Here is a 57,671-nt window from a genome sequence, read left to right as displayed (position 1 = left end):
GGCCTGTTCGCGCTGAAGGGCAGGGCGGTGGAAGCATGATCACGCAGCGCTTCTTCGGCGCCGACCGGCGCATCGCGATCGCCATCCTCGTCCTGCTGGCGGCGGCCGCCATCGTGCCGCTGCTAAACCTCGCGGTGTCGCCTCAAAGCGCTTTCTACATTCCGCCTTACATCGTCTCTTTGGTCGGGAAATATCTCTGCTACGCGCTGCTGGCGCTCGCGCTCGATCTGGTCTGGGGCTATTGCGGCATCCTTTCGCTCGGCCACGGCGCCTTCTTCGGGCTCGGCGGCTATGCGATGGGCATGTATCTGATGCGTCAGATCGGCTCGCGCGGCGTCTATGGCAATCCCATCCTGCCGGACTTCATGGTGTTCCTGAACTACAAGGAACTGCCCTGGTTCTGGCACGGCTTCGACCATTTCTGGTTCGCCGTGCTGATGGTGCTGGCCGTGCCGGGCCTGCTTGCCTTCGTATTCGGCTGGTTCGCCTTCCGCAGCCGCGTCACCGGCGTCTATCTCTCGATCATCACCCAGGCGATGACCTATGCGCTGCTGCTTGCCTTCTTCCGCAACGACATGGGTTTCGGAGGCAATAACGGCCTGACCGATTTCAAGGACATCCTCGGCTTCAACATCCAGGCCGACGCGACGCGCTCGGCGCTGTTTTCGGCAAGCGCCGTGACGCTGGCGTTCGCCGTCTTTGTCACCGCGGCGATCGTGCGCTCCAAATACGGCAAGCTGCTGATGGCGGTGCGCGACGCCGAAAGCCGCACCCGCTTCCTCGGCTGGCGGGCCGAGAATGTAAAACTCTTCGCCTTCAGCGTCTCGGCCGTCATGGCCAGCATTGCCGGCGCGCTCTACGTGCCGCAGGTCGGCATCATCAATCCCGGCGAGTTCGATCCGGCCAACTCGATCGAGGTGGTGATCTGGACCGCCGTCGGCGGGCGCGGCACCATTGTCGGGCCGATCATCGGCGCGCTGCTGGTGAACGCCGGCAAATCCTGGTTCACCGGCGTGCTGCCGGAATTCTGGCTGTTTGCGCTCGGCGGACTGTTCGTCGCCGTCACACTGTTCCTGCCCAAGGGTGTCGTCGGCGCCTGGGATGGCTGGCGCAGCAAGGCCAGGGCGCTGCGCGCCGCCTCGATCGCCGCGAAAGCCGGCATCGACCCGCCGGAAGCGCAGCCGAAGATCGAGCGCTCGGCGGCGAGAACGCCGGGCGCGTGGTCGGCCAACGGCCCCGAACCGCAGCCGGCGGAGTAAGCGACCATGAGCAAGTCGAACACCATCCTCTATCTGGACGGCGTCTCGGTCTCCTTCGACGGCTTTCGCGCCATCAACAACCTGTCGCTGGTGCTCGACAAGGGCGAGATGCGCGCCATCATCGGACCCAACGGCGCCGGCAAGACGACGATGATGGATATTGTCACCGGCAAAACGCGGCCGGACGAGGGCGAGGTATTCTTCGACGGTCGGGTCGATCTCACCAGGCATGACGAAGCCGAGATCGCCATGATGGGCATCGGCCGCAAGTTCCAGAAGCCGACCGTCTTCGAGAGCCACAGCGTCGAGGACAATCTGATGCTGGCGCTGAAGGGGCCGCGCTCGATCTTCCCGGCGTTGTTCCATCGCCGCTCGGCGGCCGAGACGTGGCGCATCGACGACATACTCGGCATCATCCGCCTCGGCGACAAGCGCGACGAGATCGCCGCCAATTTGAGCCATGGCCAGAAGCAGTGGCTGGAGATCGGCATGCTGCTGGCACAAGACCCGAAGCTACTCCTCGTCGACGAGCCGGTCGCCGGCATGACCGACGCCGAGACCGAGGAGACGGCGCGCCTGCTCAAGGACATCGCCCGCGACCATTCGGTGGTCGTCGTCGAGCACGACATGCATTTCGTGCGCGAGCTCGGCGTCAAGGTCACCTGCCTGCACGAGGGCTCGGTGCTGTCGGAAGGCACGCTCGATTTCGTTTCGGCCGACGAACGCGTCGTCGAAGTCTATCTGGGGCGCTGAGCATGATCTGGCGGGTCTCGTTGCATCGTTTCGACCTTTCCTTCCTCAGGTGCTGGAGACGGGGCTGACCATGCTCGAAGTCTCCAACGCCACCCTCCATTACGGTGCCGCCCAGGCGCTGCGCGGCGTTTCGCTGAAAGCGGGCGCGGGCAAGATCACCTGCGTACTCGGCCGCAATGGCGTCGGCAAGACCAGTTTGATGAGATCGATCGTCGGCCATCATAGGCTGACGAGCGGAAGTGTTGCCTTCGAGGGGAAAGCGCTCGAGCGAAGCGCGGCGTATGACCGCGCCCGGTCGGGCATCGCATTCGTGCCGCAGGGCAGGGAAATCTTTCCCCTGCTTACGGTGCGCGAAAATCTGGAATCGGGGTTCGCACCGCTGAAGCGCGCCGACCGCAACGTTCCAGCTCATGTCTTCGAGCTGTTTCCAGGGTTGAAGCAGACGCTCGGCCGCCGCGCCGGCGACTTGTCCGGCGGCCAGCAGCAGCAGCTCGCCATAGGCCGCGCGCTGGTGATGCGGCCGAAGCTGCTCGTGCTCGACGAGCCGACCGAAGGCATCCAGCCATCAATCATCAAAGACATCGGCCGCGCCATCCGCTATCTGCGCGACCAGGCGGGGATCGCGGTGCTTCTGGTCGAGCAGTATCTGGATTTCTGCCGCGAGCTTGCCGACGAGGTCAACATCATGGACCGCGGCCAGATCGTGCATACCGGCCCTGCCGAGGATCTGGACAGGCCCGATGTACGCAAGCTCCTTACTGTCTAGGTTCAGTCGTCATCCTTTGGCCGAAGCGCCGCAAAACAATGTCGTTTCGATGGAAAGTCCGTAGAAGCGCGCCATGTTCTGCGCGGCATCCTGCGTTCGACATTAAGCCGATAGGGCTGAGCAAAGCATGAAATAAGAATCGCCGATCGGGGAATGCTCGTACAACGACACTTATAAATCGCTTGTCGCGCAGCGCCCACCCGCTCCAATCCGCGGCCGCGGTTTGCTGGGGGCGAACTTCAGTCTCAGCCATCCGAAAGCGACCTTCTGCTCACCCAACACGCCGTCATTCGAACAGAGATGGAAGCTCCCTTCTTGCGCGTCAAAGGACGCCTGGCGCCCAGGTGATCGACTCGCCTCGTCAGGCTCCGTGATTGAAGCGATCTATCCTAAAATCGTCGAGGGGCGTTTCGCAGCCACCAGTCGTGATAAGCTCGGCCATGGCGTCGCCGACACCCGGACCGAGCTGGAAGCCGTGCCCGCTGAAGCCGAAGGCGTGGAACAGGCCCGGCGTTGTCGCCGAGCGTCCCATGACCGGCAGCATGTCGCGGACATAGCCTTCGCAGCCGGACCAGGTGCGGATGACCGCGACCTGGGCGATCGCCGGCAACAGCCGCGCGACGGCCCGCAATTGCGTCGGCAGGCGCATGGGGTCGGCGGTCGCATGGCCCGGATCGAGGTCGACCGGCACCCTTTCGGCGGCGCCGCCGAAGACGATGTTGCCGCGCTCGACCTGACGCAGATAGGCGCCATAGTCCTTGTCGCGCGTCCAGACGCCGACCACCGGCAGGATCCGATGCGGCAATGGCTCGGTCACGCCCATTTGCGGGCCGCGGGCATCGAGCGGGACCTCTTCGCCGAACAGCGCAGCGACGCGCGCGCCCCAGGCGCCGGCGGTGTTGAGCAGGCATTCTGCGGCGAAAGCGCCTTTTGAACTGGCGACAAGGAAACCGGAGTCGGTCCGCTCGATCTTTTCGACCCGAGCTTCGTGGATGATTTTCGCGCCCAGCTTGCGGGCGGCCTCGGCGAAGGCCGGCGCGATCAGCCGCGGATTGCCGCTGCCGTCATGCGGAGAGAACGACGCCGCGATCGCGTCCGGACCGAGGCCGGGAAAACGCGCGCGGATCTCGCGCGGGCTGAGCTCCTCCAGCTCGAGTCCCCAGGGACGCGCACCCTCGGCATAGCTGCGCATGTCGGCGAGACTGCCTTCATCGAAGATCAGCCGGACGTGACCGGTGGCGCGGAATTCCACATCGCACCCCAGCATTTTTTCGGCCTCGCCCCACAGCCAGAGCGAGCGGTGGGCCAGCGGAAGCTGCGACAGATGACGCCCCGTGCGCCGGATGTTGCCGAAGGAGGCGACGGTTGCTCCACTGCCGATCCGGTTGCGCTCAATCAGCGTCACGCGGGCGCCGCGCCTGGCCAGGAAATAGGCGCAAGCCGTCCCCATCAGGCCGCCGCCCAGCACGATCACATCCATTGTCGTTCCTTAGCGCAGAGGGCTGATCCTGATCCATCTTGTCGGCGCCGCGGCAATGCGTCAAAGATGGCTTTGGATAAAAGCCATAAGTTTTACCTATGGAGTAGGAATGCGGGCCCGGCAGCTCGAAGTGTTCATCGCCGTCATGCGCGCGGGCACCGTGACCGCCGCGGCGCGAATGCTGAACATCTCCCAGCCCGCGCTCAGCCAGATACTGCTCCACACTGAGGACGAGCTCGGCTTCACGCTGTTCGAGCGGGTCAAGGGCAGGCTGCGGCCGACCCCTGAGGCGCTCGAGATCTTTCCCGATGCCGAGAGGCTGTCGGCGGGGCTCGACGGCCTGCGCCGCAAGACCACCGATCTGCGTCTCGGTCGGACCGGACTGGTGCGGGTCGCCGCCTCGCCGCCGCCGGCCATGGCGATATTGCCGCGCGCCTTCACCGCATTTCGGGCGCAGCATCCCGACATGCTGCTGCGTTCCCATAGCGCGCCGATCGCCGCGATTGTAGACATGCTGCGCGCCGGCGATGCCAGCCTCGGCGTGGCCATGGATGACCGCCTGCCTCCCGATATCGAGGCCGAGGTGATCGGCAGCGTCGGCTTCGCCTGCCTGCTGCCGCGCGGACACGCGCTGCAGAATAAGCCCGAGCTGACGCTCGCCGATCTCGTCGGGCAGCAACTGATATCCTATCGCGGCAACACGCGTCCCGCCGACGAGCTGGTCCACGCGGCCCGCGCGCAAGGCGTGGCGCTTTCACCGTCGCTGGAGATCGACGTTTCGATTTCTGCCGTCGGCTTCGTCCAGGCCGGTCTGGGCGTGGCTCTCGTCGACGCGCTGCTGCCGTGGCACCAGTTTTCCGGCCTCGCTGTCAGGCCGCTGGCGGGCGGCCCGGAATTCCCGATCGCGCTGCTCACGTCCCGCGCACGAGCCCTTTCGAGGGCCGACGAAACGATGCGCGATGACATCCGCACGGCCTGCTCCGCCGTTGTCGGCGAGCATAGCGTCAAGGTATAAGTACGACTTATATTCTTGCCCATCATCCATCTTGGACCGTGACTGTCCGCTCGTGCGAGTTTCCGAGCAGACGGAAAGGGACGCATCATGGATGGAGCCACTGCGACGGATGAGGCGCTGAAGAAGGCCGACTGGAAGGTCGGCGTCGATATCGGCGGGACATTCATCGATTTCTGCGCGCTCGAAGCAAGCTCCGGACGCGTCGCTTCGCTGAAGGTGCTGACGACGCCGGAAGATCCGGGTGCCGAGCTGATGACGGGGCTCACCTTGCTGGCCGAACGCGAAGGCTTCGACCCGACCCATATGACGCGCTTCGTGCATGGCACGACCGTCGGCATCAACACGATCATCCAGCGCAAGGGCGCGCCGCTGGCGCTGTTCACCAACGCCGGCTTCGAGGACGTGATCGAACTCGCGCGGCTTCGCATGCCGGACATGTACTCGCTGTTCTGCGCGCGGCCGGATCCGCTGATCTCGCGCGACATGGTGTTCGGCATTCCGGCCCGCATGCGCGCCGATGGCAATGAATCCCAGGCGCCCGACACGGCGGCGGTGGAGAGCGCGATCGCGGCCGCGAAATCGAACGGGGCGCAGGGGATCGTCGTGTCTTTCCTTCATTCCTGGCGCAACGCCGCGCAGGAAACCTCGGTAAAGGCGGCGATCGCGCGCCTGGCGCCCGACCTCTTCGTCTTCACCTCCGCCGAGGTGTGGCCGGTCATCCGCGAATACGAGCGCAGCTCGACCGCCATTCTCAATGGCTATGTCCATCCGCGCGTCTCCGGCTATCTGACCGCGCTGGAAGAGCGGCTGAAGCATCGCGGCGTGCCGGCCCGGCCGATGCTGACGAAGTCGAACGGCGGGCTGATGAACGCCGCCGAAGGCAAGCGCGCCTGCGTGAACATGCTGCTGTCGGGAACGGCCTCGGGCGTCATCGGCGCCTCGTGGCTGGCGCGTCAGGCCGGCGAGGATAAGGTTCTCACCCTCGACATCGGCGGAACCTCGGCCGATTTCGCGCTCATCATAAACGGCGAGCCGCAGTTCGGCACCGGCGAGCTGATCGGCGAATTTCCGCTCCATATCCCTTCCGTGTCGGTGAGCTCGATCGGTGTCGGCGGCGGCTCGATCGCCAGCGTCGACGCGCAAGGAGTGCTGCGGGTCGGGCCGGAATCGGCCGGTTCGACGCCGGGACCCGCATGCTACGGCCGTGGCGGCGAGCGGGCGACGGTGACCGACGCCATGGTGGTGTGCGGATGGCTCGGCCATAGCGAGATGGCCTATGGCCAGCTCAGCATCGAGACCCAACTGGCGCATCGCGCGGTCGGCGAACTTGCGATGCGGCTCGGCCGTCCGGTCGAGCAGACCGCGCAGGCGATCCTCGACATCGCGGTGTCGGAAATGTTCGTCGAGGTCGAGAAGCTCGCCTCGCGCGCCGGCGTCGATCTGCGCGATTTCACGCTGATGCCATTCGGCGGCGGCGGCCCGATGCTTGGTGCCTTCCTGGCCCGCGAGCTCGGCATCAAACGCGTCATGGCGCCCCGCCGCCCCGGTGTGGTATCGGCGCTGGGTGGGCTGGTGGCAGATCTGCGCGGGGACTTCATCCGCACCATCTTCAGCCCGCTTACCGGCGCGTCGCTTCCCGGACTCCGCGAGGCCTTTGAGGCGCTTGCGCAGGAGGGCCGCGACTGGCTTGCGGCGCAGGGGCACCATGCGGCCGCGCAACTCACACTCTCCTGCGACATGCGCTACTTCGGCCAGAGCTATGAGATCGAGGTCGTCCTTTCGCCCCAATGGCTGGCGGACGGCGACGCGGCCGCGATCGAGCAGGCATTTCACCGCACCCATGAGCAGCTCTACGACTTCCACGATCCGAACGGCGCGATCGAGCTTGTGAATGTACGGCTGTCCGCGATAGGCGCAGGTCCGGCGCTCTCCTTCCCCGAGACCGAGGAGATCGACGTCCCGACCCATCCGGCGCGCCGGGTGCCGGTCTACACCGGTCTGACCGTCGAGACCATCGACGTCCATGACCGCCAGACCCTGGTGCCGGGCAGCGCGTTTCACGGGCCCGCGGTGGTGGTCCAGGAAGATACCACCTTCGCTCTCCCCGCCGGAACGCAGGCGCGGGTCGATCGCCACCTTAATCTCGTTCTGACTTTCGCGGAGTGACGCCTTGTTCGACCGCACAAATCTTCAGGTTCTGGCTAACCATGCCCGCGCGGCGGCCGAGAACATGGCCCACACGCTGCACCGCACCGCGCACTCCGCCTTCGTCAAGGAGACGCAGGATTTTACGGTGATGCTGATGGATCGCTCGGGAGCGACCTTCGCCGTCCCGATGGAACTCGGCGCCACGTGGTATCCGGGGCTTTCCTATCACCGTGCGATCGCCATGGTGAACGACTACCGGCCGGGAGACGTCGCCTTCACCAACGATCCCTATTCCGGCCACGTCGCCACGCACGCGCCCGATACGCATTTGTGGAAGCCGGTCTTCGTCGACGGCGAGATCGTCGCCTGGACGGGAGGGCACATCCACAACACCGACATGGGCGGGGCTGTGCCGGCTTCGCTCAGCCGCGCGCTCACCGAAATCCATCAGGAAGGCGTCCGCTTTCCGCCGATGAAGCTGGTGAGGGAAGGCGTCTTCGACGAGACGATCCTCAGGATCATGAGCACCAATGTGCTCAAGCCGGACCTCAACATCGGCGACATCAAGGCGCTGGTCGGCGCGCTCAACACCGGCGAGCGCAAGATCCAGGCGATGGTGAAAAAGTTCGGCAAGGCCGGCTTCGTCGAAGGCGTTGCAGCTCTTCTCGACCATGCCGAGGCGCAGGCGCGGGCCGTGCTGCGCGCCATGCCCGACGGCACCTGGCAATTCGCCGACTATGCCGATGAGGATTCGGTCGAGGCCAATCCCTGCCGGCTGAAGCTGACGCTGACGATCAAAGGCGATGAGGCCGTGCTCGACTTCACCGGCTCCGATCCGCAGCTCGGCTCCTCGCTCAACGTGCCTTCGGGCGGCGACCCGCGCCACACGATGCTCTTGGTCGGGGTGTATTACGTGCTCTACACGCTCAACCCGAAAATCCTGCTCAACACGGGCCTCACCCGGCCGTTCACCTGCATCACGCCGCAAGGTTCGGTGCTGAACCCCGTCCATCCCGCCGCCGTCGGCATGCGCTCGCTCACCTGCGCCCGGCTGCGCTCGGTCATCTTCGGGGCCTTCTCGCAAGTGCTGCCGGAGCGCTTGCCGGCGGCGCCGGCCGGCAACAACTGCATCGTCAACGTCATGACCATCGATGAGCGCACCAGCCGGAGCGTCATCGCGGCGGTCAACCCCGTGGTGGGCGGCGGCGGCGCGATGCCGCGTCGCGATGGCACCAATGGATCGGGCGCCGATGCCGCGTATCTCAAGAACACGCCGATCGAGATCACCGAGACCGAGACGCCGGTCGAATTCGTGAAATATGGGCTCGCCCAGGACAGCGGCGGTGCGGGCCGCTGGCGCGGCGGGCTGGCGACCGAGATGGCTTTTCGTGTCTTTGCCCCCGACTCCCGGATTACGGCGCGCAATCGCGACCGCAGCTTCTTCCGTCCCTGGGGCGTGCTGGGCGGCAAGGCGGCCGGCTTGTCGGACATGGTCGTCAATCCGGGCACCGACCGCGAGCGGCGGCTGGGCAACGTCGACACGGCGGTGCTGCAGCCGGGCGACGTGCTCGAGATCCGCTCCGCCGGCGGCGGCGGACGCGGCGACCCGTTTCAGCGCGAGCCCTGGCGGGTCGCTGAGGATGTGCGGCGCGGCTATCTCTCGCCGGCCGCAGCCGAAAGCGACTACGGGGTCGTTATCCGCGGCGGCGAAGTCGACGAGCACGCGACGGAGCGGCTGCGCGCGAGGCACAAGCCGTCCGGGGGCCATTTCCATTTCGGGCCGGAGCGCGACAGCTACGAAGCGCAGTGGACGCCGGCCGCCTATGACCGGCTCCACGCTCTGCTGGACGCCTTGCCGATCCACTGGCGGTTCTTCGCCAAGACGGAGATTTTTCGCCGCATGAAAGGTCGCTCCGGGCCGGAGGGCGTCCAAGCGGCCTTCGAGGCGGTCTGCGAACGCTTTCCCGAACTGCCTCGTCAGGGGCCGGTACGAGAGGCGGCGGAATGATGACCGCCGGCCGCATTGTCCGGCTGGCCGAGCGCGATCGCGAGGAGGTGCAATTCCTTCTCGACGGTGAGATGCGCAACGCGCTGGACGGCGACACCGTGCTGACGGCAATGCTGGCTTCAGGACATGCGCTGCGGAGTTCCGAGTTCGGTCCCGAGCCGCGCGCGGGGTTCTGTCTGATGGGAGCCTGCCAGGACTGCTGGGTGTGGCAAGACGAGGGACCCCGCCTGCGTGCGTGCACAACTCTTGTCGTCGAAGGCATGCGGCTGCGAACGACGCCCCCTGAGAACTGGCCGTGAGCGAGCCGTCATCGCCGCGCATCGTGATCGTAGGTGCGGGCCCCGCCGGCATAAGGGCCGCGGCGACACTGGTCGAGGCCGGGCTCCATCCGGTGGTGATCGATGAAGGGCACCGCGCGGGTGGGCAGATCTATCGCCGCCCGCCCGCCGGGTTCGTCCGAACTCCGCAGCAGCTGTACGGCTCTGAGGCGGACAAGGCGCTCGCACTGCATTTGCTCTTCGACCGGATGGCCGATGAAGGGCGGCTCACTTATTGCGCGCGCAGCTCCGTCATCGCCGTGCATGAGGGGCGGCTGCATGTGCTGGGGGAGGGCGGCGCGGAGGTCGTCTTCTACGACCGCCTGATCCTCGCCACCGGCGCTTCAGACCGCGTCGCCCCGATCCCTGGCTGGCAGAACGCCGGCGTCTTCAGCCTTGGCGCGGCGCAGATCGCGCTCAAGGCGCAGGGCGTCGCGCTCGGACGGCGCATCGTGCTGATCGGGTCGGGCCCTTTGCTGACGCTGGTCGGCACGCAACTCCTCAAGGCCGGAGCGGATGTGGCGGCGGTGCTCGACACCTCCTCCTGGCGCCAGCAGATGCGCGGGTTCTGGGGACTTGCCGCCCGACCAATCGTGGCGTTGCCTGGGCTAACCCTGCGGGCGCGGCTTGGTCGCCGCTACCACGCTGGCGTGACGCCTGAGCGAATCGATGCCGACGGACAGGGTGTCACCGGGATGCGCTGGCGCGACGCCGGCGGCCGGGAGCGCGTCACCCCATGCGACATGATCGGGATCGGCTGGCACCTGCGGGCGGAGACGCATCTGACTGACCTTGCGGGCTGCGCCTTCACCTATGACGAGCTGTGGCGGCAATGGCTGCCGAAGGCCGACGAGATGGGGCGAGCCCGCAATGGCATCTACCTGGCCGGTGATGGGGCCCGTCTCCTAGGGGCGGACGGCGCGGAGATCGCAGGACGCGTTGCTGCGGCGGCGTGCCTTGCCGACCTTGGACGCCCGGTGCCCTCCGTCGGCGCCGACCTGCGCAGGCTCGCACGGCTCGAGCGCTTTGCCCGTGGTCTGGCCCAGGCCTTTCCTTGGCCGGGCGCGATGGTGAGGGCGCTTCCCGACGATACGATCGTCTGCCGCTGCGAGAACGTCACTGCCGGGGCCGTGCGCGAGGGCACGACTCTCGGCGGCGGCGAGGCCAACAGGGTGAAATCGCTCTCGCGCGTCGGCATGGGGCGCTGCCAGGGGCGCTATTGCCAGTTGGCAGCCGTCGAACTCGTCGCAGCGCAAGCCGGCTGTAGGCCAGAGGATGTCGGCCGGTTTCGCGGGCAGGCCCCCGTCCGGCCGGCCCCGAGCGGCGCCTTTCTTCGAGAAGGCTGATGCAGTTCCGGAGGGTTCACCTGCCAAGCAATGTCGGAATGTCGAGTTTGAAACTAGAAGTCGGCGACCTTGCCCCACGCCGAAGTATCGAAACGCCGCGGATCGTAGGATTTCGGATCGACGATCGGCTCCAACCCGGTGACAAGATCGGCGACGAGGTGCCCGGCACCGGGTCCGATGCCGAAGCCATGACCCGAAAATCCGGCAGCCAGGAAGAAGCCTGGAACGGCGTGGATCTCGCCGATGGCGGGCACGCCGTCCGGCGTGCTGTCGATGTAGCCCGCCCAGGCCGCGCTGATCCTGGTCTGCCTGAGGGCCGGCAGCAGCTCGAGCGCGCGGGCGTGGGTCAGGCGGATGGTCGCCTGATCCGGCACCGGATCGAGGATGCGCATCCGCTCCATAGGCGTCGGCCGGTCGAGCCGCCAGCGTTGAAGCGTTTCGTGGCCTGAGCGCACCCCCTGCAACCCGCCGGGCGCGAGGCTGCGCCAGCGCTTCAGGAACATGGGGACGAACTGCGAAGCGAAGCGCAGCTGCTGCGGCGTCACGTCGACGCGTCCGCGGCCGCTTATGGCGAGCGTGTAGCCGCCGTCACCGCGCCGCGTCGCCGAGATCTTTGCCGTGTGCAGCGCATCCGGCAGGCCCTCCGACCCGGGCGAGACCGACAGGATGGAGGAGCGGATCGAGGCCTGCGGGAAGCGGAAGCCGAACTGACGGCAAAAGGAGGACGCCCAGGCGCCACCGGCCAAAACCGCCGCCTTCGTGCGGATCGTACCGCTTTCCGTGACCACGCCGCACAGGCGACCGCCCTCGGTCTCGATACCGCGCGCGGCGCAATTCTGATGCACCGTGCCGCCAAGCTGGAGGATGGCGCGGGCGACCGCTGGCGCGGCTTGCGACGGATCGGCGGTGCCGTCGGTCGGCGAGAACACGCCGCCTTTCCAGGTCCGGCCGGTGGCGCGGCCCCGCTCGCTGGCCTCGGCGCTGTCGAGCATGTGCGTGGTGACGCCCGCCGTTCTGGCGAAGTCACGCCAGCGCGCCCAGCCAGCCAGCTCCGCCTCGTCATTGCTGAGATAGAGCAGGCCGCAGCGGCGAAAGCCGGTGTCCTGGCCGCTTTCGGCCGCAAAGCGCTCCCAGAGATCGAGGCTGCGCGTCGCCATCGGCAGCTCGCGGGCGTCGCGGTTCTGTTGGCGGCACCATCCCCAGTTCCTGCTGGACTGCTCGGCGCCGATGCGTCCTTTTTCGACAAGCGCGACCTTCAAGCCGCGCCTAGCCAGGTAGTAGGCCGCGAAGACGCCGACAATGCCGCCGCCGATCACCACCGCATCCGCGGATTGCGGCAGTTCGTCGGATGTCTCGATCTGTTGCAGCGGCGCGCGCATGGTCCTCTCTCTGCCTTTGAGGCTCGAATCTAGCGCGTTGCGCAGGCAGCCGCTGCCGCAGTTATGCTTCAGGCAGAATTTTATTCCGTAGGGCGCAATGAAATCGAGAGTCCCTGCGTGTCAGAGCAGGGTCCATCGGATGGACAGGCCTGCGGGCTATGGTAGTGTCACGGCTAGAGAAGTGGCGGCATTTTGTGCTGTGGCTTGCGTTCTTCGGAGATGGACGTGAAACTGGATCGGATCGACATCAAGATTCTGCATGAATTGCAGAAGAACGGCCGCATCACCAATGTGGAGCTGGCCGAACTGGTGCACCTGTCGCCGAGCCCGTGCCTGATGCGGGTCAAGAAGCTCCAGTCGGAAGGCTATATCGAAGGCTATTCCGCGCAGGTGAACATCGGCAAGCTCGGCCAGACACTGACCGTGTTCACCGAAATCACCCTGAAGAACCACCGCCAGGTGGACTTCGCCCGCTTTCTCGCCGTCGTCGAGAAGATCGATCAGGTCATCGAATGCCACCTCGTGTCGGGCGGTTACGACTATCTGATGAAATTCGTGACCGCCGGGATTGGCGAGTACCAGACGATCATGGAGCGGCTGACCGATATGGATATCGGCATCGACAAGTATTTCAGCTTCGTGGTGCTGAAGTCGCCGATCGTCAAATCGCACATGCCGCTGCCCAGCCTGTTTCCGATGTAGTCAGCGGGTAGGCTGTGCCGGGCGCTGCAGTCTGTCTGCTGCGGTCCGGGCTACAGGACGCCGGGCTGCAATAGTGGGTGCAACGCTTTCAACTCGGCTTGCATCTCGGCGATCATCCAGGCGCGGATATCGCAGACGATCGGCCGCACCGGCCGTGAGCGAGGTGCAATCAATTCATGGATCCGTCCGGTGTTGATCTGCCTGTCCGAGGCCGGAACGAGCGTTGCCTGAAGCAGTGCCCTTGAGACATTGCTGAGCCAGCCGAGCGCCACGCCTTCTCCGTTCATCGCGGCCTGAAGCACGACTGCGTAGTCCGAGAATTCGAGCCACTTTGCCCTGCTGGTCTTGCGGCGGGCTACGCTGCCCCAGGCATCCAGCCACTGCTCCTTGGCGTCGGTGAGATGAAGCAGGATATGACCTTCGCCGTCCGAGTCATGGTTCAAGCGGCCGTGGTGCGACAGATAGGATGGGCTGCACACCGGAACGATGATTTCCGGCGAGAAGGCCCAGCGGTGATAGTGGGTGTCGTCGTCGGCCAGGATTCTGGTGGCAAGGTCGACATTCTCGGCGGGTCCTCGCAGAACGCCGGCGATGAGTTCGAACCTCAGGTCCACGTCGGGAAATCGCGTGTTGAACGCCGTTAACCTCGGAACGAACCAGTGCGTAGCGAGAGAGCTCGAGAGCGAAAGGGTAACCACCGGCTTTGCGGCACTGTTCCGCTTGATCGTGCCGATCGCCTCCTCGATGCCGTCAAATCCTTGCCGTACAGCCGAATAGAGGGCGCGCCCCTCCGAGGTCGGGGACAATCCTGTTGGACCGCGCGTGAACAGAGCCACGCCGAGATCGGCCTCCAACTGAGCGATGCCGCGGCTGATCGACGTTGCGTGACGTTGAACTCGCGCGCCGCGGCGGTGAAACTTCCTGAACGGAGAGCGGCCTCGAAAACGAGGAGTCCGCGTGCGGACGGGACGAGTTTAGCGAAACCGGCCATACGCCAAGCGTATAGCCGCCCCAACAATTTTCAAGCTTTCTGCAGTCCTGCAAATCACGAACTATAACCCTCATGAATGGTTCGGAGCAGCATGTGCCGGCAGCGGCATTCCAAGCGGGGAGCACATCCGGCGATCCACTGCTTCAGCCGTTTCGGCTCAAGGGTCTGACGCTGCGCAATCGCGTCGTCAGCACCAGCCATGCCTCGATGCTGGACGAGGGCGGCCTGCCGCTCGAGCGCTATCAGCGCTATCATGAAGAGAAAGCGCGCGGCGGCCTGGCGATGACCATGGTCGGCGGCTCGGCGATGACGTCGCCCGATTCGAGCTGGGGCGGCGGTCAGCTGGATCTTTCCAGCGATCGCATCATCCCTCATCTCCAATCGCTGTCGCAGCGAATTCATCGCCACGGCGCGACGGTCATGTGTCAGGCCTCGCATCTCGGCCGGCGCGCTACTGCCTATGCCGGTCACTGGCTGCCGCCAGTTGCGCCGTCACGCGTCCGCGAGACGCGAAACCGGAATTTCCCCAAGGAAATGGACGCCGCGGATATCGACAGGATCGTCAAGGATTACGCCAGTGCCGCCAGGCGCTGCGTTGACGGCGGTCTGGACGGCGTCGAGACCGTCACCGGCGGCCATCTGATTGGCCAATTCCTGTCGCGCAGAACCAACAGGCGCACGGACGCTTTCGGCGGCTCGCTGGAAAACCGCGCGCGCTTCGGGCTGATGGTTCACGAAGCGATCCGCCGCGCGGTGGGCGACGACTTCGCCGTCGGCATCCGCTTCGTGATCGACGAGGCGGTCGACGACGGATCGGATTTCGAGGAATGCCTTGCCTTCGCCCGGCTGTTCGAGCGCGAAGGCCATGTCGATTTCTTCAACTGCATCTTCGGCCGCATGGACACCGACTTGTCGCTGGCCGAGCAGAATATGCCCGGCATGTTTATCAGGAGCGCGCCGTTTCTGCCGTTGGTTGGGCAGTTCAAACGGGAAACCAGGCTGCCGGTCATCCATGCCGCCGCCATCAGGGACGTAGCCACGGCGCGGCACGCGATCCGCGCAAATCTTGTCGATCTGGTCGGCATGACGCGAGCGCATATTGCCGACCCGCATATCGTCAACAAGGTGATGCGGGGCGAAGAAGACCGCATCCGCCCGTGCGTCGGCGCGTCCTACTGCCTGTACAAGAAGGTCCATTGCATTCACAACCCCGCCAGCGGCCATGAAACGACCGTCAGCCACATCATTGACCGGACCGAAACGCCGAAACGAGTGGTCGTCGTCGGCGGTGGTCCGGGGGGGATGGAGGCGGCCGGGTCGCTTCCGAGCGCGGGCACAGCGTGACCTTGCTGGAAGCCGGGGCCCGGCTCGGCGGGCAGGTGCTCGTTGCGGCCTCGGCGTCCGACCGCAAGGATCTGATCAGTATAGTCGACTGGCGCATCGACGAACTCGCGCGCCTTGGCGTGGATGTCCGTTTCAACACCTATGCGGACGCAGATGGAGTGCTTGCCGAGAAACCGGATGCCGTTATCGTCGCCACAGGCGGCATCCCCGACATGGAGTGGCTGGAGGGCGCCGAACATTGCGACAGCGTCTGGGATATCTTGACCGGGGTCGTGCCCGCGAAGGCCGATGTGCTCATCTACGATGAGACCGGGCGTCAGGCCGCCATATCCTGTGCCCTGCATCTTGCCCGCCTGGGACATGCGGTCAGCGTGGCCATGGCGGACGACACCCTGGCGATCGAGACACCCTATCCGGACCGGGTCAGTTTCCGCAAACTCGCGTCCGAACTCGGCATCCGGGTCGTCGGCGATCTGCGGCTCATCAAGGCAGCGCGCCACGGCAACGGCATCGCCGCCCGGTTCCGGCATGAGCTCACCGGTGCAGAAACGGAAATGACCGCGGCCCAACTCATTGTCGAGCGCGGCACGGCACCTGTGGAAGATACCTACCAGGAATTGCGTGCCCGCTCCGCCAATAAGGGCGTGACCGACATCGCGCTCATGACGGGAGTGGCGACAAAGGGGGTGCAAGGGCTCCAAGCTCCAGGATCCTTCGTCCTGCACCGCATTGGAGACGCGGTCGCCAGCAGGGACATCTACTCGTCAATCTATGAGGCCTACCGGCTCTGCTCGCAACTGTAGTCCGGCGAATCCCCTCCGGTCAGTTTGGTCAGCGGTGGCCGTACTGAGTGACGAGCTCGGGGTCGCGGACGAGGCCGTCGAGCCAGGTCGGATCGAGCTTCGGCACGGAGGAAAACAGAAGTTTGGAATAGGGGTGCGTGGGCGACTTGACCTTGTCGGGCGTGATCTGCTCCACCCGCTCACCATTGTACATGACCATGATCTCGTCGCAGATGGCCTCGACGACGGAGAGGTCGTGGCTGATGAAGATATAGGAGAGCCCCAGCTCGCGCTGCAGCTCCTTGAGCAGCTCGATCACGGCGGACGCTACAACCGTGTCGAGCGCTGAGGTGATTTCGTCGCAGATGATGAGCTTCGGACCGGCCGCCAGCGCGCGCGCGAAGTTCACGCGCTGCTTCTGGCCGCCCGAGAGCTCCGAGGGATGACGGTAGCGCAGCGACCTCGGCAGGCGCACCATGTCGAGCAACTCGTCGACACGCTTCGAGCGCGCCTGCCTGTCGAGCCCGTGATAGAAGGCCAGCGGTCGCGAGATGATGTCCTCAATGGGCTTGGCGGGATTGAGCGCGGTATCGGCATACTGGAACACGATCTGCATCTCGCGCAGTTGGTCGCGAGTGCGTTTCCGGGCGGCGCGCTCCAGTGCCTTGCCGTCGAAGACGATATCGCCGGTCGCCGCCGGATGAATGCCCGCGATGGCGCGCGCCAGCGTCGATTTTCCGCAACCGGACTCGCCGATGACACCGAGATTGCGGCCCTTCTCCACGATCAGGCTGACGGAATCGACCGCGCGGATAACCGGCTGCCCGTCACGTTTCACCGGGCCGTATCCGGCTGTCAGATTGTCGATGCGAAGCAGCGGTTTTGGTCCGGAATCTTCATCGGCCCGTATCTGCCTCGACTTCGGCTCGAAAGCGGCCAGCAATTCCCGTGTATAGGGATGCTGGGCAGCCGAAAGGATTCCGGCCGTCGTGCCGGTCTCCTGCACCTCGCCGCCCTTCAGCACCACGATGCGATCTGCGATCTGGGCGACGACCGCGAGGTCGTGGGAAACGTAGACACCCGCTATGCCGCCCGCCTTCATCACCGACTTGAATGCTTTGAGCACGTCGATCTGGGTCGTCACGTCGAGTGCGGTCGTCGGTTCGTCGAAAATGACCAGTTTGGGATCGCCGATCAGCGCCATGGCGGCCGCCAGTCGCTGCAATTGCCCGCCTGAAACCTGGTGCGGATAACGGGCGCCGATCCCGTCCGGATCAGGCAGCGACAAGGCCCGGAACAGCTCGACCGCGCGCTTTCGCGCCTGCTCGGGTGGCATCAGGCCGTGGATGCGCGTGACTTCGATCACCTGCTCCATAATGGTCGACGAGGGGTTGAAGGCGGCGGCGGCACTTTGCGGAACATAGGCGATGTCGGTGCCGCGCAACCTGGCGCGTCCCCGCTCGGTAAGCGCAGCCATGTTCTTGCCGTTGACATTGATCTCGCCGCCGGTAATCCGGCAGCCGGGCCGCGCATAGCCCATGAGCGAGAGCGCCACCGTCGTCTTGCCGGAGCCGCTCTCGCCGATCAGGGCGACGATCTCGCCATCGGCGATGTCGAGGCTGACGCCCTTGATGATTTCGACCAGACGTCCGGCGTCGGTCTTTGCCTCGATCCGAAGGTTTCTGACCTCGACGAGATTGGTCATGCGTCCCGGTCCCTGATCTTCTGCGGCAGGTTGTCGATTAAGAGGTTGACGCTAATGGTCAGGCTGGCGATCGCCAGCGACGGCACGATGACGGCCGGGGCCGCGAAGGGCAGGCCGCCGATGTTCTCGCGCACCAGCGCGCCCCAGTCGGCTAAAGGCGGCTGCAGACCGAGCCCGAGGAAGGACAGGCCGGAGAGCAACAGCACGATGAAGACGAAGCGCAGGCCGAAATCGGCAAGCACCGGCCGGATGATGTTCGGCAGGATCTCGGAGCCGATGAGATAGATAGTGCTCTCGCCGCGGACGCGGGCGACGGTTATGAAATCCATGGTGTTGATGTTGACGGCAAGCGCCCGCGCGAAGCGGTAGGCGCCCGGGATGTAGATGACGGCGAGCGTCAGGATCAGCACCGGGATCGATGAGCCGACCGCGGCGACGACAACAAGGCCGAACAGCTTGCTGGGGATGGAGTTCATGGCGTCGAGGAAGCGGCTGAGGCAGGTATCGAACCAGCCGCCGGTGACGGCCGCGATCATCCCCAGAACGACCCCCGAAAAGCAGGCGATCGAGACGGCGGCAAGCGATATGCCGACGGTGTAGCGTGCGCCCATGAGAACCCTGGAGAGCATGTCACGCCCCAGATAGTCCGAGCCGAGCCACAGCCCCTGGCGCATCGGGCCGAAATAATCGTCGTCGACGATGTCGCCGATCGGATGGGGAATGATGTAGGGCGCGAAAATCGCGACCAGCGTCCATGCCAGAATGACCAGCGAGGCCACGACGCCCACGAGGTTGTAGCTGTGGCCCAGGAAGGACCGTCGGGAGGATGCCGCGCGCGCCACTGTCATCTGAGCCTCGGGTTGGACATGATGGCGACGATGTCGGCGGCCGTGATGAGCAGGAGATAGCCAAGGCAGAAGATCATCGCGCAGCTCTGGATCAGCGGCAGGTCGCGGGTCGCGACCGCATCGACCATCAGCTTGGCGATGCCGGGATAATTGAAGATCGTCTCGACGATGATGACGCCGCCGACCAGATAGGACAACGAGAGCGCGACCGCGTTGACGATCGGCCCAAGCGCGTTCGGAAGGGCGTGCTTGAGCACCATGCGGCTGCGAGAGGCGCCTTTGAGAAGCGCCATCTCGACATAAGGCGTTGAGAGCGTTTCGATCACCGCGGCGCGCGTCATGCGGATCATTTGGGCCGAGATGACGAAGGTGAGGGTGATCACCGGCATCGAATAGATGCGCACGAGGTCGGCAAGCGAGTGCGCCTCGTTGACCGAAGACAACGCCGGCAGCCATTTCAGATAAACGGCAAAGAGCAGGACGGCGAGGGTCGCGACCATGAATTCCGGCACCGAGATCACGCCGATCGAAAGCACGGTGACGGTGCGGTCATAGACGGAGCCTCGTAGCATCGCGGCGGTGATGCCGAGCGTCAGCGCCAGCGGCACCGAGATCAGCGTGGTGATGCCGGCGAGCTTCATGGTGTTGACGAAGCGCCCGCCGATCAGGGCCGCGACCGGCATTTCGTTGGCGTAGGAGGTACCGAGATCGCCGTGGAGCAGACCGACAAGCCAACGCAGGAAGCGCAGGATCGCCGGATCGTTGAGATGCATGGCCTCGCGCAGGCCGGCGACCGCCTCGGGCGTCGCCGCCTGGCCAAGCAGGATCGACGCCGTGTCGCCCGGCAGCATGCTGGTGGCGAAGAACACGGCGAACAGGACGATCAGAAGGGTGACGATCGCGATCGCCAGCCGCTTCAGCACGAGGTTTAGAACCCCAGACTTCATGGAAGCTCCCTGCGGTTGCGTTCGGCCAAACAATCTTGCGCAATGCAGTGCAGGGGACCGGCTGACCGGTCCCCTACAGGCGCCTCTTAGGCTTCGAGCCAGAGGTATTCCGCCATTGCGTACCCCATCATGCCACCAAGCGGGTTCGCCTCCAAACCCTTCACCTTGCTGGAGAGGGCATCGACGTTGGAGATGTAGGCCGGGATGATGGTGCCTGCTTCCTCGGAGATCATGGTCTGCATCTGCCCGTAGATCTCCTTGCGCTTGGCCTGGTCGAGGAGGCCGCGCGCCTCGACGAGCAGCTTGTCGAACTTCTCGGACTTGTACTGGCTTTCGTTCCAGGGCGCGTTGGAGGCGTAAAGCAGCGAGAACAGGATGTCCGGCGTCGGGCGCGGATTGATGTTGCCGAAATGGACAGGCGCCTTGAGCCAGTAATTGTCCCAGTAGCCGTCGGACGGGACCCGCTGAACGTCGAGCTTCATGCCGATTTCCGCGCCGGCGGCCTGGATGATGACCGCCATGTCGATCGACGAGGTCGCGGCGTCCGAGGCGACCACCGGAATGGACTGGCCGAGCAGGCCCGCCTTCTTGAAGTGGAACTTCGCCTTGTCCGGGTCGAAAGCCTTCGGCTTGAGGTCCGCATTGTGGAAGATGTTAGCCGGCGAGACGGGCTGGTCATTGCCGATTTCGCCGAGGCCGCGCAATGCCGATTTCACGATCTGCTCGCGGTTGACGAGGTATTTCATGCCGGTCACGAAATCGGCCTTGCTGCCCGGATCCATGTCGAGCCGGATGTTGAGGTCCGTATAGTTGCCCGAGGTCGTCTTCGACAGTTCGAAGCCCTGCTGGCTCTGCAGCAGCTTCATTGCGCGCGGATTGATCGCGGCAGCAAAATTGATATCGCCGGAAAGCAAGGCGTTGACCCGGGCGCTGTCGTCGCTGATGGCGATGAATTCGAAGGAGTCGAGATAGGGCTTGCCCGACTTCCAGTAGTTCTTGTTCTTGGTGACGACCGAACGGACGCCAGGTTCGAACGTCTGCAGCACGAAGGCGCCTGTGCCGTTGCCCTTGGAGAAGTCGGTGGTGCCGTCGGCCACGATCATGAAGTGGTGCAGCGCCAGGATGGTCGGAAGGTCGGCATTCGGATCGGCGAGGGTGATTTCGACCGTCGATTTGTCGACCGCCTTGAAGCCGGTCATCTGTGCGGCGATCTTGGCGACCTTGGAGCCGACCGACTTGTCGAGATGGCGCTTGAGCGAAAAGACGACGTCGTCAGCCGTCAGGTCCTTGCCGTCGTGGAAGGTGACGCCCTTGCGCAGCTTCACCGTCCAGGTCTTTGCGTCCTTGCTGTCGATGCTTTCGGCCAGTTCCATCTGCGTCTTGCCATCCTTGTCGAGGAAGGTCAGACGGTTATAGAGCGAGCAGCAGCGGACATAGTCCGTGGAGAGCGATGCCTTTGCCGGATCGAGCGTGTCGGCCGTCGATGACGACCAGCCGGCCGCCTTGAAATTTCCGCCGGAGACCGGCGTGGCGGCGACGGCCTGCGTGGCACGGCCAAGCACAACGCCGCCCGCGGCAACCGCGGCGCCGCCCGCCAGCAGCATTTTGAGGAGTTCGCGGCGGCTCGCGCCTCGCCGGATGGCGTTTTCGACCATCGCATCGTCTGCTCCGGTCCAGTTGGTGATCTTGTCGGTCATGTCATTCCCCTTTCGTTGGTTGGTCAGGACGCGCGTCTTGCTGCGGCTTTTCCGAGCTTGGGTTCAGGTTCGTTCTTTCATGCTCTCCCGCACGGCCGCCGCAAACGCGGCCATCGAGGTGAAGTGGTAGTCCGGCACGGTGAAGCGCTCGGGCTCGATCGTGCCGCCATAGCCCTTCTGGGCATGACGGCGCTCGATCCAGCAGTTGGTCATGCCGAGCGCTCGGGATATGCCGATGTCGTGATGCTGGCTTTGCGCGACGTGCAGGATGTCGTCCTTGCTGTCGCCGCGCGACGCCACGAAATCGAAGACCTTCTGGAAAAAGGCGGGATCCGGTTTTTCCGTGCCGGTATCGTCGGCAGTGAAGGTGGCAAAAAAGGGCGATCCGAGCTGCTTCTCGAAATGGTCGAGAGCCCAGCGCCGGGCATTGGTCATGGCAATCAGCTTATGAGACGTCGCAAGGTCGGCCAGCGCCGCCCTGCTATCGGAGAAGCCCTGCCAGACGCTGGCCGAGTCCCGCAGGCGGGCGCCGTATTTCTCCTCGGCCGGCAGGCCGAGCCGCGGTGCGATGACCATGTAGACACGTGCGAGATCGTCGGGGAACAGATTCGCATCGGGCATGTAGCGGGCCTGCCGGTAAAGGGCCAGCGCTTCTTCGCCGTCGATTGAGACACCGGCCTCCGCAGCGATCCCGGCCAGGCAGGTCGTTATGCCGCCTTCGAAGTCGATCAGCGTGCCGACCACATCGAAGGTCATGTATTTGAATTCGCTAAAGCCCCTGGCCAAGACTGGCTCTCCTCTGCGCGCGGCCGAATTACTCATGCTGAACAGAACAAAATTCCGTGCTGTCCGGGGCGTCGGCCTTTTTCAAAAGCCCGGAAATCCGGGCTTTCTGGCCTTGTCTTAAAAAGCAGTCTGGCACTTCCCCCGCGCTGGATTCGCCGAAAAGGCGCGAGGTAGCGGCACAAAATTGCGAAATCGTCTGCCGCGGCGATATTTCGAGATGCGAAAAATGCGTTGCCCTTCATGCAAGCGCCCGGCGGACATCGGCGTCGTCCAGCGTCTGGTCCAGCGTCCGGCGCGTGCGCTCGATGATCGCATCGATGTCGCCGTCGGTGCAGCAGAGCGGCGGAGCATAGCCGAGAACCCCATTCGCGAAGGCGCGGATGATCAGGCCATTGTCCCACGCCCTGTCGAAGACGCGCCGCGCCGGCATGGCCGAGGCTGGAAGCGGCGTTTTCTTCTTTTTGTCGACCACCAACTCGATGGCGGCGAGCATGCCGCGACCCCGCACATCGCCGACCAGTGGGTGATCGCTCAAGGCAGACAAGCCCGCCATCAAGCGCGCGCCGGCCCTGGCGCCGTTCTCCAGAAGGCCTTCCTCATAGAGCTTCAGCACCGCGAGCGCGACGGCGGCGCTGACCGGATGGGCGGAATAGGTGTAGCCGTGGCCGACGGCCGAGGCGCCTGCGCCATCGGCGATGACGTTTTAGACATGATCGGCCATGAAGACAGCGCCCATTGGCACATAGCCGGAGGTCAGGCCCTTCGCGGTAGTCATGAAGTCGGGAACGATATCCTCCTCCGTGCAGGCAAACAGGGGGCCGGTGCGGCCGAAACCGGTGATCACCTCGTCGGCGATGAAGAGGATGCCGTATTCACGGCAGAGCTCGCGCATCGCCTTGATCCAGCCCTTCGGCGGGACGATAACGCCACCCGAGCCCTGGATCGGCTCGGCGTAGAAGGCGGCGATCCGCTCCGGCCCGATCTCCTCGATCTTCGCCTTCAGCGCGGCGAGCGACGCCGCGATGATTGCGTTCGGGTCATCGCCAACCGGATTGCGATAGGGATAGGGCGAGGGGATCTTGTGCTGCCACTCGAACGGAATGCCGAAACCGGCATGAAAGGCGGGCAGGGCGGTCAGGCCCGCGCCGACCACCGACGATCCGTGATAACCCTGCTCAATGGAAATGAACTGGTCGCGTTCAGGCTCGCCTCTGGCATTCCAGTAGTAGCGGACGAACCGGATCGTGCTGTCGACCGCGTCCGATCCCCCCAGCGTGAAATAGACGTGATTGAGATCCCCCGGCGCCCGGTCGGCCAGCTCCGAGGCGAGCCGTATGGCGGGCTCCGAGCCGAGATCGAAATAGGCGGTGGCGTAGGGCAACTCGCGCATCTGCCGGGCCGCCGCCTCGACGATGCTGTCGTGACCATAGCCGGCATTGACGCACCACAGTCCGGCGAAGCCGTCGAGAAGTTGCCGGCCGGACGCATCGGTCACGGTAGCGCCCTTCGCCGATTTCAGCACCCGCACGCCGAGCGCCTCATGGCCGCGATATGAAGCGACCGGATGGATGAGATGGGCGCGGTCGAGTTCGATCAGGGAATTGGCGAGCATTGTTGTCCTCCGGACTATCCGAGCGCCTGGTTGGCGAGGGCGTAAACTTTTGGCCTGGCCTGTTCGGCCCCATTCTTGGCCGGACGGTCCATAGCGACGCCGCCACCGACATGGGCTAGGCCGATTTCTCCGAGCCAGCCGGCGATGCCGGTTCTGCTTTCGGTATCCACGCGCAGGAAAGCGCCAGGGCGAGACGCGGCGAAGAAGCTGATCAGGGTCTTGGCGTCGTCGGCATTTTCCGCAATGACGGGGCCGATCACCTCGCCGCGTCCGAACGGGCGGATTGCGGCATAGGCCGCGATGACGCCACTGCGGCGGATGACTGCGAATTCACCCCGCTCGGCGAGCGCATCGATCAAAGCTTCTCGGTCGGCGCCGTAGGCATCGCGGTCCAGGGCCTTGATTTCCGGCAGATCGTGCGTGCCCGCGGCTTCCACACCGTCGGAAGCCTCAAGCGCTGCCACCTGGCCCTGATGCTGAAGAATCGTGCCCGAAGGCACGAAGCCAAGCTTCTCATAAAGGGGCATGCCGTCAGTCGTGGCGACGAGCCGCAGCGGACTGTCGCCGGCAAGGGCGATGGCCCTTTCCATGAGCCGGCGCCCGAGCCCTTTGCCTCGCGCGTTCCTGTCGACGATCACCATGTTGATCATGGCGCAATCGGCGCCGTAAGGCGTTACCAGGATTGTCCCGGCGACCCGGCCCTGGTCGTCGAGCGCAACCGCGCCGCTCGAAAGCTGCAGCGCCATCTGCCAATCCTGCGGGCGATGCGGCCAATTCTCCTGCCGAGATAGCGCGACTGCACCCTCGATATGATCCGGCCCGAAGTCCTGGAGTTCGATCTCGCCTTGCTGCATGATGCACCTTTCAGTCTGACCCCAAGTCTCGATCATCGGTGCGCCGCAGATCGTCTGAAGGTTTCAACTTCCGCGGTATCATTCGCCGTTGCTGAGGGGGTGCGCCGCATCTTGTGCTGGCCCCTATGGAACTGGATGCGTTTTATCGCCTCGACCAGCGGCATCCTTCGACGCTCAAGATGCTACAGCGTGCCAAACGGAACCGCGGATACGGAACTTTCTGCTTTCGGCAGGCGCTTTTCGGTCAGGTGGGTCGCTTCCTGCCGGCTTATGATGAAAGACGTCCCAACACGGATGTGCTTCCACCGGAGATCGACGGATATGGCTTCTTTCAGGCCCAAATACATCACCTTCGACTGCTACGGCACGTTGACCAATTTCCAGATGGCCGAGGCGGCGCGTGACCTCTATGGGAGCCGGCTCGACGAGCCGCGCATGCAGGCGTTCATCAAGAACTTCGCGGCTTACCGGCTCGACGAGATCCTGGGCGACTGGAAGCCCTATACCGACGTCGTCCACAACGCGCTCGAGCGCGCCTGCAAGCGCAACGGCGTCGCCTTCAGCCCGGACGACGCGACGATGGTCTATGAGCGTGTCCCGACCTGGGGGCCCCACGCGGACGTTCCAGCCGGGCTGGCGAAGGTTGCCAAGGAGATTCCGCTGGTCATCCTCTCCAACGCCATGAACGCGCAGATCATGTCCAATGTCGAGAAGCTCGGCGCGCCATTCCATGCCGTCTACACGGCCGAACAGGCGCAGGCCTACAAGCCACGCTTCAAGGCTTTCGAATATATGTTCGATAGGCTGGGCTGTGGTCCGGAGGACGTTCTTCACTGCTCGTCCTCGTTCCGCTACGACCTGATGTCGGCGCATGATCTCGGGATCAAGAACAAGGTCTGGGTCAATCGCGGCCACGAGCCGGCCAACCCTTATTACGGCTATGTCGAGATCGCCGACATTTCCGGTCTTCCGGGCGTGGTCGGGCTTTGAAACTCACGGGATGCAAATGAAGCTGGTCTCCTACTGGCACGACACCGCCCCTGTTTTTTCCGGCGGGGCGCAAGGCCCGGTCGAGGGACACTACGACGCCGCCATCATCGGCGGCGGCTTCACCGGCCTCGCCGCAGCCCGCCAACTGGCGAAGGCCGGCGCCAAGGTGGCTGTGCTGGAAGCGGAGCGGGTCGGCTGGGGTGCGTCGGGACGCAATGGCGGGCACCTGAACAACGGCCTTGCCCACAGCTACCTTTCGGCCAAGGCGGAGCTCGGCAAGGAGCGCGCGATCGGGCTCTACCGGGCACTGGACGATTCCGTCGACACCATCGAGGCGCTAGTCGCCGAGGAGGGTATCGACTGCAACTTCCGCCGCGCCGGCAAGCTGAAGCTCGCCTCCAAGCCGCAGCATTTCGAAGCGATCGCCCGTAACTTCGAGGCCGTCCATGCCGAGGTCGATCCGGACACGGCGCTGCTGTCGCCGAACGATCTCAAATCCGAGATCGGCTCGCCCTTCCATGGCGCGATGCTGTCGAAGAAGAGCGCCATGATGCATATGGGCCGCTACGTGGCCGGGCTGGCGACAGCCGCGGTTCGCCATGGCGCCGTCATCCACGAGAATGCGGCGGTGACGGATCATAGGCAGTCGGGCACGCGCCATCAGCTGACCACCTCCCGCGGCCGCATCAGCGCCGACAATGTGCTGGTGGCGACCGGCGCCTACACCACGCCGAATTTCGGCTATTTTCGCCGCAGGATCATTTCCGTCGGCAGCTTCATCATCGCCACGCGACCGCTGAGCGACGCCGAGATCGCCGCGACCATGCCCGGCAACCGGACATGCGTGACCTCGATGAACATCGGCAACTACTTCCGGCTTGCGCCGGACAAGCGCCTGATCTTCGGCGGCCGCGCACGCTTTTCGGCGACATCGGACCAGCGCTCCGATGCCAGGAGCGGACAGATATTGCGGGCGAGCCTCGCGGCGATCTTCCCGCAGCTCGCCAGGGTCGAGATCGACTATTGCTGGGGCGGGCTGGTCGACATGACCAAGGACCGCTTCCCGCGGGCCGGCTACCATGACGGGGTCTGGTACGCGATGGGCTATTCCGGCCACGGCGCGCAGCTTTCCACCCATCTCGGCATGATCATGGCCGATGCCATGCTTGGTCGTGCGGACCGCAATCCGATGAAGGGGCTCGAGTGGCCTGCCATTCCCGGCTATTCCGGCAAGCCCTGGTTCCTGCCGATGGTCGGTCTCTACTACAAGGCGCTCGACCGGATCCAGTGATCGGGGCTGGGGTTTAACCCAACCCGCCCATGTGGAAGCTCTTCAGTTCCAGATATTCCTCGATGCCGGCCTGCGCGCCCTCGCGCCCGAGGCCGGACTGCTTGACGCCGCCGAAGGGGGCTATCTCCATCGAAACCGAGCCGGTGTTCAGACCCACCATGCCGAACTCCAGCGCCTCGCCGACGCGCCAGGCGCGCTTCAGGTTCTCGGTGTAAAAGTAGGAGGCAAGCCCGTAAGGTGTGCCGTTGGCAAGCGCGACCGCTTCCTCTTCCGTCTCGAAACGGAAAAGCGGTGCGACCGGACCGAAAGTCTCCTCGCTGGCGAGTTCCATTTCGTTTGTCGCACCGGCCAGCACCAGCGGCGCGACATATTGAGGACCCTCCGGCAGCACCGGCTTCTCGGTGACGATCGTCGCGCCGTTGGCAAGCGCATCCTCGACGTGCCGATTGATTTTCTCGACCGCCGCCATGTTGATCATCGGCCCGATGGCGACGCCGGGCTGCGTGCCCGGTCCCACCGTCAACGCATTGACGCGGGCGCTGAGCTTGGCGGAGAAGGCGTCATAAACTCCGGCCTGGACGAGAATGCGGTTGGCGCACACGCAGGTCTGGCCGCCATTGCGGAACTTCGACGCCAGCGCCCCCTCGACCGCGAGATCGAGGTCGGCGTCGTCGAAGACGATGAAGGGCGCGTTGCCGCCGAGCTCGAGGCTGAGCCTTTTCACGCTGTCGGCCGCTCCGCGCATCAGCAGCGAGCCGACCCTGGTCGAACCGGTGAAGGAGATCTTGCGCACGGTCTCATTCGCCATGATCTCGTTGCCGATCTCGGCCGGCATGCCGGTGACGATGTTGATGACGCCGGCGGGAATACCCGCGCGTTCGGCCAGCACGCCGAGCGCCAACGCCGAATAGGGCGTGAACTCGGACGGCTTGATCACCACAGTGCAGCCGGCGGCCAGCGCCGGCGCGACCTTGCGGGTGATCATCGCATTGGGAAAGTTCCAAGGCGTGATGATGCCGCACACGCCGACGGGTTCCTTCAGGACGATGATGCGGCGGTCTGATGTAGGCGAGGGGATGGTGTGGCCATTGATCCGGCGCGCCTCCTCGGCGAACCATTTGACGAAGGATGCGCCGTAGCGGATCTCGCCTTTGGCCTCGTCCAGCGGCTTGCCCTGTTCCGTGGTCAGGATCAGTGCGAGATCGTCCAGATGCTTAAGCATCAGACCATGCCAGGCCTCCAGCAGGGCGGCGCGTTCGGCGTGGGTCTTCTTTTTCCAATCCCGATAGGCGGAAGCCGCGGCCTCTATGGCCGCGCGGGCCTCCGGGCCGGCCATGTCGGGCACTGTGCCGATCGATATCTGTGTTGCCGGATCGATCACATCGACCGTTCTGCCGGAACCTGCCGCGACCCATCTGCCGCCGATCAGGCCGGCCTCGCGGAAGAGAGTTTTGTCTTTCAGGCTTTTCATCGAAAACGACCTCGCAAATCAGGTGAGCGCCGCGACAACGGCGGATGTGATGGCGTCCGTGCGATCTTTGCCGGCCGTGGTTCCCACCCCTCGCGCCGTTGTCGCTTCGATCGCGTTCATGACGCGGCCGGCTGCGTCCTTTTCGCCCAGATGATCGAGCATCATTGCGCCCGACCATATGGCGGCGATCGGGTTGGCGATGCCGAGGTGGGCGATGTCGGGCGCGGAGCCGTGCACCGGCTCGAACATGGACGGCGCCGAGCGGTCGGGGTTGATGTTGGCGGAAGCCGCGTAGCCGAGCCCGCCCTGGATCGCCGCGCCGATATCCGTCAGTATGTCGCCGAAGAGATTGGAAGCGACGACCACGTCGAGGCTCTGCGGATCCATGATCATGCGCGCAGCGAGCGCGTCGACGTGATAGCTGGTCACGTCGACGTCCGGATAGTCGGCGGCCAGCTTGCGCGTGATCTCGTCCCAGAACACCATTGAATATTTCTGCGCGTTGGACTTGGTGACGGAAGCCAGCCTGCCACGCCGCGCCCGTGCCTGCTCGAAGCCGAAGCGCAGGATGCGCTCGACCCCGGCCCGGGTGAAGATCGAGGTTTCCACCGCGACCTCGTCCAGCGTGCCTTGATGCACACGCCCGCCGGCGCCGGAATATTCGCCTTCGGTATTTTCGCGGATGCACAGAATATCGAAGCTCTCGGCCCGCAGCGGCCCCCTCACACCCGGCAGCAGCCGGTGCGGCCGGACATTGGCGTATTGCACGAATGCCTTGCGGATCGGCAGCAGCAGCCCGTGGAGAGAAACGGAATCAGGCACCTGCGTCGGCCAGCCGACGGCCCCGAGCAGGATGGCGTCGAAGCGGCGCAATGTCTCGATGCCGTCCTCGGACATCATGCGGCCGGTTTCCTTGAAGTAACGACAGGACCATGGAAACTCGGTCCCAGTCAGGGCAAAGCCGGAGTGCTTGGCCACGGTTTCCAGCACCGTCCAGGCGGCGGCGGTCACATCGCGACCGATGCCATCACCGGGGATCAGGGCGATCGAGTGGGTTTTCATCGGCATCTCTTCACAGGCTGATCAGGACGCTCTTGGTCCTGCGGTTGGCGAGATAGGCCTCGCGGCCAAGGTCCTTGCCGATGCCGGAGCGCTTGTAGCCACCGGTCGGCAGGATGTGGTCGCGCGAGCGGCTGTAGCGGTTGACCCACACGGTGCCCGCTTCCAGCTTGCGCGCGAGACGGATTGTGCGAGACAGATCGGCGGTGAACAGGCCGGAAGCCAGTCCGTAGGTCGGATGGCTGGACAGCGCCAGCGCCTCGTCTTCGGTCTCGAAGGTCTGGACCGTCAGGACCGGGCCGAAGATTTCCTCGACGATCGCCGGATTGGCCTGGTCGACATTGGCGATCAGCGTCGGCTCGTAGAAATAGCCGGGGCTTTCCATAAAAGTGCCGCCCGTCAGGCATTCGCCGCCGGCCTCGACCGCGGCCCGCACGATGGCGTCGACACGTCCCCGCTGCCGTTCCGAGATGATCGGCGAATACTGCGTGGTCTCGTCCCAGGTCGGGCCGGGCCTCACCGCCTTCATCTTTTCCAGGATCGAGGCCGTCAGCCTGCCGGCCACACTCTTCTCGACGATCAGGCGCGTGCCGGCCACGCAGGCCTGGCCGGCATTGAAGGTGACGCTGCCGGCGATTGCGGCCGCCGCCTTGTCGAGATCGGCATCGGCAAAGACGAGCTGCGGGCTCTTGCCGCCGAGCTCCAGCGTCATCGGCTTGACGCCGGTGCGGGCAACGTTCTCCATGATCGCCGAGCCGGCGCGGGTCGAACCGGTGAAGCTGACCTTGGCGATCTCGGGATGGCCGGTCAACGCCGTGCCGGTCGTTGGACCGTCGCCGAGCACCACGTTGATAAGTCCTGCCGGCAGGCCGGCTCTGACGGCGAGCTGCGCCAAATAGACGGTCGAGAACGGCGTCATTTCGGACGGCTTCAGCACGACTGCATTGCCCGCGGCCAACGCCGGACCGAGCTTCCAGCCGGCCATCGAGATCGGAAAATTCCAGGGCGTGATCGCGGCTACGACGCCATAGGGTTCGCTCATGATCATGCCGAAACTGGCGTCGTCGGTCGGCGCGAGTTCGCTGCCTTCCTTATCGGCGAACTCGGCGAAGAAGCGGATCTGCTCGGCGGTCACGGCGATGTCGCCGGCGGCGAGCTGGCCGACGGGCCGGGTCGAGGACAGTGCCTCGATCCTGGCGAGCGTTTCGGCTTCCGCTTCCATCAGATCGGCCCAGGCGTGGAGCGCCCTGGTGCGCTCGCGCGGCCGGACGCCGCCCCAGTTGCTGGCTTTCAGCGCCGCTTTGGCACTTTCCACCGCCCGGTCCACCAAGTCCGCACTGGCCACAGGGCAGGCGGCATAGGACTTGCCATCGGACGGACGACGCATCTCGATCGCACCTTCGGCCGAGATCAGCTCCCCATCGATGAAGTGGCCGATGGGAAGCGAGATTGTATCGGGATCGAAGCTCAGGCTCATGGGCAAACCACTCGGCAGCATCGGCCTCAGCCTAGCCCGTGCCGACACGCAGCATGCGCTGTTCGGCGATCCGCCGCCGACGAATGTTGCGTGCTGGGGACAAGAGACGGCAAAATCTTCCGCGGCGGTCAGGGCCTGCGCGGGCGCTCGCTAGCCCACTGTGACGTAGATCTTGCGGACGGTCTCGATGGTCTTCCAAACACCCGTGAAGCCCGGCTTCATGACGAAGCTGTCGCCGGCCCGGTAGGTCACCGTTTCGCCGGCGTCGGGCGTGATTTCGACCACGCCGGCGAGGATATGGCAGAACTCGAAGGTTCCCCCCTTGATCGAGCGCGTTTCGCCGGGCGTGGCCTCCCAGACGCCGGTATGGACAAGGTCGTCCTTGGCCACGTCCTGCGCCCAGGTTTTGAAGGCGGGATTGCCGGCAATGAGCCGCTCCGGCAGCGCGGTCGATTCGCGGGGCGAAAAGCTAGGGTTGATATCGATGGACTTGAGCAGGGACAAAGGATGGCCTTTCCAGTTGAGTTTCAATAACCGCGCGACCGGTCGACGAGCCCGATGGGATCGAGCCCGGCGCGGTGGCGCTTGATGTTGTCGATGACGGCCTGGGCGGCGGTCGCGGGTTGGGTCACGCTGGCTATGTGCGGAGTGAGGATGATCTTCGGATGCGACCAGAACGGATGTCCCGCGGGCAGCGGTTCGGGATCGGTCACGTCGATCGTCGCCGACGACAAATGGCCGCTATCGAGCGCGGCGACAAGCGCTTCGTGATCGAGCTGCGGGCCTCGACCCGTATGAACGAGAGCCGCCCCGTCAGGCAGTTTCGCGAACAGGCCGGCGTTCAGAAATCCGCGCGTCTCCTCGGTCAGCGGCAGCAGGCAGATCAGTATGTCACTGGCCGCCAGCATCTGCTCCAGCCCAAGCTCGCCATGATAACAGGTCACCCCTTCGAGCCGCCGCAGGGAGCGGCTCCATCCGGAGAGCTGGAAGCCGAAAGGTTTCAGCCGGTCGAGGACGGCTTGGCCAAGCTGTCCGAGGCCGAGCACGCCGATCCGGCGCGACGCGGCTTGAGGCTGAGGGATGTCGCGCCATTCTCCGGCGCGCTGCTGCGCCAGATAGGCCGGCAAGTTGCGGTGGAGCGCAAGCACGGCGAGCGTCACATACTCCTGCATCATGCGCACGATGCCCTCCTCGACCATGCGCACGATCTTCACCGGCGCGGGCACCGCGTCGAAGCGGAACTGATCGACGCCGGCGCCGATGGAGAACAGGATTTCGAGGTTGGTGTAGCGGTCGAGGTTCTCCGGCACCGTCCAGGTGATCAGGTAGCGCACTGCGTCGGGATCGACCGTAGCGGCATCGATCGTGAAGGGGAGGTCCGGCAACTCCTTAGCGAAGGCCTCGGCGAAGATCGCGCCACGCCGCGCGTCGGAATTGAAGAGGAATGTCATTCCGCTGCTCCTTCAGGCCGCGCATCGCGCGCCCAGCGCCTCGATCATCTGCTGGCAGGCGGCGAGCTCGCTGGCGAGAATATATTCGTCCGGCTTGTGGGCGCGCCCGATATCGCCGGGGCCGCAGATGATCGCATCGAGCCCGGAGCCTTGGTAAAGTCCGGCCTCCGTCCCGTAGCTGACGGCGGCTAAAGGCGCTTCGCCGGTCAATTCGCGCAGCAGTCCCGCCAGAGCCGAGTCTTGCGGCAGCGACAGCGCCGGATAGGCGCTGATCGGCTTCCATTCAACAACATAGCCTTGAGCGGCAAGAGCTTCAGCCCGCGCCTTGACCGGGGTGAGCAAGCCAGCCGGTTCGATGCCCGGTATTGCGCGCGCCTCCAGGTCGAGCGTGCAGCTGTCGGGGATGATGTTGACCGACTGGCCGCCTGCGATCACACCGACCTGCAGCGAGGAATAGGCCGGCTCGAAGGTTGGGTCGCACAGGCCGTGCATCAGCCGCTCCGCTTCACTCACGGCGGCGCTCAGCACACCGGACATCGCATGGATGGCGTTAAGCCCAAGATCCGGCCGCGAGGAATGCCCGGAGCGGCCGCTGATGATCACGCGGGCGGCCGCCTTGCCCTTGTGGCCGCGCACGGCGCGCATGCCGCTCGGCTCGCCGACGATGACGCCGAGCGGCTTGGCGCAAAGCTCGGGCAGCCCGGCGATCAAATGCGGCACGCCCCGGCACCCGATCTCCTCGTCATAGGAGAAAGCGAGGTGGATCGGTCTGGCGAGGCGCAGCCGCATAAGCGCAGGCACAGCGGCGAGCGCGGCGGCGAGAAACCCCTTCATGTCGGTGGTGCCGCGTCCGTAGAGGCGTTCGCTCTCCCGGCGCAGCGAAAAAGGGGCCGAACTCCATTGCGGCTCGCCGGCGGGGACAACGTCCATATGACCGGATAGGATGTAGCCCGGAACCTCGGCGGGGCCGATGGTGGCGAAAAGATTGAAACGGTCGCCCTCTGGCCCTGGGAGCAGGGTGACCTTCGCGCCTTGTTCGGCGAGATGAGCCTCGATCCAGCCGGCAATGTCGCCGTTCGGCTTGCCGGCGACCGATGGAAAGGCGACGAGACGGTCGAGGATGTCGAAGACGTCCATTCCAGCCCTCAAGGCATTCAGGGTTTTGCCGGCATCGATGCCGCATGCTGGTGAATTTCCGCAGAGGATGGATGCGTTGCCACGCGATTGCATGCCGAAAGCGGAAGTGTTTCAGTTGAATCTTGCGTTGGTGCACGGCTTTCGAGCAAATCCTGTGGGGTTTGCTTGTCTAGCGTTGGCGGGCACGGGGCAGCGGTCTGCTCGCCCGTTGATTTTTGAGGGTTCTTTATTTTTGAGGGTTCTTTCAGGGCCATGGAAGTGAAGCCGTCCGAAAGCTTGAAAATCGATGCCTTTTCCATGCGTATCGGCGACGTCCAAGATGTCGACCTAGAGAGGTTGCACGCGCTCTCCCTGTCGGTGGGATGGCCGCATCGCGCCGAGGATTGGCAATTCCTGCGTGAATCGGGCCAAGGCTTCGTGGCGCTCGATGAGATCGGCCGGGCTCTCGGTTCGGCCATGTGGTTCCCGCATGGCGCCAATTTCGCCACCTTGGGGATGGTCATCACCTCGCCGCGGCTTCAGACGCAGGGGGCGGCGCAATGGCTGATGAAGCGGATCTTCGACAGGATCCCCGGGCGCGACCTGCGCCTCAATGCAACCCGCGCTGCGCGGCGGCTTTATCTCTCTCTCGATTTCCGGCCGGAGAAGACTGTCTATCAATGCCAGGGCATCGCCCGCGTGCCGACAGTGGGCCGGCCGACGGAGGCGCACGGTAGCGTCCGGACGTTGGACGCGGGCGATATTGCGGCAGCGATCGAGCTGGACGCGGCGGGATTTGGCGTGAGGCGCACAGCGCTCATTGAAAAGCTCTTCGGGCACTCGGCCGGCTATGGGCTTTTCGACGGGAACAAGCTGACCGCTTTTGCCCTCTGCCGACCGTTCGGGCGGGGCCATGTCATAGGGCCGGTGGTGGCGGGAGGCGACGCGGACGCCCTGGCGGTCGTCCGGCCGCACGTGGCCGACCATTCGGGATATTTCCTCAGGATCGACACGCACATGGACAATGGCGAGTTCGCCGCCTTCCTGTCGCACAGCGGAATGCCGGTCTTCGACACGGTGCTGACCATGTCGAAGGGCAAATGCCTCGCCGATTTTTCCGACGGCAGCTCGGCTAGGCCGAAAACCTATGCCTTAGCAAGTCAGACCCTCGGATAGTTGTCTTCGGATTGCTTCCTTCCCCCGGACGGATGGCTGCCGAGCCGTCAGCCTAAACGGTTTCTACATGGGCGTTGGCTCGTTCCATGATCCACCCTCTGACGGTCCTCACCACGCTGCCTTTCGAAAGCTGGCTCTCCGAAAGATAATAGGTCCATGGACTGGCGGCCCGCACGGGGAAAGGCTCCACCAGAAGCCCGCGGCTGATATAGGTTCTCGCCAGCGAATATTGCGTGGCGACGCAGCCCGCGCCCATTGCCGCCAGTTCCAGCGCAATGTTCGAGGCGTTCGTGGTGATGCCTTTCTCATAATCCGAAATGTCGATCTGCAGCGCGTCGCCCATGCATTGCCAATATTCTTGGCGGCCATGGACGAAGATCCAGTCGACATTGAGGATATCGCGCGGCGAGCGCAGCCCTTTCGGGCCGGACAGCAGGCCGGGTGCGCAGAGGATGGCGAGCTGGTCGTTCCACAGCGGAACGCCACTCGGCGGGCGGTCGTCGAAGCGGCGGGTCGAGATGGTGATGTCGGCGATCTGCTCGCTGAGGTCTTCCCAGATCGTGCCGTGCAGAACGACCTCGATCTCCGGATGGATTTGCCGGAACGCCGCCATGCAGCCGGCCAGCCAGTTTTCGGCCAGGCTCATCGGACAGGAGATGACGACCGTCCTGTTGCGCGAGGAGGCGACGATCGCCTCCGTGGCGTGATCGATCTGGTCGAGCGCCTGCCGCAGCGTCGGCAGGAAGGCCTCGCCCATTTCGGTCAGCTTCAGGCTGCGCGGATAGCGCACGAAAAGCTGCCGGCCAAGATAATGTTCCAGCCCCCGCACATGATTGCTGACGGCCGCCTGGGTGTAGCCGAGCTCGCTGGCAGCGAGGGTGAAGCTGAGATGCCGCGCCGAACACTCGAACGAGCGGATATAGTTCAGTGGGGGTGGCGGCTTCATGCGATCGCTCCTTGGCAAAGCGAAAACTAGACCGGCTTCGTTGGCCTCCGCAATCGCCTTGACCCCGATTTTTTTGTGCGATGGCGCCAAACTAATTACATGCCTGGCCCATGAGACCAAATTATTCGTAGTTATCTTGGAGCGATCGGGACGCGAAAGGTGGCGCCATGGACCAGCGGTCGGCGGAAGGTGAGTCTGCTTCCACCGTATTTGCCCGTGTTGCCGACTTCGTGCTGCGCAGGTCGGCCGGCGCGTTCCCGCGCGACGTTCTGAAATCGGCAGCCCTGCAGTTCCTCGACACGATGGGCATTGCCATCGCCGCCGGCCCGATGCAGGCCGGACAAATCGCGCGCGATGCCGCGGTTATGCTCTACGGTTCCGGCGCCGACCGTCACGCGGCGAGGATGATCTTCGACGGCAGGCGCGCCAGCATGGCCGGCGCCGCCTTCGCGGCAGCGACCCAGACCGACAATCTCGACGGCCATGATGGTTACCCGCCGACCAAGGGGCACATCGGCGTGGCGGTTATCCCGGCGCTGCTTGCGCTCGCAGAAGAAAAGCCGGAGTTGACCGGCCCCGAGGCGCTTGCCGCGATCGTCGTCGGCTATGAGATCGCGGGGCGGGCCGGCATTGCGCTGCACGCAACCGTCTCCGACTATCACACCTCCGGCGCGTGGAATTCTCTTGGCGTGGCGGCGGTCGCGGCCCGCCTGCTTTCGCTTGACGACGATCAACTGCGCCATGCTTTCGGCATCGCCGAGTATCACGGACCGCGCAGCCAGATGATGCGCGAGATCGCAACGCCGACCATGCTGCATGACGGCTCAGGCATGGGGGCGCTGGTCGGGCTGTCGGCCGCCGTGCTTGCCGAAGCCGGTTTCGCCGGCGCGCCGGCGATCACTGTCGAGGCGCCGGAGGTCGCGGCACATTGGGATGACCTCGGCCGGTTCTGGCAGATGACCCGGCAATACATAAAACCCTATCCGGTCTGCCGCTGGGCCCATGCGGCGATCGACGCGACGCGCGCGCTTTGCCTGCAGCATGGGCTTCGGCCGGAAGACATACGCAAAGTCCATGTCAACAGCTTCCACTATGCGGCGACGCTGTTTGCCGGCATGCCGGACACGACATCAAAGGCGCAGTACAGCCTGCCCTTCGCCGTGGCCACGATGATCCTCCATGGTCGGATCGGCGTGGAGCACATTTCGGGCTCGGGTCTGCGCGATGCCGCCGTCGCGGACATGCTGAAGCGCGTCGAGGTGAACGAGGCGGCGAAGCACAGCGACCGTTTCCCCGCCGGGCGCTGGGCCGACGTGCAGATCGAGACGGTTGACGGCCGGCGGCTGGAGTCCGGAGATGTCCACGCACGCGGCGGCCCCGAAGCCCCGTTCAGCGAAGCCGATATCGTCGCCAAGTATATGGAGTTTGCGTCGCCCGTTCTCGGCTCGACCAGGGCCGCCGCGATCCGGGACGGTATTCTCGGCCTGATCGACGCCGACCGCCGGTTTTCCGAGCTGACCGCTCTCGTCTACGATCCTCCTGGCGGCCAGGGCAGCCATGCCGCTTAGGCTGCTCAAATACGGGCTTAGCCGCGACTATCCGGTGACGGGCGACATTCCCGCGACGCCTGAGCTGAAGCCGTCCTATGACGTGGTCATCGTCGGTGGCGGCGGGCATGGTTTGGCCTGCGCGCATTATCTGTCGAAATACCATGGTATCGCCAGCATCGCGGTGCTCGAAAAAGGCTATCTGGCCGGAGGCAATACGGCACGCAACACCACGACGATCCGCTCCAATTACATCACCCAGGAAGGCGTCGCTTTCTACAAGGAAGGCGTTTCGCTCTTCGAAGCGCTGTCGCAGGAACTCGACTTCAACGTCATGTTCTCGCAGCGCGGCCAGCTGACGCTCGCACACACGGAAGCGACGCTGCGCGCCTTCCATCTGCGCGCCGAGATGGGCAAGCATATGGGCACGCGCACCGAGGTGATCGACGCAAAAGAGATCGAGAAGCTGGTGCCCGAACTCAACATGGATCGCGGCGGCGCGCTAGAGATCCTCGGCGGCCTCTGGCATGCCGACGGCGGCACGGCCCGCCACGATGCGGTTGCCTGGGGCTTCGCCGCGCAGGCCTCGCGCCGCGGCGCCGAAATCCACCAGCGCACCGAAGTTCAAGGTTTTGAGGTCGAGAACGGTCAGGTGCGCGCTGTGGTGACGAACCGCGGACGGGTCGCCTGCGGCTCCGTGCTCATCGCCGCCGGCGGCATGAACTACGATGTTGCCATGATGGCCGGCGTGGAACTGCCGATCCGCTGCTACCCCTTGCAGGCAATGGTGACGCAGCCGCTGAAGCCCTGGCTCCACACGCTGGTCTCGTCCGTGTCGCTGCACACCTATCTGGTGCAGTCTTCGCGCGGCGAGATCGTCATCGGTGGCGGCTCGGATCCGTACCAGCTCTATTCGACCCGCTCGACGCTGGACATGAAGGAGCATCTGGCGGAAGGCGCCGTGCATCTCTTTCCCTTCCTGCAAGGCGTTCGGCTGCTGCGGCAATGGGCCGGCATCACCGACATGACGCCGGACTACAGCCCGATCATGGGCGCCAGCCCGCTCGCCAATCTGTGGCTCGATTGCGGCTGGGGCACCTGGGGCTTCAAGGCGACTGCGGTCGCCGGCAAGCGCCTGGCGGAAACCATCGCCAGGGGCCGGGTTCCCGACCTGCTGAAGCCGTTTGCGCTGGAGCGCTTCGAGAAGTTCCGACTGCTCAACGAAATGGGCGCCACGGCGGCGAGCCACTGACCATGAAGCTGCTTGACTGCCCCATGAACGGCCCGCGCAACATCGACGAATTCCAGTCCTTCGGTCCGCTGCGGCAGGGGCCCGATGCGGACGCTGCCGCCGACGCAGAGTGGGCAAGGCATCTCTTCCGCGCGGACAATCGAAAAGGTGTGGTGGTCGAGTGGTGGCGGCACGTGCCGAGCAACTTCTTCTTCCTCGCCGAGCGCGACGTCGTCACCAACGAGATCATCCGCACCTACGCCCCTGGGAGCCGGCCATGACGCGGCTTGGCACGCCATACGGCTCGCGCCTCGACCGGACGCGGCCTGTCCGCTTCACCTTCGAAGGCAAGGCTTATCATGGCTTTGCCGGCGACTGCATCGCCAGCGCGCTGGCGGCCTCGGACCAGTGGGTCCTGTCGCGCTCGTTCAAATACCACCGGCCGCGCGGCATCATGACCATGGCCGGCGCGGAAGCGAACACGCTGGTGCAATTGCCGTCGGAGCCGAATGTTCCCGCCGACCTGACGCCGCTCCAGGACGGCATGATGGTGATGGCGCAGAACGTCAACGGCTCGCTGGAAAACGACCGCGATGCGGTGATCGACCGCTTTGGACGTTTCCTGCCGGTCGGCTTCTACTACCGCACCTTCATGGGTCCGAGACAGGACAGCTGGCTCCGCTTCTGGGAGCCGATGATCCGTCGCAAGGCGGGGCTCGGGATCGTCGACGTCAAGGCGCCGCATCTGAGTTTCGACAAGGCGCATCTTCACTGCGACCTGCTGGTCGCCGGCGCGGGGCCGGCGGGTTTGTCTGCCGCGATCTCGGCAGCACAAGCCGGCGCCGACGTGCTGTTGTGCGACGACAATCCCGAAATTGGCGGTTCGCTGACCTATCGCCGCTGCGATCCGGGCATATTGTTCAGTCTGGCAGCCAAGGCAGCCAAGCTCCCCAATCTGCGCATCATGACCGGCACCATCTGCAACGGCTGGTATGAGGACAATTGGCTGCCGCTGATCCAGGGCAACCGGCTCTACCGAACCCGCGCCCGCGAGGTTGTCCTGGCGACAGGCGCCATCGAGCAGCCGGCGGTGTTCCGCAACAACGATCTGCCTGGCATCATGGCCGGCGGCGCCGTGCAACGATTGCTCCGCCATTACGCGGTGCAGCCTGGCCGGCGGGCAGTCGTGCTGGCCGCCAATGACGATGGCTACGACTGCGCGCTGGATCTGGTCGAGGCTGGCGTCGAACTGGCCGCGATCGTCGATCCTCGGCCAAATGCCGGCGACCGCGCCGGTGAGCTTCGGGCCAGAGGGATAGGGATCCTCGCAGGCGCCCCGATCGAGGAAGCTTCCGGGACGCGCGGCAACAAGCACGTCGCGCGAGTCCGCATTGGCAGCCGCTGGATCGACTGCGATCTCGTGGCGGTCTCCGTCGGCTCGGTGCCTGCCTGGCAGTTGCCCTGCCATGCGGGAGCGAGGGTCGGCTATGACGATGCGACGGCGCGAATGACGCTCAGTCTGCCGGAGGGCGCGGCCGTCCGGCTGGCAGGTGCCGTTGCCGGCAAATCGCGGTTGCAGTCTGCGATGGCCGACGGCCGCCGCGCCGCGCGCGAGGCTCTGGAGCGGCTGGGCCACGGCGATCCTCCTGACGTGCAGAACGAATACGAGCCCGAGCCAGCTGCCTGGGCACAACCGCTCGCCGGCAACGCAAAAGGTCGCGACTTCGTCGATTTCGATGAGGATCTGCAGGTCAAGGACCTCAGGAATGCGGTCAAGGAAGGCTATCGCGAACTCGAACTGGTGAAGCGCTTTTCCACCGTCGGCATGGGGCCTAGCCAGGGCCGCCATTCGGCGCTCGCCACGGCGCGGATCGTCGCCGAAGCGACGGAGCGTGGGGTTGGCGAGGTGGGCGTCACCACGGCGCGGCCGCCGACCGGACCGGAGAAGCTCGGCGTGCTCGCCGGCCATCACGAGCCGTTGGAGCGGCGCACCGCGCTGCATGCGCGCCATCTCGCACTCAACGCTCGCATGAAGCCGATCGGTGCCTGGTGGCGGCCGTATTTTTACGGGCCGGAAGACCGGATAGACCGCCTGGTCCGCGAAGAGATCGCCGCGGTCCGCAACGGCGTCGGCATGCTCGACGTGTCGACTTTGGGCAAGCTGGAGATCCGCGGTCCTGACGCCGGCGCCTTCCTCGATCGGATGTACACGATGGCGCATGCCAACCAGCGCGTCGGCCGCGTCCGCTACTGCCTGATGCTCAACGAGATGGGCACGGTTATCGATGACGGCGTCGCCTATCGTCTCGCCGATGACCTGTTCTACGTCACCGCGACGACCGGCGCCGTCGCCCGCGTGCAGGCCGACATGCTGTTCTGGAATGCGCAGTGGCGGCTGAAGGTCGACGTGCTCAACGTCACGGCAGCATTTTCCGGCATGAACGTCACCGGCCCGAAGGCGCGTGAGGTCTTGCAGGCGCTAGATGGCGACATCGATTTCTCGCGCGACGCTTTCCCCTATCTCCACGGGCGCGAAGGCATGCTGGCCGGCCTGCCGGTGCGTGTGATGCGGATCGGCTTCACGGGCGAGGTGAGCTACGAGCTCCACTGTCCTTCCAGCTACGCGGTCGCGCTGTGGGACGCTTTGTCTGAGGCCGGCAAGCCGCATGGCTTGCGCCCCTATGGACTCGAGGCCTCGCGCATGCTGCGGCTTGAAAAGGGGCATATCCTGATCGGCCAGGATACCGACGCGCTGACCACGCCCGACGAGCTCGGTTTCGGCTGGGCGGTTTCGAAGAAGAAGCCCTTCTTCGTCGGCAAGCGGTCGACCGAGATGCGGACGAGGCTTGGCGAAACGCGCCGGCTCGTCGGCCTCTCTTTCGAGGGTGCAAGCAATATCCCAGGCGAGTCCTGCCTGGTGCTGCGCGGCGGCAACCCGGTGGGGCAGATCACTTCGATTGGCTTCTCGCCAACGCTTGGCCACACAATCGCGCTGGCCTATGTCCATATCGACGACGCTGCCCCCGGCAGCAAGGTCACGGTGAAGTGTCGCAGCGGCGAATTGGTGCAGGTGCCGGTGATCGGTCACGCCTTCGTCGATCGGCAGAACGTCCGGCAGGAGATGTAACGATGGCCGGTCTTGCCATGCGGACATTTCCCCTGTCGCCGAACGGCTCGGCCGCTGAAGCAGTTCTGCCAAATGCGCAGCTGATAGTGACCGATCTGACGGCCCGATCGCGCTTCGGCATCAAGGGTCCGGGCAGTTCAGCCTGGCTCGAAGCGCAGGGTCTCTCCTTACCGCCCGTCAATCGCATCGCCATACAGGGCGGCGTCAGGCTGCTAAGACTTGGCAGCGAAGATTTCCTGGCGATTGACGATATAGGGGCCGGTGGCGCCGCCGCAAAGCTTATTGCCGACTGGCAGGCCGAGAAGGACCCGCGCGGCTATTGGTCCTGGCGCGAGGAGGGCTGGAGCTGGATGCGACTTTCCGGCCAGTCGGCAGAAGCGGTGATGGCGAGGCTTTGCGCACTGGACCTCAGGCCTGCCCGTTTTGCCGATGACGAGATCGCGCAGACGCGCGTCGCCCATCTCGAAGCCGTGCTTGTGCGCAGCGTGGGGGGCTTCGACATCTTCTTCGACATCGCCTCGACAGCATTCTTTATCAGAACAGTCGACGCGGCGGCGCAGCTCGCCGACGGCGACACGACGACCCGGGAGAACCATCGATGAACAGCGTACAAGGCGTCATTGCGCCCATCCTGACGCCCTTCGACAAAGACGGCAGCGTCGCCCGCGATCTGTGGGTCAACCATGCGAAATGGGTGCTTGCTCAGGGCGCGCATTACCTTTCGCCGTTTGGGACGACCGGCGAGGCGCTGTCGCTGTCGCCGCGCGAACGCATGCAAGCCCTGGAGTGGCTGGCCGAGGCCGGCATCCCGGCCGATAAGATGATGCCCGGCACAGGCTTGACCGCGCTGCCCGAGACGCTCGAACTGAGCCGGCATGCCCTGGAACTCGGCTGCGCCGGCGTCATGGTGCTGCCTTCGTTCTTCTACACGGCGGCGGGCGATAACGGGCAGGCACGCTATTATTCGGAACTGGTCGAGAAAGTCGCCAGCCCGAAGCTCAAGCTGATCCTCTATCACATCCCGCAGAATTCCGGGGTGCCGGTGTCGCCGGCGCTGACGGCGCGGCTCAACGCGGCATTTCCCGAAACCGTTGTCGCCTACAAGGACAGTGCCGGGAACTGGGACAACACCGCCGCCGTGATCGCGGCGGCGCCCAACGTCTCCGTCTTCCCGAGTTCCGAGGGCCAGCTTACCCAAGGCCTGGTCGCCGGCGCGGCGGGCTGCATTTCCGCTTCCGTCAACCTCAACGCCAGGGCTATCCGCGCCGTCTATGACGGCGCGCGCGCCGGCCGCGACGTCTCGGCCGCCGATGCCGCCATAAAGGAATTTCGAAAGGCGGTTCAGACCGCGGGGCTGATCGGCGGCATGAAAGCGGCACTTGCCGTGCGCTCCGGCGACCAGCGCTGGCTCAACCTGCGCGCGCCGCATGAGAACACCAGCCCGCAGGCAGGCAAGGCTTTGCTCGAGGCACTGGGTCCTCTTGCCGATCACATTCCTGGTCCGAGGCGGGGCTGAAATGTCCGCGCGGCCAACAATCATCGTCAGCAGCGACGCGCCGGACGGGCCGATTGCGGCGCTGGCGGAAACCCATCCCGATCTCAGGGTGCTCGGCTGCGACAGCTACGAGGTGCTTCCCGACCTGATTGCGGACACCGGCGCCGAGGTGGTGTTCACCATCAAATTCGACCGGGGATCGCGCTATCCGCGCGCGGCGCTGGTCGAGAGCCCGACCGTGCGCTGGGTTTCGGTCGGCGGCTCCGGCACGGATCACCTGCGCCCCTGGGATCCGACCAAGGTGACGATAACCAACTCAGCCGGCGTCGCCGCCGACATGATGGCCGAATATGTCTTCGGCGCGATGCTTTCCTTCTCGCTCGGCCTGCGCGGCTTCGCGCGCGAGCAGGCTGCCAGGAGTTGGACGGCCGGCAAGGTCGAGCCGATCCAGGGCAAGACGCTGCTGATCCTTGGGCTCGGCAAGACGGGGCAGGCGGTCGCCATCCGGGCCAGGGCCTTCGGCATGACGACCCTGGGCGTGCGCGCCAGCCCGAAACCGACCGACCACATCGATGAGGTGCACGGCATGGCCGACCTGCCCAGCCTGTGGGGTCGTGCCGATTTCATCTTGTGCGCCGTGCCGCTGCTCGAAAGCACACGTGGCATTGTGGGCAGCGAAGCCTTCTCGGCGATGAAGCCTTCGGTGGTGCTGATCGACGTTTCCCGCGGCGGCGTCGTCGACGAGGCGGCGCTCCTTGCGGCGCTCGACGGTGGCCGGATCAAGGGCGCGGCGCTCGACGTCTTCGCCGTCGAGCCGCTGCCGCCGGCGCATCCGCTGTGGGGCTACGAGAACGTGATCGTCACGCCGCATTGCTCGTCCGTCTACGACGGCTGGGACGTGAAGTCGGCACGCATGTTTGCCGAGAATCTCACCCGCTACCGGCGTGGCGAGCCTTTGGCGAATGCCGTCGATCCGGGACGCGGCTATTGAGGAGGACAGGCCGATGACAGCGCATGACAGGCGAAGCGGCGGACGGCGCACCAGAGCGGCCGGGCGCAGTGGCGGCGGCATTGCGCAACTGCCCTGGCAGCGCGTCACAAACCCCTACGCGCCGATGCAGATCCTCGACGAGGAGCAGATGGACAAGCTCCACCGCACCTCGATGCGTATTTTGTCCGAACTCGGCATCCGCGTCATGGGCGAGAAGGTGCTGGGTATCTTCGAGGCCGCGGGCGCCATCGTTGATCGGGCCGAGAACACGGTGCGGATCGACGAGAGCATCGTCAGGGAAGCGCTTAGGAACGCGCCATCGTCCTTCTCGCTAAGCTCGCGCAATCCGGACAAGCAGATCCGCATCGGCGGCAATTCGCTGGTGTTCGGGCTGGTCGCCGGGCCGCCCAATGTGCATGACCGCATCAACGGCCGCCGGCAGGGCAATCTGGCTGACTATGAGAACTTCATCCGCCTCGCGCATCATTTCAACGCCATCCATATCATCGGCAACCAGGTGGTGGCGCCTATGGAGCTGCCGGCGAATTCGCGCCATCTCGACACCTATCGCGCCAATCTCACGCTGTCGGATCTGAGCTTCCATTGCTCGGCGATCGGCCGCGGCCGCGCCATGGATAGCATCGCCATGACAGCGATCGCACGCGGCACGACCATCGAGGCACTGCGCAATTCGCCGGGGGTCACGACGATTATTTCCGTCAACTCGCCGCGCCTGTTCGACGAGGCGATGGCCGAAGGCCTGATCGCCATGGCCGAGCACGGCCAGCCGGTGACGATCACGCCCTTCACCCTGATGGGCGCCATGACTCCCGTGACGCTGGCCGCGGCTCTTGCGCAGCAGAATGCCGAGGCCCTGTTCGGCGTGACGCTGACGCAGCTGGTCAATCCAGGCACGCCGGTGATGTATGGCGCCTTCACGTCCAATGTCGACATGCGTTCCGGCGCGCCTGCCTTCGGCACGCCGGAGAACGCCAAGGCCAACATCGTCGCCGGACAGCTGGCGCGGCGCTATAACCTTCCCTACCGCACCTCCAATGCCAACGCCTCCAATGTCGTCGACCTGCAGGCGGCCTATGAGACCGAGATGGCGACCTGGGGCGCGGTGCTCGGCGGCGCGAACCTGATCTATCACGCCGCCGGATGGCTGGAGGGCGGGCTGACAGCCTCCTACGAGAAGCTCGTCCTCGACGTCGAGATCCTGCAGAACATGATGGAGTTCCTGCGGCCGATGCCGTTCGAGGAGGACGATCTCGGCTTCGAGGCGATCAAGGCCGTGCCGACCGGCGGACATTTCTTCGGGTCGGAGCACACCATGGCGCGCTACGAGACCGCCTTCTACCGGCCGATGCTGTCCAATTGGCAAAATTACGGCAGCTGGCAGGAAGCGGGCGGCCACGATGCGCTGGAGCGGGCGACGCAGCTCTGGCAGCAGGCGCTTAGCGACTACGAGGAACCGGTTATGGATCCAGCCATCCGCGAGGAACTGGACGCCTATGTCGCGCGCCGCAAGGAGGAGATCGGCGCCGGCGAGCCCTAAGCGCCTGGAGTTCAACGAAAGAAAGGGGAAGCGCATGACAAGACAGCATTTGCTGGGCACAGTGTTAGCCCTCGCTCTTACCGCATCGGCACACGCCGCGAACGTCAAGGTGATCAATGACGACGCTTGGTTCGCCGAGGGCCCGATCTGGTACCAGGACAAGCTCTTCTACGTCGAATACGGCCGCGGCACTGTGGACGTTTGGGACGGCAAGAAGAACGCGATTTTCTGGAAGATGGATGGCTGCGGCCCTTCGGCCGTGCTGCCGACCGCGACGGGCGAATTCGTCGTCACCTGCTACGACAACAACACGATCGGCCGCATCTCGGCCGACGGCAAGACGCTGCCGGCCTACGACAAGGACACCGACGGCAAGCCGTTCAGCGGCCCCAATGATTTCGCGCCGGACAAGGAGGGCGGCATCTACTTCACCGGCTCCGGCAAGGGCGGTCCGCTGATCGACGCGTCGGCCTACTACATCGGCAAGGACGGCAGCGTGAAGAAGGTGGCTGGCGACCTGCACAATGCCAATGGGCTGGTCATGTCGAACGACGGCAAGATGCTCTACCTGGTCGAAACCGAGGACAACCGCATCATCGAGTTCGACGTCGGGGCCGACCACAGCTTGAGCAACCGTCGCGTCTTCCTTCGGCTCGACGATCTGTTCCCGAACCAGCCGCATATCTGGCCGGACGGCATCAAGATGGACAAGGCCGGCGAGATGTATATAGGCCAGAGCCCGCGCTCGCTCGACGCGCCGGGCAAGATCATAGTGGTGGACAAGGACGCCAAGCTCTTGCGCACGCTTTCGGTGACGTCGCCGTCCATGCCGAACTTCGCCTTCGGGCCCGATGAAAAGGAGCTTTACGTGATGGCCCTCGACCAGATCGATGCAGCACCTTGGCACGGCAAGGTCTACGAAGTGCCGAATAAGTAGCTGCGATCGTCGTGATCGTCGGATAGGAAGGAGGCCGGCCGCTTTGCAGCCGGCCTTTGCTTTCGCGCGATGACCGCTCAGCCGGCCATCCAGCCGCCGTCCACCATCAGGTTGATCCCGGTGACGTATGTCGCAAGGTCGCTGGCCAGGAAAAGCGCCGCGCCGGCGACATCGTTCGGCTCGCCAAGCCGCGGCCATGGCGTGCGGCGGCGCGAATAGTCGAGCGCATCGGGGTCGTTGGCGATGCCCGGCTTGCCGGTGATGATCTTGCCGGGAGCTATCGCATTGCAGACGATCAGGTCCTCGGCGTGATCGACCGCGATCTGGCGCGTCATCTGCACGATCGCGCCCTTGCTGACCGAATAGGGGAAATCGCCCGGGCAGGCGACCATACCGTGCTGCGAGGCGATATTGATGATGCGCCCGCGTACGCCGTTGACCGGCTCCTGCCTGAGCATCTGCAGCACCGCCTGTTGCGAGCAGTAGAAGAAGCCGGTGACGTTGACGTCGATCACCTTCGCCCATTGCTCCGGCGTGGTCTGGAGCAGATTGGTCGAGGTATAGACCGCGGCGTTGTTGACCAGGATATCGAGCCGCCCGAACCGGTCCACCGCCTGCCGCATCATGGTTATGACGGCCTCCTGATCGGCGATGTCCGTGGAGATGAAGATCGCCTCACCGCCCGCCGCTTCGATCAGCCGGACCGATGTCTCGCCGCCTTCGATAGGCCCCTCGCGCGTATCGGCGATCACCACCTTCGCGCCGTCTTGCGCGTAGCGTTGCGCGATGGCGCGGCCGATGCCGGAGCTCGCGCCGGTGACAATGGCAACCTTGCCGTCCAGAAGACCCATCTTGCCCGCCTCAGCTTTCCCGCCGCACCACTTGGCCTTGTCCCGACTTGACCAGCGCGCCGTCACGCATGATTTCCTCGCCGCGCAGGAACACCTGCCGCAAGGTTGCTGAAATGCTCCAACCGTCAAACGGCGTGTAGCCGGCCTTTGATTTCTGGTCGGCATCGCGGATGGCAAAGGTTCGCGTCGGGTCGATGAAGAGGATGTCGGCATCGTGGCCGACGGCCAGCCTGCCCTTGCGCCGGCCAAGCCCGAACCGGTCGGCCGGATTGGCCGCGCACAGGCGCGCGATGTCGCGCAGTCCGATCAGGTCTTCGTCGACGAGCTTGAGCATGACGGAGAGCAGCGTCTGCAGTCCGGGCATGCCGCCCGGGATGTCCGCGAAAGCCGGATAGTCGGCGGCCTTCTCCGCGGGACTGTGTGGCGCATGATCGGTGGCGATGACGTCGATCAGCCCGGCCGCTACAGCCTCGCGAAGGCGCTGCACATCTTGCCTCGGCCGGAACGGCGGCGATCCCTTCAGTCGCGCGCCTTGCTTTTCGTAGTCGTCCGCGCAGAAGAACAGGTTCTGGGGTGTCGTCTCGACGCTGGCATCGGCGAGATCGCGCAGGCGCCGCCAGGTCTCGACGCCGAGCGCCGAGTTGATCTGGCGGACATGAACGCGCGCGTCGGTCTCGGCCGCCGCCAGCAGCGCCCGCGCGATGCCGTTGGCCTCGGCCAGTGGTGGCCGGCTTTCGCGGAACGCTGCGATGTCGCCAGAATGAAGCCGCGCGGCGCTGCCCATGAGCAGCGATTGATCGCCGGGCGAGATGCCGACGATCGTCTTGAGCGAGCTCATCCGCTTCAGCGCGTGAAGAACGGTGTCCACCGTCGGAAAAAGAAACGGCTCTGGGACATCCGCGGTGAAAAGCTCGAACGACACCGGGGCAAGCGCCGCGAGCCTTTCGAGACTGTCCAGCCTCTCGCTGACAACAGCCTGGAAGCCGACATCGACGTTGAGCTTGCCTTCGGCCATCGACATCTTCTCGGCAAGCTGGTCTGCCGTCGCCGTCCAGGGCTCGTCGGTCGGCATGTCGAGCACCGTCGTCACGCCGCCGAGCGCGGCCGCATGCGTGCCCGACAAGAAGTCTTCCTTGTGGGTCAGTCCCGGTTCGCGCAGATGCGCGTGCGCATCGACGAGACCGGGCAGCAGCATACAGCCGCTTGCGTCGATCACCTTCCGTGCTTCGGCCGCGTCTCCTGGCTGGATCAGGGCCGCGATCCTGCCGGCGTTGATGGCAATGTCGCGGCGGGCTTCGCCCTCCGCGTTGACGATTGTCGCGCCGGTGATGAGGGTTTCGAACATTCCGCTGTTCAGCCGGCACGCTTGCCGGCAAACGTCCGGTGATTGTCCAGCCAGTACCGCGCGATGTCGGCGCGCCGCATGAAGATCGCCCCCGGCGTCTTTTGCACGTGCTCGATCACCTCGCGCAGGCCGGACGCCCGGTTCGGCTGACCCATCCAGCGCGCGTGCACGCAGATGTTGAGCATCCGTCCGCCCGTCTCTTCTGCCTCCCACAGCATGTAGTCGATGGCCGAGCGGCAATCCTCGGCGAAGTCGCGCGGATTGCTGTAACCCGGCGCGATGAGGAAGCGGCTGTCGTTGAGCGTCTTGGAATAGGGCACGACGAGGATTTTCTCCTCACCATGGTCGACGAAATAGGGCAGCTCGTCGTTGCAGGGATCGGAGTGGTAGAGAAAGCCGCCCTCGCGCACCAGCAGATCGCGGGTGTTGACGCTTGGAAACGAGCGGCAGTTCCAGCCGAGCGGCCGCCGGCCAAGCACCTTCTCGTAAAGCGCGATCGCTTCGTGCAACTGCCGCTCCTCTTCCTCGCGCGGCATGCCGGGATAATCGGTCCAGCGCAGCCCGTGACCGAGCAGGTCGTGGCCGCGCGCATTCATCCACTCGGCGACGGCGGGATTCTTCTCCAGCGCCACCGCGCAGGCCGACACCGTGATCGGCACATCGTAGCGGTCGAACAGCCGAGCCAACCGCCAGATGCCGGCGCGGCTGCCATATTCGAAATGCGTTTCGGTGCCGAGGTCGCGATGCGGTGAAAGGCCGGGGTTGTTGTATTCGCCCCAATTGTCGTTGCGGCCGTCATCGAGCCAGTTGTACTCCGACCCTTCTTCGTAGTTCAGCACGAGATTGATCGCGACTTTCGCGCCGCCCGGCCAGGTGACATAGGGCGGGGTCGGTCCATAGCCGACGAAGTCGCGCGGCTGGACCGGTTGTGAGGCAGCGCTTGTCATGGCAATCCCTCTCACTTCGTCTCGTTGGCCGAAATCCAGTCCATATAGGCGTGGAACGCCTCCTTGCCCGGGCGCGGTCGCCATGCCGTATCGCGCATGATCCTCGCAATGTCGTAGGCGCCCCACATGCCGCCTTTCAGCGACACGTCCTGTACGATATTGGCGTCTTCTCCGGGCGTCACCTCAACCTTCAGCGCCGGAACGCGCTCCTTTGCCCAGGCGATGATCTCGCCGATGGTCTGGCTGGAGCCGGAGCCGATATTGTAGTGGCGGTAATTGAGGCGCGGCGCATCGAGCAGCGCGAGGATCGCGGCAGCGACATCGGTCGAGGCAAGATAGTCGCCCACCGGCTCCAGACTGTTCGGCCGGATCGTTTCGCCGGCCAGGGCCATGTGCGCAACACGGTTGGGGACATGGCGGAAGTTGCGGCTCTCGGTCGCGCGATCCATCGGGCCGTAGACGGAAGCAAGCCGGACCGAAACCGCCGACAGGCCGAACAGGTCGGCATAGCGGTTGGTCACCATCTCGGAGGCGAATTTTGAGATGCCGTAAAGCGTCAACGGCGCGACGTAGCCGTCCTCCGGCAGCGGCTCGCCGCTCCAGTCGGGGCCATTGTGTCGATAGATGGCTCCCGAGCTGACATAGATGAAGCGCTTCACGTTGGCCTGCGCGCGTGCCCATTCGAGCATGCGCACTGTGCCCATGAGATTGACATCGACGATGCGAGCCGGGTCCTCGGCCTCCGGCTGGCGCTTGGCCTCCGAGGCGCTGCCGCGCGAAATCGGTGTGATCGTCGCGCCATGTACGATCGCGGTGATGTGCTCGTTGTCGAGTGCGGCGGACCACCCCGCCGGGTCGAGGATATCCGCGCTGATCACTTTGAGCCGGTCGCGCACCGGAGCGAAATGCCTTTCGGCCGCGGCGTCGAGGCCGGCGCGATCCAGGATGACGGCGCGCGCGGCAGGGTCGCGGTCCAGCCAGGCACGCGCCACCACACTCATGACGAAGCCGGTGCCGCCTGTGACGAGAAGGGTCATGTCTTGAAGCCTCCTATGCTGGAATGGATTCAACGCACCGCATAGCCGCCATCCACCAGGAGGTCGGTGCCGGTGACGAAGGAAGCGTCGGACGAAAGCAGAAAGGCGCAGGCGGCTGCGATCTCTTCGGGCTCGGCAATTCGTCCGAGCAGATGCGCAGGCCCTAGACCCTTGTCGGCCGCCTCCAGACTGGGCCAGCGCTGCAGCAGGCGCGCGGTCGCGACCGCTCCCGGTGACAGGCTGTTCACCCGGATGTTCTGATCCGCATGGTCGACGGCCATGGCCTTCGCCAGATGCACAAGCCCCGCCTTCGCCGCGCAATAGGCCACCGCCTTGCCGACGGCGACGCGCGCGAATTGCGAGCCGATGAAGACGATCGACCCGCCGCCGCTCGATGCCATCAGCGGCACGGCGAATTTGGAGATCAGGAACGCGCCGGTCAGGCTGACGTCGAGTTCCAGCCGCCACTTGTCCACTCCAAGGTCGGCGACGGTGCCGTCGGTCGAGGGAGCCGCGGCGTTGTGGACCAGACCGTCCAGCCGGCCGAATGCTTGAGCTGTCGCGTCGACAGCATCTTGGACCGAGTCCGGATCGGTGACATCACAGTCGACAGCCAGAGCATTCGGCCCAAGGCTGGCGGCAAGCGCCTTCGTCGATGCCGTGTCCCGATCCGAGCAGGCGACACGGGCTCCCTCGTCGGCGCAGCGGCGCGCGATCGCCGCGCCGATGCCGCTCGCGGCGCCCGTGATCAGAACGAACTTGCCATCCAGACGGTGGGGAAGGGCGCTGTTCACGGCTCGCCTCCGCACGGCTGCGCAACCGCTACACTGGCCGGGCGCCGCCGCAGATTGATGCAAGCCGCAACCGCCACCAGAATGCCGCCTGTGCCGAGCACGAACAGCATGGCCTGCGGCGCGGTACGCTCCATCAGTCCGGCGGCGAGACCCGGCGTCAGGATGTTGCCGACCGAATAGAGCAGAAGCAGCGTCCCCGAAGCGGCCACCATGTGCCGGCTGTGCATGCGCGAATTGGCGAAGGCTATGGCCACAGGATAGACCGTGAGCGCGGTTGCTCCATAGAGGAAGAACAGCAGGAAGAGCAGCGGCAGCGGCCCGCTGCCCAGCCAGGCGATAGAGGCGCATAGCGACACGGAAAGCAGTCCCTGGACAAGCAGCATGATGCGCCTGTCGAACCGGTCGGACAGCCATCCGATAGGCGTCTGCGCCAGCATGCCGGCAATGCTGACGGTCGTCACCAGGCCGACAGTGGCGGCGGCGGACAGTCCGATCTTGGCGCCGTAGATTGGCGTCAGCACGAAGATGTTCATGTTGGTGATGCCTGCCTGGAAGATGCTGACCACCGTTACCGGAGCGAGACGCAGCAACTGGATGACGCCGTAGCGTTCGTCATGCGCCGGGATATCGGCCAGGGACGGCTCGGTTTGCTCGGCGGGCAGGGCAGGCCAAGGCCTGGAGACAAACCGTGCAAGCGCCGACAAGAGCACCGTCGCCGCGCTGACGGCGAACAAATGCGGGGAATGCGCGCCGACGATCTCCAGCAGCAGCTGTCCGAACAGCACCGCGACCGCCGTCGTCAGCATGTAGATGGAAAACAGCCTGCCGCGATTGTGCTGGTCGGCATAGAGGTTGATCCAGCTTTCGCAGACAACGAACATCGCCGCCATGGCAAGGCCGCCGAGCAGTCGGAAGCAGAGCCATGCCGGCATGAAATCGGTGAGCGCGAACCCCGCGGCGGCGAGGCTTGCAAGCACGGTTATGGCGAAGAAGGCGCGCTCATGGCCGACGCGCGACACCAGCGGACGCGCGACGAGGCAGCCGATGAGAAATCCGACCGGGTAAGCGGTCAGCACCAATTGCACTTCGGAGGGGTCGATTCCCGGCGCGCTCAATGCCAGCGAGACCGCGGTGGTCAGCATGGCGCTGCCGGTGCCGGCCAGGCAGATGCGCGCCATGATCGACAGGATGGCGCGCGACCGTTCGGCCTGACGCCAGAGGCGGCCCAGTGAAGCTGGCCTCGTCATGAACGGTCGCTCGCCTCGTCCGGATGCCTGGGACTCTCCAGCGCTTCCGCCGGAATGTGGCAGGCGATCTCGTGCGTGGCGGACATCCTGCGGATCGGTGGCGGTTCCCTGTCGCAGATCGAACCCAGCTTGCGATGGCAGCGGCTGGCAAAGCGGCAGCCGCGCGGGACATCGACGGGGCTCGGCGTGTCGCCGGTCAGCGTGATGCGGTTGCGCTCTGCCCCTTCCGGTTTGGTGCTGCGGATCGCCGAGATCAGCGCCTCGGTGTACGGATGGGTCGCACCGCCGAAGATCTCCTCGACGGTGCCTTTTTCCATCACCTTGCCGAGATACATCACCACGACCTTGTCGGCGACGTGGCGCACCAGCGCCAGGTCATGGCTGATGAACAGCATCGTCGCATGCCGGGTCTTCTGGATGTCGAGCAGCAGCGTCACCACGGCCGCCTGCACGGAGACATCCAGCGCCGACACAGGCTCGTCGGCGACGATCAGCGACGGATCGGAGGCGAAGGCGCGGGCGATGGCGATGCGCTGCTTCTGCCCGCCGGACAACTGGCTCGGCCGGCGGGCGGCGAAGTCCGGCGAAAGCCGGACCATCTCCAGCAGCTCGCGCATGCGCTGGTCGATGGCCGCCTTGCCCTTGCGGATGCCGAACTTCTTCAGCGAGCGACGGATCGAGAAGCCGGCGCTGTGCGACGGATTGAGCGTCGAATCCGGATTCTGGAACACCATCTGGATCGATTGCAGCAGGGGCTTCGGCCGCGCGCTCGCTTCGATCGCGGCGATGTTTTCGCCAGCCATGCGGATTTCGCCCGAAGTGGCGCGGTCGAGGCCGGTGACGATACGCGCCAGGGTCGACTTGCCGCAGCCGGATTCGCCGACCAGCGCGACGATCTCGGCCTTGCCGGCCTCGAAGGATACGGCCTCATTGGCCTTCAGCGTCTTGTGGTAACCGAGGTGATAGAACTTGGTGATGTCGGAGAAAGTGATCTCGGCTGCCGGTGCCGCACTCTCGCCGGATAGCGGCGGAAGCTCCCGATGAGCCACCTCGAGTTCGGGCCAGCGCACGCAGCGCACAACATGCCGCTCGCCGACCGGTTCCAACGTCATGCCAGCCCGGTCGCACAGGCCGGCGCGGAAACCGGCGCAGCGCGGACCAAACAGGCAGCCGCGCGGCCGCTCCGACGGCAGCGGGATATTGCCCGGAATGGCGGCAAGCGTGCGGCTGTGCTTGCCCTGCCGGATATCGGGAATGCAGTCGATCAGCCCTTGCGTGTAGGGATGGCGTGGCCGGCCGAACAGCTCGCGCGTCGGCGCCTCCTCGACCAGCTCGCCGGAATACATGATGCCGACCCGGTCGCAGCTTTCGGCGATCAGGCCGAGATTGTGCGAGATGAACAGCAGGCTGGTTCCATAGCGACGGCGCAGCTCGCCGATCAGATCGATCACCGCCGACTCCACCGTCACGTCGAGACCGGTGGTCGGCTCGTCGAGCAGGAGCAGCGACGGCCGCCCAAGCAGCGCCATGGCGATGACGACGCGCTGCTGCTGGCCGCCCGAAAGCTGGTGCGGATAGCGCTTCAGCATGTCGCCGGCATCGGGCAGGCGCACGTCTTTCAGCATGGCGGCTGCCATGTCGAGCGCCTCGACGCGACTTGCGCCGAGATGAAGCATCGGCACCTCGGCAAGCTGCGCGCCGATCGTTTTGACCGGATTGAGCGCGCTCATCGGGTCCTGGTAGACCATGGCGATGCGCCGTCCGCGTATGGCGCGCAACTTATGCGCCGGTGCGTTGACCAGTTCCTCGCCTTCGAAGCGGATGCTGCCGCCGGCGACGACGCCTGTCGCACCGAGATAGCCCATGATCGCCATCGCCGTGGTGCTCTTGCCGCAGCCGGATTCGCCGACCAGCCCGAAGCTTTCGCCGGGCTTCACCTCGAAAGACAGCTTCGGCACCGCAACGATTGTCTCGGCCTTCCCGCGAAACTCGATGCGCAGATCTCGGACAGCGAGGAGCGGCGTCTCGGACGCACGCTCGCCTTGCGTCGAAATCGGCTCGGCGACCATCGTCATGGCTTCCAGGCCTCCCGCAGGCCGTCGGCCAACAGGTTGAAACCCAGAACCAGGCTGACGATGGCGATTGAGGGCAGCACCGACATCAACGGCCAGACGTTGAGCACCGTCGTGCTTTCCTTGACCATGCCGCCCCAGTCCGGGTTGGGCGGCGGCAGGCCAAGGCCAAGGAAGCCGAGAATGCCGATGGTGATGATGGTGTAGCCGATGCGCAGACAGGCATCGACGATCAGCATGCCGCGGCAGTTGGGCAACAGCTCGACAAGCATGATGTATAAAGCACTTTCGGCGCGCAGCCTTGCGGCGGCGATGTATTCCTGCTCCTTCAGGCCGAGTACCAGCCCGCGCGTTATTCGCCCGATTCCTGGCGCCGAGGCGATCGTCGTGGCGATGACGATGTTGATTATCGATGGCCCGATATTGGCGATCAGGATGACGTAGAGGACCAGCACCGGGAAGGCGAGGATGATGTCGGAAAGGCGGCTGATCACGGCATCGATCCAGCCGCCGTAATAGCCGGCGATCATGCCGAGCGTGATGCCGACGATCATGGCGACCGCGACCGAAAGCGGCGCGACGACCAGCACGGTGCGGGCGCCGAAGATCAGGCGAGACAGCTCATCGCGGCCGAGAATGTCGACGCCGAGCCAATGCGCCGCCGATGGCGTCGGGTCGGCTAGCGCCATCACATCCTGCTCGGTCGGAGAATAGAGCGGCAGCACCGGTGCGAGGATCGCCGCAAGCACCCAGAAGCCGACCAGGAACAGCCCGACCAGTGCGGTAGGCGAGCGCAGGATGCGCGCCCATTTCAGGCGTGCCCTGCCCGTTGCCTTGACGGCTGTCGCCTCCATAGCTCTCTGCTCGACCAGTGCGCTCATCGCAATCTTATGCGTGGATCGAGCAGCATGTAACCGAGATCGCCGACGAATTGCGTCGTGACCGCGATGGCGACGGTGATCAGCGTGGCCGCCTCGATGGTCGCGATATCGCCGAAGAGGCTGGCATCGAGCAGCAGCCGACCGAAGCCGGGATAGGCGAAGACGAGTTCGGTCACCACCACGCCGCTGATCAGGAAGTTGATCTGCAGGAGCAGCACCGTGAACGGGGCGATCATCGCGTTTCGCAGGGCATGGCCGATGACGACCTGGCGTGTGCTCATTCCCTTCAGCACCGCGGTGCGGATGAAGGGCTTTTCCATCACCCCGATCATGGACACGCGGATCATGCGCGCGACATAGCCGAAATCATAGATGACGAGCACCGCCACCGGCAGTACGAGCTGCGAGGGAACGGACCAGCCGCCCTCTGTATCGAGCGGGCTGGTGCCCGGCAGCACCGGCCAGAGAATGACGAATAGGGTGACCAGAAACACGCCCGACGCGAATTCCGGGATCGAGGTGAAGGTGATGCAGATCACCGACAGGAGCCGGTCGAGCACGCCGCCTTCCTTCAGGCCGGACAGGATGCCGAAGACGATCGACAGCGGCACGATCAGCAGGAAGGCCAGCCCGGCCAGGATCGCCGTATTGCCGAGCCGGTTCCAGATGACGTCGTTGACGGGCAGCTTGTTCAGTGTCGAATAGCCGAAATTGCCGAAATACTGCGCGCCGCGCGGGTCCTTGAAATTGAGCCCGGTGCTCGGGTCCTGGAGCGGATCCGGAATGATGCCGAGCAGCACGCCCGCCCAGCGCCCGTAGCGCACCAGCAGCGGATCGTCGGCCCTCAGCTTCTTGGTCAGGAAATCGACCTGCTCTTGCGTCGCGAACGGCCCGAGCGATTTGCGCGCGACGCTGCCCGGGGTGAACTCGCAGACGGCGAATACCAGAAACGACGCCGCGACCATGGTGAGCAGCATCATCGCCAGCCGTTTCGCCACGAATATTGCCATCAGCCGGACGTTTCCGTTCTGGGTGCGAGTGGAAAGGAACGCCCGGCCGTTCTGCCGCCGGCCGGGCGCAGCGTGGTCTAGGCGGAGGCGACCGCATAATCCTTGGCGAAGATGTACTGTGATGGATGCAGTTCGAAGCCCTGCACCTTCTTGTCCATGACGGTCGAGAAGATGCGCCAGAACGGCTGCACGATCGGGCCCTCGTCCTGCATGATCAGCTCGATCTTCTCCATCACCTTGCTGCGCTCCTTCGGGTCGAGGATGCCCTCGGCTTGGGTCAGCAGCTTGTCGAATTCGGCGTTCGAGAAATGCGATTCATTCCAGGCGGCATTGGAGCGGTAGGCGAGGCCGAGCGTCATGATGGCGAGCGGGCGGTGGCCCCAGGCGGTCAGGCTGAAGGGCGCGCTGGTCCACACTTCCCAGTACTGCGCGCTCGGCAGCGACTTGATGTTGGCCTTGATGCCGATGTCCTTCAGCTGTTCGGCCATCGCCTGTGTCGTGTTGAGCTCCCAGATCGGGTCGGGTCGTGTCACCAAATCCAATTCGAAACCGTCGGCATGGCCGGCGTCGGCCATCAGCTTCTTCGCCTTCTCGACGTCGCGCGGCCATTTGGGCAGCGCGGCATATTCGGGGTGCGACGGCGCCACATGGTGGTCCTCGGCCGGAGTGCCGGCGCCGAGCAGGACGGTCTGGATGATCTTGTCGCGGTCGAGCGCATGGCGCATGGCCTGGCGCACGCGCTTGTCCTTGAACTGCTCGACATCGGGATGCATGCGCATGACGATGGTTTGCGTCGTCTCGACCTTGTGGACCGAGACATGCGGGAAGGCCTTCATCGAATTGATCTGCACCGCGTCGGCTTCCGACAGGCCATCGACCTGCTTG

51 protein-coding genes and 1 pseudogene (2 of these 52 cut by a window edge) are annotated in these 57,671 nt (G+C 64.9%); 24 read left to right on the top strand and 28 right to left on the bottom strand.

Going from position 1 to position 57,671, the window contains the following annotated elements:
• The 4 genes from urtB to urtE all read left to right on the top strand — a co-directional run.
• Positions 1–39, top strand: the 3' end of a protein-coding gene (gene urtB / locus CK224_RS11905; protein WP_095781885.1) for an urea ABC transporter permease subunit UrtB. It extends 1,578 nt beyond the left edge of the window; only the last 39 of its 1,617 coding nucleotides appear in the window; its start codon lies off the left edge, out of view; its stop codon occupies positions 37–39.
• The gene (gene urtC / locus CK224_RS11900) at positions 36–1,259 is read left to right on the top strand and encodes an urea ABC transporter permease subunit UrtC (RefSeq protein WP_095781884.1); all 1,224 of its coding nucleotides are present in this window, start codon (positions 36–38) and stop codon (positions 1,257–1,259) included. The genes urtB and urtC overlap by 4 nt, the downstream gene beginning before the upstream one ends.
• Before the next feature lie 6 nt (positions 1,260–1,265).
• Positions 1,266–2,012 carry an urea ABC transporter ATP-binding protein UrtD gene (gene urtD / locus CK224_RS11895; RefSeq protein ID WP_095781883.1) on the top strand — a complete coding sequence of 249 codons (747 nt, stop codon included), beginning with the start codon at positions 1,266–1,268 and terminating at the stop codon, positions 2,010–2,012.
• Between the two features lie 70 nt (positions 2,013–2,082).
• The gene (gene urtE, locus CK224_RS11890; protein ID WP_067327999.1) at positions 2,083–2,778 is read left to right on the top strand and encodes an urea ABC transporter ATP-binding subunit UrtE; all 696 of its coding nucleotides are present in this window, start codon (positions 2,083–2,085) and stop codon (positions 2,776–2,778) included.
• A gap of 361 nt (positions 2,779–3,139) precedes the next feature.
• On the opposite strand, the gene CK224_RS11885 is transcribed toward urtE, so the two are convergent.
• Positions 3,140–4,258 (bottom strand): FAD-binding oxidoreductase, encoded by a 1,119-nt coding sequence (locus CK224_RS11885; RefSeq protein WP_095781882.1) that lies wholly within the window; start codon positions 4,256–4,258, stop codon positions 3,140–3,142.
• Between the two features lie 109 nt (positions 4,259–4,367).
• Here CK224_RS11885 and CK224_RS11880 point away from each other — a divergent pair, with 109 nt between their 5' ends.
• From CK224_RS11880 to CK224_RS11860, 5 genes are all read left to right on the top strand, one after another.
• The gene (locus CK224_RS11880) at positions 4,368–5,273 is read left to right on the top strand and encodes a LysR family transcriptional regulator (RefSeq protein ID WP_095781881.1); all 906 of its coding nucleotides are present in this window, start codon (positions 4,368–4,370) and stop codon (positions 5,271–5,273) included.
• An 87-nt stretch (positions 5,274–5,360) separates the two neighbouring features.
• Complete coding sequence (locus CK224_RS11875) at positions 5,361–7,439, top strand: hydantoinase/oxoprolinase family protein (protein ID WP_095781880.1); 2,079 nt, start codon at positions 5,361–5,363, stop codon at positions 7,437–7,439.
• A 4-nt stretch (positions 7,440–7,443) separates the two neighbouring features.
• Positions 7,444–9,429, top strand: a complete 1,986-nt coding sequence (locus CK224_RS11870; protein ID WP_095781879.1) for a hydantoinase B/oxoprolinase family protein — start codon at positions 7,444–7,446, stop codon at positions 9,427–9,429.
• Positions 9,426–9,728, top strand: coding sequence for a (2Fe-2S)-binding protein (locus tag CK224_RS11865; RefSeq protein WP_095781878.1), 303 nt, complete (start codon positions 9,426–9,428; stop codon positions 9,726–9,728). Before CK224_RS11870 ends, CK224_RS11865 begins: the two co-directional genes overlap by 4 nt.
• Entirely contained in the window at positions 9,725–11,092 is a 1,368-nt protein-coding gene (locus CK224_RS11860; protein ID WP_095781877.1) for an FAD/NAD(P)-binding oxidoreductase, read from the top strand. Before CK224_RS11865 ends, CK224_RS11860 begins: the two co-directional genes overlap by 4 nt.
• Before the next feature lie 53 nt (positions 11,093–11,145).
• Here CK224_RS11860 and CK224_RS11855 read toward each other — a convergent pair whose 3' ends face one another.
• Complete coding sequence (locus CK224_RS11855) at positions 11,146–12,471, bottom strand: FAD-binding oxidoreductase (RefSeq protein ID WP_095781876.1); 1,326 nt, start codon at positions 12,469–12,471, stop codon at positions 11,146–11,148.
• A gap of 225 nt (positions 12,472–12,696) precedes the next feature.
• Between CK224_RS11855 and CK224_RS11850 the strand changes: the two genes are divergently transcribed.
• Complete coding sequence (locus CK224_RS11850; protein ID WP_066989429.1) at positions 12,697–13,173, top strand: Lrp/AsnC family transcriptional regulator; 477 nt, start codon at positions 12,697–12,699, stop codon at positions 13,171–13,173.
• A gap of 50 nt (positions 13,174–13,223) precedes the next feature.
• Here the strand turns inward: CK224_RS11850 and CK224_RS11845 are convergent, their stop codons facing one another.
• Positions 13,224–14,027, bottom strand: coding sequence for a LysR substrate-binding domain-containing protein (locus tag CK224_RS11845; protein ID WP_245425905.1), 804 nt, complete (start codon positions 14,025–14,027; stop codon positions 13,224–13,226).
• A 230-nt stretch (positions 14,028–14,257) separates the two neighbouring features.
• On the opposite strand from CK224_RS11845, the gene CK224_RS32500 reads away from it, so the two are divergent.
• Entirely contained in the window at positions 14,258–15,508 is a 1,251-nt protein-coding gene (locus tag CK224_RS32500) for a hypothetical protein (RefSeq protein WP_348628383.1), read from the top strand.
• A complete protein-coding gene (locus CK224_RS32495; RefSeq protein WP_348628382.1) occupies positions 15,505–16,311 on the top strand; it encodes a hypothetical protein in 807 nt (268 codons plus the stop codon). The genes CK224_RS32500 and CK224_RS32495 overlap by 4 nt, the downstream gene beginning before the upstream one ends.
• Positions 16,312–16,339: 28 nt before the next feature.
• Here CK224_RS32495 and CK224_RS11835 read toward each other — a convergent pair whose 3' ends face one another.
• The 7 genes and pseudogenes from CK224_RS11835 to CK224_RS11805 all read right to left on the bottom strand — a co-directional run bounded on the left by CK224_RS11835 (position 16,340) and on the right by CK224_RS11805 (position 24,739).
• Positions 16,340–17,995 carry an ABC transporter ATP-binding protein gene (locus CK224_RS11835; protein ID WP_095781875.1) on the bottom strand — a complete coding sequence of 552 codons (1,656 nt, stop codon included), beginning with the start codon at positions 17,993–17,995 and terminating at the stop codon, positions 16,340–16,342.
• Complete coding sequence (locus CK224_RS11830) at positions 17,992–18,843, bottom strand: ABC transporter permease (protein ID WP_095781874.1); 852 nt, start codon at positions 18,841–18,843, stop codon at positions 17,992–17,994. The genes CK224_RS11835 and CK224_RS11830 overlap by 4 nt, the downstream gene beginning before the upstream one ends.
• On the bottom strand, positions 18,840–19,790 hold the full coding sequence (locus tag CK224_RS11825; RefSeq protein WP_066989177.1) for an ABC transporter permease: 951 nt from the start codon (positions 19,788–19,790) through the stop codon (positions 18,840–18,842). Before CK224_RS11825 ends, CK224_RS11830 begins: the two co-directional genes overlap by 4 nt.
• An 86-nt stretch (positions 19,791–19,876) precedes the next feature.
• A complete protein-coding gene (locus tag CK224_RS11820) occupies positions 19,877–21,487 on the bottom strand; it encodes an ABC transporter substrate-binding protein (protein WP_095776349.1) in 1,611 nt (536 codons plus the stop codon).
• 63 nt (positions 21,488–21,550) lie between these two features.
• Positions 21,551–22,273: an HAD-IA family hydrolase gene (locus CK224_RS11815; RefSeq protein WP_095781873.1), complete on the bottom strand. Its 723-nt coding sequence runs from the start codon at positions 22,271–22,273 to the stop codon at positions 21,551–21,553.
• A 238-nt stretch (positions 22,274–22,511) separates the two neighbouring features.
• Positions 22,512–23,885: pseudogene (locus CK224_RS11810) on the bottom strand (aspartate aminotransferase family protein).
• Positions 23,886–23,899: 14 nt separating this feature from the next.
• Complete coding sequence (locus tag CK224_RS11805) at positions 23,900–24,739, bottom strand: GNAT family N-acetyltransferase (protein ID WP_095781872.1); 840 nt, start codon at positions 24,737–24,739, stop codon at positions 23,900–23,902.
• Positions 24,740–25,060: 321 nt separating this feature from the next.
• On the opposite strand from CK224_RS11805, the gene CK224_RS11800 reads away from it, so the two are divergent.
• Together CK224_RS11800 and CK224_RS11795 are read left to right on the top strand one after the other, a co-directional pair.
• Positions 25,061–25,729 (top strand): haloacid dehalogenase type II, encoded by a 669-nt coding sequence (locus CK224_RS11800; RefSeq protein WP_095781871.1) that lies wholly within the window; start codon positions 25,061–25,063, stop codon positions 25,727–25,729.
• 16 nt (positions 25,730–25,745) lie between these two features.
• A complete protein-coding gene (locus CK224_RS11795; protein ID WP_095781983.1) occupies positions 25,746–27,020 on the top strand; it encodes an FAD-binding oxidoreductase in 1,275 nt (424 codons plus the stop codon).
• A 13-nt stretch (positions 27,021–27,033) separates the two neighbouring features.
• Here the strand turns inward: CK224_RS11795 and CK224_RS11790 are convergent, their stop codons facing one another.
• From CK224_RS11790 to CK224_RS31255, 7 genes are all read right to left on the bottom strand, one after another.
• Positions 27,034–28,491 carry an NAD-dependent succinate-semialdehyde dehydrogenase gene (locus tag CK224_RS11790; protein WP_095781870.1) on the bottom strand — a complete coding sequence of 486 codons (1,458 nt, stop codon included), beginning with the start codon at positions 28,489–28,491 and terminating at the stop codon, positions 27,034–27,036.
• A gap of 18 nt (positions 28,492–28,509) precedes the next feature.
• Positions 28,510–29,553: a tartrate dehydrogenase gene (locus CK224_RS11785; protein WP_095781982.1), complete on the bottom strand. Its 1,044-nt coding sequence runs from the start codon at positions 29,551–29,553 to the stop codon at positions 28,510–28,512.
• A 10-nt stretch (positions 29,554–29,563) separates the two neighbouring features.
• On the bottom strand, positions 29,564–31,027 hold the full coding sequence (locus CK224_RS11780; protein ID WP_095781869.1) for an aldehyde dehydrogenase family protein: 1,464 nt from the start codon (positions 31,025–31,027) through the stop codon (positions 29,564–29,566).
• 150 nt (positions 31,028–31,177) lie between these two features.
• A complete protein-coding gene (locus tag CK224_RS11775) occupies positions 31,178–31,531 on the bottom strand; it encodes a cupin domain-containing protein (RefSeq protein WP_095781868.1) in 354 nt (117 codons plus the stop codon).
• Between the two features lie 23 nt (positions 31,532–31,554).
• Positions 31,555–32,478: a glyoxylate/hydroxypyruvate reductase A gene (locus CK224_RS11770; protein WP_095781867.1), complete on the bottom strand. Its 924-nt coding sequence runs from the start codon at positions 32,476–32,478 to the stop codon at positions 31,555–31,557.
• A gap of 12 nt (positions 32,479–32,490) precedes the next feature.
• On the bottom strand, positions 32,491–33,615 hold the full coding sequence (argE, locus tag CK224_RS11765) for an acetylornithine deacetylase (RefSeq protein WP_095781866.1): 1,125 nt from the start codon (positions 33,613–33,615) through the stop codon (positions 32,491–32,493).
• 17 nt (positions 33,616–33,632) lie between these two features.
• A complete protein-coding gene (locus CK224_RS31255) occupies positions 33,633–33,914 on the bottom strand; it encodes a hypothetical protein (RefSeq protein ID WP_176477884.1) in 282 nt (93 codons plus the stop codon).
• Here CK224_RS31255 and CK224_RS11760 point away from each other — a divergent pair.
• Entirely contained in the window at positions 33,868–34,770 is a 903-nt protein-coding gene (locus tag CK224_RS11760) for a GNAT family N-acetyltransferase (protein ID WP_095781865.1), read from the top strand. The two genes, CK224_RS31255 and CK224_RS11760, sit on opposite strands and share 47 nt — an antisense overlap.
• Before the next feature lie 52 nt (positions 34,771–34,822).
• On the opposite strand, the gene CK224_RS11755 is transcribed toward CK224_RS11760, so the two are convergent.
• On the bottom strand, positions 34,823–35,716 hold the full coding sequence (locus CK224_RS11755; RefSeq protein ID WP_066989425.1) for a LysR substrate-binding domain-containing protein: 894 nt from the start codon (positions 35,714–35,716) through the stop codon (positions 34,823–34,825).
• Between the two features lie 167 nt (positions 35,717–35,883).
• Here CK224_RS11755 and CK224_RS11750 point away from each other — a divergent pair, with 167 nt between their 5' ends.
• Genes CK224_RS11750 through CK224_RS11710 form a run of 9 tightly spaced genes read left to right on the top strand, consistent with a single transcriptional unit; the run spans position 35,884 to position 46,602 of the window.
• Positions 35,884–37,284, top strand: a complete 1,401-nt coding sequence (locus CK224_RS11750) for an MmgE/PrpD family protein (RefSeq protein WP_095781864.1) — start codon at positions 35,884–35,886, stop codon at positions 37,282–37,284.
• Complete coding sequence (locus CK224_RS11745) at positions 37,274–38,515, top strand: FAD-dependent oxidoreductase (RefSeq protein WP_066989151.1); 1,242 nt, start codon at positions 37,274–37,276, stop codon at positions 38,513–38,515. The genes CK224_RS11750 and CK224_RS11745 overlap by 11 nt, the downstream gene beginning before the upstream one ends.
• Before the next feature lie 2 nt (positions 38,516–38,517).
• Entirely contained in the window at positions 38,518–38,775 is a 258-nt protein-coding gene (locus CK224_RS11740; RefSeq protein ID WP_095776339.1) for a sarcosine oxidase subunit delta, read from the top strand.
• Entirely contained in the window at positions 38,772–41,621 is a 2,850-nt protein-coding gene (locus tag CK224_RS11735) for a 2Fe-2S iron-sulfur cluster-binding protein (RefSeq protein WP_095781863.1), read from the top strand. The genes CK224_RS11740 and CK224_RS11735 overlap by 4 nt, the downstream gene beginning before the upstream one ends.
• Positions 41,622–41,623: 2 nt before the next feature.
• The gene (locus CK224_RS11730; protein ID WP_095781862.1) at positions 41,624–42,223 is read left to right on the top strand and encodes a hypothetical protein; all 600 of its coding nucleotides are present in this window, start codon (positions 41,624–41,626) and stop codon (positions 42,221–42,223) included.
• Positions 42,220–43,137, top strand: a complete 918-nt coding sequence (locus CK224_RS11725; RefSeq protein ID WP_095781861.1) for a dihydrodipicolinate synthase family protein — start codon at positions 42,220–42,222, stop codon at positions 43,135–43,137. Before CK224_RS11730 ends, CK224_RS11725 begins: the two co-directional genes overlap by 4 nt.
• A gap of 1 nt (position 43,138) precedes the next feature.
• Complete coding sequence (locus CK224_RS11720) at positions 43,139–44,107, top strand: D-2-hydroxyacid dehydrogenase (RefSeq protein WP_095781860.1); 969 nt, start codon at positions 43,139–43,141, stop codon at positions 44,105–44,107.
• A gap of 13 nt (positions 44,108–44,120) precedes the next feature.
• Positions 44,121–45,665, top strand: coding sequence for a trimethylamine methyltransferase family protein (locus CK224_RS11715; RefSeq protein WP_067327502.1), 1,545 nt, complete (start codon positions 44,121–44,123; stop codon positions 45,663–45,665).
• A 34-nt stretch (positions 45,666–45,699) separates the two neighbouring features.
• Complete coding sequence (locus CK224_RS11710; RefSeq protein ID WP_176477909.1) at positions 45,700–46,602, top strand: SMP-30/gluconolactonase/LRE family protein; 903 nt, start codon at positions 45,700–45,702, stop codon at positions 46,600–46,602.
• 77 nt (positions 46,603–46,679) lie between these two features.
• On the opposite strand, the gene CK224_RS11705 is transcribed toward CK224_RS11710, so the two are convergent.
• The 10 genes from CK224_RS11705 to CK224_RS11660 all read right to left on the bottom strand — a co-directional run.
• A complete protein-coding gene (locus CK224_RS11705; RefSeq protein WP_095781858.1) occupies positions 46,680–47,453 on the bottom strand; it encodes a glucose 1-dehydrogenase in 774 nt (257 codons plus the stop codon).
• A 10-nt stretch (positions 47,454–47,463) separates the two neighbouring features.
• Entirely contained in the window at positions 47,464–48,798 is a 1,335-nt protein-coding gene (locus CK224_RS11700; RefSeq protein WP_095781857.1) for a dihydroorotase family protein, read from the bottom strand.
• Between the two features lie 8 nt (positions 48,799–48,806).
• Positions 48,807–49,745 (bottom strand): polysaccharide deacetylase family protein, encoded by a 939-nt coding sequence (locus tag CK224_RS11695; RefSeq protein ID WP_095781856.1) that lies wholly within the window; start codon positions 49,743–49,745, stop codon positions 48,807–48,809.
• An 11-nt stretch (positions 49,746–49,756) separates the two neighbouring features.
• The gene (locus CK224_RS11690) at positions 49,757–50,782 is read right to left on the bottom strand and encodes an NAD(P)-dependent oxidoreductase (protein ID WP_095781855.1); all 1,026 of its coding nucleotides are present in this window, start codon (positions 50,780–50,782) and stop codon (positions 49,757–49,759) included.
• Between the two features lie 29 nt (positions 50,783–50,811).
• Complete coding sequence (locus CK224_RS11685; RefSeq protein WP_095781854.1) at positions 50,812–51,576, bottom strand: SDR family oxidoreductase; 765 nt, start codon at positions 51,574–51,576, stop codon at positions 50,812–50,814.
• The gene (locus tag CK224_RS11680) at positions 51,573–52,823 is read right to left on the bottom strand and encodes an MFS transporter (RefSeq protein WP_095781853.1); all 1,251 of its coding nucleotides are present in this window, start codon (positions 52,821–52,823) and stop codon (positions 51,573–51,575) included. The genes CK224_RS11685 and CK224_RS11680 overlap by 4 nt, the downstream gene beginning before the upstream one ends.
• Positions 52,820–54,898 carry an ABC transporter ATP-binding protein gene (locus tag CK224_RS11675; RefSeq protein ID WP_095781852.1) on the bottom strand — a complete coding sequence of 693 codons (2,079 nt, stop codon included), beginning with the start codon at positions 54,896–54,898 and terminating at the stop codon, positions 52,820–52,822. The genes CK224_RS11680 and CK224_RS11675 overlap by 4 nt, the downstream gene beginning before the upstream one ends.
• The gene (locus CK224_RS11670; RefSeq protein WP_245425903.1) at positions 54,895–55,776 is read right to left on the bottom strand and encodes an ABC transporter permease; all 882 of its coding nucleotides are present in this window, start codon (positions 55,774–55,776) and stop codon (positions 54,895–54,897) included. The genes CK224_RS11675 and CK224_RS11670 overlap by 4 nt, the downstream gene beginning before the upstream one ends.
• Positions 55,773–56,786, bottom strand: coding sequence for an ABC transporter permease (locus CK224_RS11665; protein ID WP_066989127.1), 1,014 nt, complete (start codon positions 56,784–56,786; stop codon positions 55,773–55,775). Before CK224_RS11665 ends, CK224_RS11670 begins: the two co-directional genes overlap by 4 nt.
• Positions 56,787–56,863: 77 nt before the next feature.
• Positions 56,864–57,671, bottom strand: partial view of an ABC transporter substrate-binding protein gene (locus CK224_RS11660; protein ID WP_066989416.1) — the 3' end only. It continues 866 nt past the right edge of the window; the window shows 808 of its 1,674 coding nt (coding positions 867–1,674); the start codon falls outside the window, past its right edge — the gene reads right to left on this strand; it ends in the stop codon at positions 56,864–56,866.

The organism is Mesorhizobium sp. WSM3862 (assembly GCF_002294985.1).
Lineage (GTDB): Bacteria > Pseudomonadota > Alphaproteobacteria > Rhizobiales > Rhizobiaceae > Mesorhizobium.
This window is presented reverse-complemented; position numbering and strand designations above follow the sequence as displayed.

Coding starts and splice junctions, on each gene's coding strand:
- urtC (WP_095781884.1), top strand. CDS start 36: ATGATCACGCAGCGCTTCTTCGGCGCCGACCGGCGCATCGCGATCGCC.
- urtD (WP_095781883.1), top strand. CDS start 1,266: ATGAGCAAGTCGAACACCATCCTCTATCTGGACGGCGTCTCGGTCTCC.
- urtE (WP_067327999.1), top strand. CDS start 2,083: ATGCTCGAAGTCTCCAACGCCACCCTCCATTACGGTGCCGCCCAGGCG.
- CK224_RS11885 (WP_095781882.1), bottom strand. CDS start 4,258: ATGGATGTGATCGTGCTGGGCGGCGGCCTGATGGGGACGGCTTGCGCC.
- CK224_RS11880 (WP_095781881.1), top strand. CDS start 4,368: ATGCGGGCCCGGCAGCTCGAAGTGTTCATCGCCGTCATGCGCGCGGGC.
- CK224_RS11875 (WP_095781880.1), top strand. CDS start 5,361: ATGGATGGAGCCACTGCGACGGATGAGGCGCTGAAGAAGGCCGACTGG.
- CK224_RS11865 (WP_095781878.1), top strand. CDS start 9,426: ATGATGACCGCCGGCCGCATTGTCCGGCTGGCCGAGCGCGATCGCGAG.
- CK224_RS11855 (WP_095781876.1), bottom strand. CDS start 12,471: ATGCGCGCGCCGCTGCAACAGATCGAGACATCCGACGAACTGCCGCAA.
- CK224_RS11835 (WP_095781875.1), bottom strand. CDS start 17,995: ATGACCAATCTCGTCGAGGTCAGAAACCTTCGGATCGAGGCAAAGACC.
- CK224_RS11830 (WP_095781874.1), bottom strand. CDS start 18,843: ATGACAGTGGCGCGCGCGGCATCCTCCCGACGGTCCTTCCTGGGCCAC.
- CK224_RS11825 (WP_066989177.1), bottom strand. CDS start 19,790: ATGAAGTCTGGGGTTCTAAACCTCGTGCTGAAGCGGCTGGCGATCGCG.
- CK224_RS11820 (WP_095776349.1), bottom strand. CDS start 21,487: ATGACCGACAAGATCACCAACTGGACCGGAGCAGACGATGCGATGGTC.
- CK224_RS11805 (WP_095781872.1), bottom strand. CDS start 24,739: ATGCAGCAAGGCGAGATCGAACTCCAGGACTTCGGGCCGGATCATATC.
- CK224_RS11800 (WP_095781871.1), top strand. CDS start 25,061: ATGGCTTCTTTCAGGCCCAAATACATCACCTTCGACTGCTACGGCACG.
- CK224_RS11795 (WP_095781983.1), top strand. CDS start 25,746: ATGAAGCTGGTCTCCTACTGGCACGACACCGCCCCTGTTTTTTCCGGC.
- CK224_RS11790 (WP_095781870.1), bottom strand. CDS start 28,491: ATGAAAAGCCTGAAAGACAAAACTCTCTTCCGCGAGGCCGGCCTGATC.
- CK224_RS11785 (WP_095781982.1), bottom strand. CDS start 29,553: ATGAAAACCCACTCGATCGCCCTGATCCCCGGTGATGGCATCGGTCGC.
- CK224_RS11780 (WP_095781869.1), bottom strand. CDS start 31,027: ATGAGCCTGAGCTTCGATCCCGATACAATCTCGCTTCCCATCGGCCAC.
- CK224_RS11770 (WP_095781867.1), bottom strand. CDS start 32,478: ATGACATTCCTCTTCAATTCCGACGCGCGGCGTGGCGCGATCTTCGCC.
- argE (WP_095781866.1), bottom strand. CDS start 33,615: ATGGACGTCTTCGACATCCTCGACCGTCTCGTCGCCTTTCCATCGGTC.
- CK224_RS11760 (WP_095781865.1), top strand. CDS start 33,868: ATGGAAGTGAAGCCGTCCGAAAGCTTGAAAATCGATGCCTTTTCCATG.
- CK224_RS31255 (WP_176477884.1), bottom strand. CDS start 33,914: ATGGAAAAGGCATCGATTTTCAAGCTTTCGGACGGCTTCACTTCCATG.
- CK224_RS11755 (WP_066989425.1), bottom strand. CDS start 35,716: ATGAAGCCGCCACCCCCACTGAACTATATCCGCTCGTTCGAGTGTTCG.
- CK224_RS11750 (WP_095781864.1), top strand. CDS start 35,884: ATGGACCAGCGGTCGGCGGAAGGTGAGTCTGCTTCCACCGTATTTGCC.
- CK224_RS11745 (WP_066989151.1), top strand. CDS start 37,274: ATGCCGCTTAGGCTGCTCAAATACGGGCTTAGCCGCGACTATCCGGTG.
- CK224_RS11740 (WP_095776339.1), top strand. CDS start 38,518: ATGAAGCTGCTTGACTGCCCCATGAACGGCCCGCGCAACATCGACGAA.
- CK224_RS11735 (WP_095781863.1), top strand. CDS start 38,772: ATGACGCGGCTTGGCACGCCATACGGCTCGCGCCTCGACCGGACGCGG.
- CK224_RS11730 (WP_095781862.1), top strand. CDS start 41,624: ATGGCCGGTCTTGCCATGCGGACATTTCCCCTGTCGCCGAACGGCTCG.
- CK224_RS11725 (WP_095781861.1), top strand. CDS start 42,220: ATGAACAGCGTACAAGGCGTCATTGCGCCCATCCTGACGCCCTTCGAC.
- CK224_RS11720 (WP_095781860.1), top strand. CDS start 43,139: ATGTCCGCGCGGCCAACAATCATCGTCAGCAGCGACGCGCCGGACGGG.
- CK224_RS11715 (WP_067327502.1), top strand. CDS start 44,121: ATGACAGCGCATGACAGGCGAAGCGGCGGACGGCGCACCAGAGCGGCC.
- CK224_RS11710 (WP_176477909.1), top strand. CDS start 45,700: ATGACAAGACAGCATTTGCTGGGCACAGTGTTAGCCCTCGCTCTTACC.
- CK224_RS11705 (WP_095781858.1), bottom strand. CDS start 47,453: ATGGGTCTTCTGGACGGCAAGGTTGCCATTGTCACCGGCGCGAGCTCC.
- CK224_RS11700 (WP_095781857.1), bottom strand. CDS start 48,798: ATGTTCGAAACCCTCATCACCGGCGCGACAATCGTCAACGCGGAGGGC.
- CK224_RS11695 (WP_095781856.1), bottom strand. CDS start 49,745: ATGACAAGCGCTGCCTCACAACCGGTCCAGCCGCGCGACTTCGTCGGC.
- CK224_RS11690 (WP_095781855.1), bottom strand. CDS start 50,782: ATGACCCTTCTCGTCACAGGCGGCACCGGCTTCGTCATGAGTGTGGTG.
- CK224_RS11680 (WP_095781853.1), bottom strand. CDS start 52,823: ATGACGAGGCCAGCTTCACTGGGCCGCCTCTGGCGTCAGGCCGAACGG.
- CK224_RS11675 (WP_095781852.1), bottom strand. CDS start 54,898: ATGACGATGGTCGCCGAGCCGATTTCGACGCAAGGCGAGCGTGCGTCC.
- CK224_RS11670 (WP_245425903.1), bottom strand. CDS start 55,776: ATGAGCGCACTGGTCGAGCAGAGAGCTATGGAGGCGACAGCCGTCAAG.
- CK224_RS11665 (WP_066989127.1), bottom strand. CDS start 56,786: ATGGCAATATTCGTGGCGAAACGGCTGGCGATGATGCTGCTCACCATG.